Raw genomic sequence first — 57,671 nt, 5'->3', positions numbered from 1 at the left:
TTATCAATATTCGCTAAGGCTGAGGTGAAAAATGCGTATTAGCACCCAGATGATGTACGACCAGAATATGCGGGGAATCACCGATTCCCAGAGCAAGTGGTTGAGCTACGGTGAGCAAATGTCCACCGGTAAGCGTGTTAACCGTCCGTCGGACGATCCTATTGCGGCGTCGCAGGCGGTTGTGCTGTCACAGGCTCAGGCGCAAAACAGCCAGTTTGACCTTGCTCGTACTTTTGCAACACAGAAAGTGTCACTTGAAGAGAGCGTCCTCTCCCAAGTAACAACTGCCATTCAAAGTGCTCAGGAAAAAATTGTCTATGCAGGAAACGGGACGTTAAGTGATAGCGATCGGGCATCGCTAGCGACGGACTTGCAAGGGATTCGCGATCAGCTGATGAACCTTGCGAACAGCACGGACGGCAATGGGCGATACATTTTCGCTGGTTATAAGACGGAGTCCGTCGCTTTTGACCAAACCAGCGGCGATTATATAGGCGGTGATACTCCAATTAACCAGCAGGTGGATTCTTCGCGAAATATGCAGATCAGCCATACAGGCACAGAGGTTTTTGCCACCTTTACCAGTAATGCAACGCCGGAGCCTGGTGGGGGAACGCAGGAAAAGAACCTCTTCAAGATCCTGGATAAAGCAATCGCCTCGCTAAACACACCTGTTGGTGACGATCAGGATAAAGCCGATCAGGAGAGAGCGGCCATTGATGTTGCTAACCGGGGGCTGCGTAACACTCTTGATAATGTATTAACCGTTCGGGCTGATTTGGGTACTAAGCTTAACGAGCTGGATAAACTGAACACGTTAAGTAATGACCGGGCGCTATCTCAGACCGCGCAAATGAGCGATCTTGTAGATGTGGACTGGAATGAAGCGATTTCCTCTTACACCATGCAGCAGGCTGCCTTGCAGGCGTCCTATAAAGCGTTTAGCGATATGCAGGGTATGTCGCTGTTCCAGTTGAACAAATAACATCTTTACCTCTTAGAACATGTCTTGAAACTGGGCATGTTTTGACTGCCCAATCCGTCTGGATTGGGCATTTTTTTTAGGCAATGTCTGCCTGCACGGCGCTGACGCGAGCGCTCTCAATCAGGCGAATGACCAGCGCAATGACGCCGCATACCGTCGCAAGCGCGACCACTCCGGTCCATCCCGCCAGCGTATAGATATTACTGCCCAGCGCAGAGCCCAGTGCCATGCCGATGAAGATTACCGTAAAGAGCAGGGCGTTCAGGCGTCCACGGGCCTGCGGCTCAAGGCTATACACCAGATTCTGATGCGCCACCAGGCTTGACTGCAGACCCAGATCGAACCCGACGGCGGAAAGGGCAATCAGGATGAGCTGTCCATGAAGGCCCAGCGCGGGCATCAGGAACATCAGGGCAAATGAGACGGTCACGAGAAGCGCACCGAGCTGCGTGACTTTTCCGGCACCCAGCTTATCGGCCAGACCTCCCGCCAGCGGGGCGGCTAATGCACCTGCAGCACCTGCAATACCAAATCCCCCCGCGACCGCACTTCCTAAGTGATAACGTTCCAGCAGCATCACCGCCAGTGTGGACCAGAAGGCGCTAAAGGCAATCGACAGAAAACCCTGAGCCAGCGCGGCGCGGCGCAGAGCCGGATAACGACGCCACAGGTGTTCCATAGAACGCAGCAGCGCCGGATAGCTCAGGGTGGAGTGGATGGCAAACCGCGGGAGTACGGCCCACATCACAACGCCGATAAACGCAATGCTTGCGGCAGCCAGCTGGTACATGACGCGCCAGCCAAAAGCCTCACCTACCACGCCGCTGACGGTTCGGGAGAGCAGAATACCCAGCAACAGACCGGTCATCACCGTACCGACGGTTTTCCCCTGTTTGCCTTCCGGCGCAAGGATTGCAGCGGCAGGGACGATATCCTGCGCCATGGTGGCGGCCATGCCAATAAGCAGACTTGCCAGCAGCAGGGAGTGGATTTGTCCGGTCAGGCTACAGCCAAGCAGAAATAGCGCCAGGGCTGCACTTTTTATCAGGATCAGTGTTCTGCGGTCGTGGCGGTCGCCGAGCGGCAGCAGGAACAGGATCCCCAGAGCATATCCCGCCTGGGTAAGCGTCGGGACCATGCCCATTCCTTCGATACTCAGATGCAGGTCAGCGCCCATCAGCGGCAGCAGAGGCTGAGCATAATAGATGGATGCCACACTGAAGCCCGCACCGAGCGCCAGCATTAAGATGACCCAGCGGCTTACGGCATGGGCGGCGGATGTTGTGTTCATAAGATGTTCCTCATTCATCGTGTGTGGCTATTTTTTATCAGCACGCCTTGCAGCGGTAGCGGGCCCGGTGGTAAAACGCTTATACGTTTAACGTATAGGCAAAAAGATGATGAAAAGAGTTGAGCGTATAGACAGGGTGGAGTTAATGCGGACGTTTGTTCGTATTGTTGAGGCCGGGTCCCTCTCTGCGGCGGCACGGCAGCTGGCAACCACCCAGGCCACGGTGAGCCGACGGTTGCAGTCGCTTGAGACGATGCTCGGCGTGCGCCTGATATTGCGCACTACTCACACGACGCGTCTGACGGATGACGGCGAGCGCTGCTATCAGCACGCCCGTCGGGTGATTGACAGCTGGCTGGCACTGGAAGATGAGGTAGGGCAGACAGAAGACGAACCGGTAGGCGTCCTGCGGGTACGCGCCCCGCACGCGTTTGGTCAGGATCAGCTCCTGAAACCGTTAACCGAATTTCTGCAGCGTTATCCGCAGCTTTCTATTGAGTGGATGCTCAACGACCGGTCGGCTGACTTTCTCGGCGACAACCTTGACTGTGCGATTCGGGTGGGCGTCGAGGTTGACCCGGCGACCGTGTCCGTGCTGCTGGCTGAGGTGCCGCGCTCAGTGGTGGCTTCTCCGGCATTGCTGGCCCGTTTTCCGGCGGTTAACACCCCGGAAGATTTGCAGCAGCTTCCCTGGATAGCCATCAGCTCTTTCTACCAGCGCCATGTGGAGCTTTTTCACGATGCCTCGCCAGCCACCGCGCGCGTGGCGATTACTCCCCGCCTCAGTACCGACAGTCTGTATGTCGCACGCAATACGGCTCTCACCGGGCTTGGCGTGGCGGTGGTATCAAGCTGGACAGTGCAGGAAGATATTCGGGAAGGGCGGTTGGTGCATTTACTTCCCGAGTGGCAGCCGGCGGCGTTACCGGTGCATCTGGTTTACCCCTGGTCCCGTTACTATCCGGCGCGCTTGCGGCGTTTTCTGGAGTTGATGCGGCAGATCATGCCGGAGGTCACTGGAATGAGAAAGCCGCTACAGCAGCCATAAAAAAGCCGACCCGAAGGTCGGCTTTCACACTTAGGTTGCGTTATTCAACTGACTGCGGACGGGTTGCTGGTGCAGTAGCCTTGTGCGTAGCACTGTGACCACCGGCAGCACCTTTACCTTCGAAGTTGAACTCCGGGCGAACCCAGTCGCTGTGACGCGGTGCTTCAGGCACATACTCAGGCGCAGGGGCGCGAGTCATCGGTGCTGTGGCAACGTGCGCAGGCGCGACGGCAACCTTCACCGGCTCGGGTTTCACTTCCGGCGCTTTCGCTTCTTCAACAACAGGTTCAACCTGAATCTCAACGTCCTGCACAACCTCTTCGGTCGTGGTTTCAACGATGGTTTCAGCGGTTTCTTCCACTGCGGCTACAGGTTCAGCCTCTTCAGCGACTTCTTCAGCCACCACGGCATCTTCTTCGGCAATAAGCTGCGGCGCGGCATCAACCGGGGCAGCAATCACTTCTGGATGGGTGGTTTCGACGTCCACAGCGTGAGGTGCTTCAGTTTCAACAACCTGTGGTTCAACCACGGTTGCCGCTTCCGTTACAACCTCTTCTGCCGCTGCTGCTGGTGCAATCACCTCTTCGGTCACAGCCTGTTCTTCAACAGCCTGTTCCGGGCGAGCAACAGGGTAGCGGATCCAGACTTTACCGGATGCCATTTCAGGTGACGCGCACGCCACGGTCATTGGCATTGGGGACTGCGTTGGGTAACGCTCGTCACGGTAGCGACGACGACGCTGACCGCTCACGCGCAGATGACGCGGAGAACGGCGCGAGCGACGCGGCATACCCGCGTTGTCACGGTTTTCACCGTTTTCATCCTGCTCTACCTGATTTTCCACGACGGCCGGGAGGTCAACTTTCGCAACCTGCGTACCCGTTGTAGTTTCTGTCACTTCGGCTGCGACAGCTGCGGTTTCTTCTGCCTGAGCAGCACCGACGCGCACTTTCTGAGTCAGCTGGCGCTGCTTACGACGTGGCATAACCTGAGTACGTTCTTCCTGCTCGGTCTCCTGCTGCTCAGCAGGTTCTTCGCGATTCAGGTTTTTAACGTCCTGCTGCGCCTGGCGTTTTTCGTCGTTACGGCGACGGTTACGCTCACGGCGAGGCTGCTGCTCGTCGCGCTGTTTGCTCTTCTCGGACTCATCGCCCGCCTGCTGGCGAATTTCACGATCTTCAACGTTCTGCTGTTGTTTCTCGCGACGGTTGCGACGGTTGTCTTCGCGTTGCTCACGGCCTTCATTGTTGTCTGAACGGTTGTCACGACGCTCGTTACGGTCGCTGCGGTCATTACGATCGCGGCGATTGTGCTGACGCTTACGACGGTCCTGCTGACGCTCAGGTTTAGCCGCTTTAGGTTCTTCTTTCGGCTGCTCTGGCTGAACTTCTTCACCTGCGAACATTTTCTTCAGCGCGCCAAAGAAACGGCTCAGCAGACCCGGTTGTACTGGCTCGGCTTTTGCCGCCACTGCCGGTTTTTGTGCCGCAGGTTTAGCCGCTGGTTTTTCCAGGGCACTTTCTGGCGGAGCTTCCGGCATGATGAAGGTCGCTAACGCAGGTTGCTCTGGCAGTTTACGCTCGGCTGGCTCTTCATCGGACGGCAGCGCCATCTCTTCTTCATGCAGCTTCGGCAGCAGGTAGCTGAGCGTGCTGGTCTCTTCGCCTTTACGGACACGCAGCACGTGATAGTGCGGCGTTTCCATCTGGTCGTTTGGCACGATGATGCAGCGAACACCGCCCTGGCGCGCTTCAATGGCACTCACCGCGGCACGTTTTTCGTTCAGCAGGTAGGAGGCAATTGGCACCGGAACAATGGCGTGAACCTCTTTAGTGTTCTCTTTCAGCGCTTCTTCTTCAATCAGACGCAGAATAGAGAGAGACAGAGATTCGTTATCACGAACGGTCCCGGTACCGGAGCAGCGCGGGCAAACGTGATGGCTGGATTCGCCCAGAGACGGGCTCAGGCGCTGGCGGGACATCTCCAGCAGGCCGAAGCGCGAAATATGGCTAATCTGGATACGCGCACGATCCTGGCGCACCGCTTCGCGCAGACGGTTTTCAACCGCACGCTGGTGACGAACAGGGGTCATGTCGATAAAGTCGATAACAATCAGACCACCCAGGTCGCGCAGGCGGAGCTGGCGGGCGATTTCATCAGCGGCTTCAAGGTTGGTGTTGAAGGCGGTCTCTTCGATATCGCCGCCGCGCGTCGCACGTGCGGAGTTGATGTCGATAGCGGTCAGCGCTTCTGTGGTATCGATAACGATAGAACCGCCGGATGGCAGACGCACTTCACGCTGGAAGGCGGACTCAATCTGGGATTCAATCTGATAGTGGCTGAACAGCGGGATTTCGCCGGTGTACAGTTTGATTTTGCTGGTGAAGTCCGGACGACCCAGTGCGGCGATGTGCTGGCGAGCCAGCTCAAGCACCTTCGGGTTGTCGATGAGAATTTCACCGATATCCTGACGCAGATAGTCGCGGAAGGCACGTACAATAACGTTACTTTCCTGGTGGATCAGGAACGGAGCAGGGCGGCTTTCTGCTGCTTTCTGGATAGCTTCCCAGTGCTTCAGACGGAAGCTTAAGTCCCACTGCAGCGCTTCGGCAGATTTGCCCACACCGGCGGTACGCACGATAAGACCCATGCCATCCGGCAGTTCAAGACTGGCCAGCGCTTCTTTCAGTTCGGTACGGTCATCGCCTTCGATACGGCGAGAGATACCACCCGCACGCGGGTTGTTTGGCATCAGTACCAGATAACTTCCCGCCAGGCTGATAAAGGTTGTCAGTGCGGCACCTTTGTTGCCGCGCTCTTCTTTATCAATCTGAACAATCACTTCCTGACCTTCACGCAGAACATCTTTGATATTCGGACGGCCATGAGCGTTGTAGTTAGCAGGGAAATATTCGCGGGCGATTTCTTTCAGAGGGAGGAAACCATGACGCTCAGCACCGTAATCGACAAATGCAGCCTCAAGGCTTGGTTCAATGCGGGTGATTTTACCTTTGTAAATGTTCGCTTTTTTCTGTTCGTGTCCAGGACTTTCGATATCCAGATCGTACAGGCGCTGCCCATCCACAAGGGCGACACGCAACTCTTCTTGCTGAGTTGCGTTGATTAACATTCTTTTCATCGTAACTTACTCGTTATTCTTACATTGACGACAAAGCTGCGGGCAAGGTGACGCTTTCCGGGGTATGAACCGATGGCCTCGTGTCTATTCACGTCGCCAACCTCACGGTTGTCGCTCGCTTAAGAGGCGCAGAGTGTCGGTTGCCTGTGTTTCATACGGAAACACAGCGCAATTATCAGGGGAATTGCCTGGGTAGAACTCTCCAGAGAACAATCCTTATACCGGGAAGTACTGCAACCCGCAGCCCGCTAACTGCCTGAAAGATCAATACGTCTTACGCCATTGCTGCGTGGATGATCGGTCAGACAAAATTGGTCATTCCGTCGACATCCTTACAAAACCCGGATTTAACGCGGAAAACGGCTTCATTATTCCACTGCTCGCCGGGTTATAGCAAGATGACTTTTACCAATTATCACCCGGTTACTCACAGTTTCTTCACTTCAGGATGGTGATTGGTTTAATAACCACCAAATCGATTGCGCGAAACCGGGGCAGGCCGGATAAAAGTAAATATAAGCATAGAAAAATGAGTGGCGCTAATGCCTGACGATATTTAGAATCGCCAACCATGAAAACAGAGACTCCAGCCGTAAAAATGGTTGCTATCGCCGATGATGAAGCGGGGCAACGTATCGATAACTTTTTGCGCACCCAGCTGAAAGGGGTACCAAAAAGCATGATTTACCGCATCCTGCGTAAGGGCGAGGTGCGGGTTAACAAAAAACGCGTGAAGCCTGAGTATAAGCTCGAAGCCGGTGACGAAGTGCGTATCCCGCCGGTGCGTGTTGCCGAACGTGAAGAAGAGGTCGTGTCGCCTAAGCTGCAGAAGGTGGCCGCCCTGAGTGATGTGATCTTGTATGAAGATGATCATATCCTGGTGCTGAATAAACCGTCGGGTACGGCGGTACACGGCGGCAGCGGTCTCAGCTTCGGCGTGATTGAAGGGCTGCGCGCGCTGCGCCCGGAAGCCCGTTTCCTCGAACTGGTTCACCGTCTCGATCGTGACACCTCTGGCGTGCTGCTGGTCGCCAAAAAACGTTCAGCCCTGCGCTCGTTGCACGAGCAACTGCGCGAAAAAGGGATGCAGAAAGATTATCTGGCGCTGGTGCGCGGTCAGTGGCAGTCCCACGTGAAAGTGGTGCAGGCCCCGCTGTTGAAAAATATTTTGCAAAGCGGTGAGCGAATTGTTCGCGTCAGCCAGGAAGGTAAACCGTCTGAGACGCGCTTCAAAGTAGAAGAGCGCTATGAGTTTGCCACCCTGGTGCGCTGTAGCCCGGTGACGGGCCGAACCCACCAGATTCGCGTGCATACCCAGTTTGCGGGCCATCCAATTGCCTTTGACGACCGCTATGGCGACAGGGAATTTGATAAGCAACTGGCGGGGACGGGGCTGTCGCGTCTGTTCCTGCATGCGGCAGCGCTGAAGTTTACCCATCCGAATACCGGCGAGACTATACGTATTGAAGCGCCGCTGGATGAGCAGTTGAAACGCTGCCTGAAAGTTCTGCGCGGCTAAGGTAAAAGTTAAACGGCAACGGAATTGCCGTTTTTAATGTTTGCCCCCTCTCCCTGTGGGAGAGGGCCGGGGTGAGGGCATCAGGCGGCAACGGTCACGCTGTCAGCGGATTACACGCTTCGCGTCTTAACATCTGGCACAGCGCAATCAGCGGTAAGCCCACCAGCGTGTTCGGATCACGCCCCTCCAGCTTTTCGAAGAGCGCAATCCCAAGACCTTCACTTTTAAAACTGCCGGCGCAGTTGAGAGGCCGTTCACGACGCACATAATCAGTGATTTCTTGCTCGCTCAGGTGTCGGAAGTGAACATCAAACGGTTCGCATTCGGTCTGCAGGTGGCCCACGGCGGAGTTGTAGAGCGCGAGGCCGGTATAAAAGGTAACAATATTGCCGCGCGCCTGCATAAGCTGTTTACAGGCATTCTCTTCGGTGTGTGGTTTACCGGTGATGACACCATCCAGCACGCAAACCTGATCGGAGCCTATAATCAAATGCGAAGGGTATTGTGCGGCAAGCGATTGTGCTTTCTCTTTCGCCAGACGCGTTACTAGATGACGCGGCGACTCGCCAGGTTGTGGCGTCTCATCAACGTCCGGCGCGGCACACATAAACGGGATCCCGAGCTTTTCCAGCAACATTCGGCGGTAGGGAGAAGTGGAAGCGAGAACGAGATTTGGCATATTTTTATCACCAGATATAGCGTATCGATGCCAGCCATTTTAAACTACAGGCCGCAATGTGTGCGAATAATTGGCAAAAGGCAGCCCTGGTTTCCTTTTTCTTTGACTATATGACGTTACAAAGTTAATATGCGCGCCCTATGCAAAAGGTAAAATTACCCCTGACTCTTGATCCGGTTCGTACGGCTCAAAAACGCCTCGATTACGAAGGTATCTATACTTCCGATCAGGCTGAGCGTATTGCCGAATCCGTAGTCAGTGTGGACAGTGATGTGGAATGCTCCATGTCGTTCGCTATCGATAACCAGCGCCTTGCCGTTTTAACCGGTGATGCAAAGGTGACGGTAACGCTCGAATGTCAGCGTTGCGGGAAACCGTTCACACAGCACGTTCACACAACGTATTGTTTCAGTCCGGTTCGTTCTGACGAACAGGCTGAGGCACTCCCGGAAGCGTATGAGCCGATTGAGGTTAACGAATTCGGTGAAATCGATCTTCTGGCTCTGGTTGAAGATGAAATCATCCTCACCTTGCCAGTGGTTCCGGTGCATGATTCTGAACACTGTGAAGTGTCCGAGGCGGACATGGTCTTTGGGGAACTGCCTGATGAAGCGCAAAAACCAAACCCATTTGCCGTATTAGCCAGCTTAAAGCGTAAGTAATTGAGGAGTAAGGTCCATGGCCGTACAACAGAATAAACCAACCCGTTCCAAACGTGGCATGCGTCGTTCCCATGACGCGCTGACTGCAGTTACCAGCCTGTCTGTAGACAAGACTTCTGGTGAGAAACACCTGCGTCACCACATCACTGCTGACGGTTTCTACCGCGGCCGCAAGGTTATCACTAAGTAATCACGCGTTTGCGTGATTAGGCTTAGTGAGGAACTCCCCGTGCAAACGGGGAATTTACCGAACCAGGCTGCGACGATACCTTGACACGTCTAACCCTGGCGTTAGATGTCATGGGAGGAGATTTTGGGCCTTCCGTGACAGTGCCTGCAGCATTGCAGGCACTGAATTCTAATTCGCAACTCACACTTCTTTTAGTCGGCAATCCCGACACAATCACGCCATTACTTGCAAAAGCTGACTTCGAACAACGTTCACGTCTGCAGATTATTCCTGCGCAGTCAGTTATTGCCAGTGATGCCCGGCCATCGCAGGCGATTCGCAATAGCCGTGGCAGCTCTATGCGAATGGCGCTGGAGCTGGTAAAAGAAGGACGTGCGCAGGCCTGCGTCAGCGCGGGGAATACCGGCGCGCTGATGGGGCTGTCGAAATTACTGCTCAAGCCTATTGAGGGCATTGAGCGTCCGGCGCTGGTGACGGTACTCCCGCATCAGCAAAAGGGCAAAACGGTGGTGCTCGATCTGGGCGCTAACGTCGATTGTGATAGTACAATGCTGGCTCAGTTTGCCGTGATGGGGTCGGTGCTGGCAGAAGAAGTGGTCGGGATCACCAATCCCCGTGTTGCGTTACTGAACATAGGTGAAGAAGAGACCAAAGGCCTGGACAGCATTCGTGAGGCTGCCGAATTGCTTAAACAGGTTCCCTCCATCAACTATATTGGTTATCTCGAAGCCAATGAGTTGCTGACGGGGAAAACGGATGTTCTGGTGTGTGATGGCTTCACTGGAAACGTGACGTTGAAGACCATGGAAGGGGTTGTGCGAATGTTCCTTTCTCTCCTCAAATCGCAGGGAGAAGGTAAAAAAAGCGCCTGGTGGCTGATTTTATTAAAGCGTTGGTTACAAAAAAGCCTGACGCGGCGATTCAGTCACCTCAACCCCGACCAGTATAATGGCGCCTGTCTGTTAGGATTGCGCGGCATTGTGATCAAGAGTCACGGTGCCGCCAATCAGCGAGCATTTACTGTCGCCATTGAACAGGCAGTGCAGGCGGTGCAGCGACAAGTCCCTCAGCGGATTGCCGCTCGCCTGGAATCTGTATTAGCTAAAAGTGACTGAGCGTACATGTATACGAAGATTATTGGTACCGGCAGCTATCTGCCAACACAAGTGCGAACCAACGCCGATCTGGAAAAAATGGTAGATACGTCTGACGAGTGGATTGTCACGCGCACAGGTATCCGTGAACGTCGTATCGCCGCGCCAGACGAAACCGTGTCCACCATGGGTTATGAAGCCGCACAGCGTGCTATCGAGATGGCGGGCATCGATAAAGATCAGATTGGTTTGATCGTGGTTGCCACGACATCGGCCACGCATGCTTTCCCAAGCGCAGCGTGCCAGGTGCAGAATATGCTCGGTATTAAAGGCTGCCCGGCGTTTGACGTTGCCGCAGCGTGCGCGGGTTTCACCTACGCATTGAGCGTTGCCGATCAGTATGTAAAATCCGGCGCGGTGAAGTATGCGCTGGTGATCGGTGCTGACGTGCTGGCGCGTACCTGCGATCCAACCGATCGCGGAACGATCATTATTTTTGGTGATGGTGCGGGTGCCGTACTGCTGGGTCAGTCTGAAGAGCCGGGCATCATCTCCACGCATCTGCATGCTGACGGTAGCTATGGCGAACTGTTAACGCTGCCTAATGCCGACCGTGTGAATCCGGACAGCTCTATCTACCTGACCATGGCAGGTAACGAAGTGTTTAAGGTCGCGGTGACGGAACTGGCCCACATTGTTGATGAAACGCTGGAGGCGAATGGCCTTGAGCGCACCGCACTCGACTGGCTGGTGCCGCATCAGGCGAACCTGCGTATTATCAGTGCAACCGCGAAAAAGCTGGGCATGTCGATGGATAACGTTGTGGTGACGCTCGATCGCCACGGCAATACCTCTGCGGCGTCAGTACCGTGCGCCTTTGATGAAGCGGTACGTGACGGACGAATCAAACGGGGCCAGTTGGTCTTGCTTGAAGCCTTCGGTGGCGGGTTCACCTGGGGTTCCGCGCTGGTTCGTTTCTAGGATAAGGATTAAAAGATGACGCAATTTGCTTTTGTGTTTCCGGGGCAGGGCTCTCAAACCGTTGGGATGTTGTCTGAAATGGCAGCAAACTATCCGGTAATCGAAGAGACTTTCCGTGAAGCTTCCGATGCGCTGGGTTATGATTTATGGGCGCTGACCCAACAAGGTCCGGCCGAAGAGCTGAACAAAACCTGGCAGACTCAGCCAGCACTGCTTACTGCTTCCGTTGCGCTGTGGCGCGTCTGGCAGCAGAAGGGCGGTAAAGCGCCAGCCCTGCTCGCGGGCCATAGCCTGGGTGAATACTCTGCACTGGTCTGTGCCGGTGTGATCGCCTTTGCTGACGCGGTACGCCTGGTAGAACTGCGTGGTAAATTCATGCAGGAAGCGGTGCCAGAAGGCACGGGCGGCATGTCTGCTATTATCGGTCTCGACGATGCTTCCATCGCAAAAGCGTGTGAAGAATCAGCAGAAGGTCAGGTGGTTTCACCGGTTAACTTCAACTCGCCAGGCCAGGTGGTTATCGCGGGTCATAAAGAAGCGGTTGAACGTGCAGGTGCAGCCTGTAAAGCCGCGGGCGCGAAACGTGCGCTGCCGCTGCCAGTGAGTGTTCCGTCCCACTGTGCGCTGATGAAACCTGCTGCTGACAAGCTGGCGGTTGAGCTGGAAAAAATTACCTTTAACGCACCGACGATTTCCGTTGTGAACAACGTCGATGTGAAATGTGAAACCACGCCGGAGGCTATCCGTGACGCGCTGGTTCGCCAGCTCTATAGCCCGGTACAGTGGACCAAAACCGTTGAGTTTATGGCCTCTCAGGGCATTGAGCACCTGTACGAAGTCGGCCCAGGGAAAGTCCTGACTGGTTTGACAAAACGTATTGTTGACACCCTGACTGCCTCGGCGATTAACGAGCCGGAAGCCATTGAAGCGGCACTCTCGCAATAAAAGAGGAATACCATGAGTTTTGAAGGAAAAATTGCCCTGGTCACTGGCGCAAGCCGCGGTATCGGGCGTGCAATTGCTGAAACACTGGCCGCGCGCGGCGCGAAAGTGATTGGTACAGCAACCAGCGAGAATGGCGCGAAGGCCATCAGCGACTATCTGGGTGCGAACGGTAAAGGTCTGGTACTGAATGTGACCGAACCTGCATCTATCGAATCTGTTCTGGAAAATATTCGCGCAGAGTTTGGCGAAGTGGATATTCTGGTCAATAATGCCGGGATCACTCGCGATAACCTGTTGATGCGAATGAAAGACGACGAGTGGAACGATATTATCGAAACCAACCTGTCATCTGTATTCCGTCTGTCAAAAGCGGTAATGCGCGCTATGATGAAAAAGCGTCATGGTCGTATTATCACTGTCGGTTCTGTGGTTGGTACCATGGGAAATGCTGGTCAGGCTAACTACGCTGCGGCGAAAGCAGGTCTGATTGGTTTCAGTAAGTCGCTGGCGCGTGAAGTCGCGTCCCGCGGGATTACTGTAAACGTTGTTGCTCCGGGCTTTATTGAAACGGACATGACGCGTGCGCTGACTGATGAGCAGCGTGCGGGTACGCTGGCAGCTGTTCCTGCGGGCCGCTTAGGCGACCCTAAAGAAATTGCCAGCGCGGTTGCATTTTTAGCCTCTGACGAAGCGGGTTACATCACTGGTGAAACCCTCCACGTCAACGGCGGGATGTATATGGTTTAATCACGATCGAAAATATTTGCGTTATTGGGGGGATTGGCCTCAAAATAACGTAAAATCGTGGTAAGACCTGCCGGGATTTAGTTGCAAATTTTTCAACATTTTATACACTACGAAAACCATCGCGAAAGCGAGTTTTGATAGGAAATTTAAGAGTATGAGCACTATCGAAGAACGCGTTAAGAAAATTATCGGCGAACAGCTGGGCGTTAAGCAGGAAGAAGTTGTGAACTCCGCTTCCTTCGTTGAAGACCTGGGCGCAGATTCTCTTGACACCGTTGAGCTGGTAATGGCTCTGGAAGAAGAGTTTGATACTGAGATTCCGGACGAAGAAGCTGAGAAGATCACCACCGTTCAGGCTGCCATTGATTACATCAACGGCCACCAGGCGTAAGTGAACATCTCCAGGCGGTCATTCGACCGCCTGAGTTTTATCTTTTTTAGTCCCACGAATCTCTTTTTTTATCCCTCCCTGGAGGACAAACGTGTCTAAGCGTCGTGTAGTTGTGACCGGACTTGGCATGTTGTCTCCTGTCGGCAATACCGTAGAGTCCACCTGGAAAGCTCTCCTTGCCGGTCAGAGCGGCATCAGCCTAATCGACCATTTCGATACTAGCGCCTATGCAACGAAATTTGCTGGCTTAGTAAAGGATTTTAACTGTGAAGAGATCATCTCGCGCAAAGAACAGCGCAAGATGGATGCCTTCATTCAATATGGAATTGTCGCTGGCGTTCAGGCCATGCAGGATTCTGGCCTTGAAATTACGGAAGAGAACGCAACCCGTATCGGTGCTGCTATTGGCTCCGGGATTGGCGGTCTTGGTCTGATCGAGGAAAACCATTCATCTCTCATGAATGGCGGACCGCGTAAAATCAGCCCGTTCTTCGTTCCGTCCACGATTGTTAATATGGTGGCGGGTCACCTGACCATCATGTTCGGTCTGCGTGGGCCAAGCATTTCTATCGCGACCGCATGTACCTCTGGCGTGCATAACATCGGCCAGGCCGCGCGTATGATTGCGTACGGCGATGCAGATGCTATGGTGGCGGGCGGTGCTGAAAAAGCCAGTACCCCGCTTGGCGTGGGTGGCTTTGGTGCTGCGCGCGCGCTGTCTACCCGCAACGATAATCCTCAGGCGGCAAGCCGTCCTTGGGACAAAGACCGTGACGGTTTCGTGCTGGGCGATGGTGCAGGTATGCTCGTTCTGGAAGAGTACGAACATGCGAAAAAACGTGGCGCGAAAATTTATGCTGAAGTCGTTGGCTTTGGTATGAGCAGCGATGCCTATCACATGACGTCACCGCCAGAAAATGGTGCGGGCGCCGCGCTGGCCATGGAAAACGCGATTCGCGATGCGGGTATTACCCCAGCGCAAATCGGCTACGTTAACGCACACGGTACCTCTACCCCTGCGGGCGATAAAGCAGAAGCTCAGGCTGTTAAGTCTATCTTCGGTGAATCTGCCAGCCGCGTACTGGTCAGTTCCACAAAATCCATGACCGGTCACCTGTTGGGTGCGGCGGGGGCAGTAGAGTCTATTTACTCTATTCTTGCGCTGCGCGACCAGGCTGTTCCGCCAACCATCAACCTGGATAACCCGGATGAAGGTTGCGATCTGGACTTCGTTCCTCACGAAGCGCGCCAGGTGAGTGGAATGGAGTACACCCTGTGTAACTCCTTCGGCTTTGGCGGTACTAACGGTTCTCTGATCTTCAAAAAGATCTGAGTCTGCGTACCCTATGGCTGTGAAAAAAGGTCCGCTTGTCGGGCCTTTTTTATTCAGGCTAATCTTCTTGTCGGCTGCACGACATCCTGCCAGACTAAACGCCCACGCATAAGGAGCCACCATGTTTTTAATCAATGGCCTTGAGCAAGAATCTCTGCCTGCAAGCGACAGGGCGACTCAGTTTGGTGATGGCTGCTTTACCACGGCGCGCATTGCGGATGGCGACGTGTGTCTGCTGGAGGCGCATATACGTCGTCTGCAAACGGCCTGCAAAACGTTACTGATCCCCTTTACGCAATGGGACACGTTGCGCCAGGAAATGCGCCAGCTTGCGTCCGGAAAGCCCAGTGGGGTACTCAAGGTCATTATCAGCCGCGGCAGCGGTGGACGGGGTTATAGCGGTGCCAGTTGCCAACATCCCACCCGGATCCTGTCGGCTTCTGCGTATCCTGCCCAGTATACGCGCTGGCGTGAAGAGGGCGTTACCCTGACGCTCAGCCCGGTACGTCTGGGAAGAAACCCCATGCTTGCCGGGATAAAACATCTCAATCGTCTTGAGCAGGTGCTAATCCGTACTCATCTTGAGCAGACGACAGCCGATGAAGCGCTGGTTCTTGACAGCGAAGGGTTCATTACGGAATGCTGTGCGGCTAATTTATTCTGGCGGCAGGGCAACACTGTTTTCACGCCTTCGCTGGAACAGGCGGGAGTCAACGGTATCATGCGTCAGTTTTGTTTGCAGCAACTGGCACGCTCTGACTTTCACGTTGTCGAAGTTAACGCACGCGAAGAGGCGTTGCAGGCAGCAGATGAAATCGTTATTTGCAACGCGCTGATGCCGGTTATACCTGTCCGCGCTTATGGTCAAATTTGCTTGCCATCGCGCGAGCTGTTCTCTTTTTTAGCCCCGATATGTGAGCAAACCAGATAGTCATGAAGAAAATGTTGCGCTTTGTCCTCCTTCTAATCGTTGCGCTGGGTATCGCTGGCGGCGCGGGAATGTGGAAAGTTCGCCAGCTGGCGAACAGTAAGATCCTGATTAAGGACGAAACAATCTTTACCCTGAAAGCGGGAACCGGGCGACTGGCGCTCGGTGAACAGCTTTATGGCGATAAAATCATTAATCGTCCACGCGTGTTCCAGTGGTTATTGCGTGTGGAACCTGAGCTGTCTCATTTTAAAGCTGGCACCTATCGTTTCACGCCCGGGATGACCGTCAGAGAGATGCTGCAGCTTCTGGAAAGCGGCAAAGAAGCACAGTTCCCGCTGCGGTTTGTTGAAGGGATGCGCCTTAGCGATTACCTCAAACAGCTGCATGATGCGCCGTATATTAAGCACACGCTGAAAGATGACAGTTACCAGACGGTTGCCGCGGTACTTGAATTTGAACATCCCGAGTGGGTTGAAGGCTGGTTCTGGCCGGACACCTGGATGTATACAGCCGGAACAGCCGATGTGGCGATCCTGAAGCGTGCGCACAAAAAAATGGTCGCGGCGGTGGAGTCTGCGTGGGAAGGGCGCGCCGATGGCCTGCCGTATAAAGATCAAAACCAGTTTGTCACCATGGCCTCAATTATTGAGAAAGAGACCGCGGTGGCTTCAGAGCGCGACCAGGTGGCGTCGGTCTTTATCAACCGACTGCGCATTGGCATGCGTCTGCAAACTGACCCTACCGTGATTTACGGAATGGGTGAGAGCTACAGCGGCAAGATTTCACGAAAAGATCTGGAGACGCCGACGGCGTATAATACCTACGTTATTAGCGGACTGCCGCCAGGCCCGATTGCCACGCCGAGCGAAGCCTCGCTTAAGGCGGCCGCGCATCCGGCAAAAACACCGTATCTCTACTTTGTGGCTGATGGAAAAGGGGGGCATACCTTTAACACCAACCTTGCCAGCCATAATCGCTCCGTTCAGGATTATCTGAAGGCACTTAAGGAAAAAAATGCGCAGTAAATACATTGTCATTGAGGGACTCGAAGGAGCCGGTAAAACCACAGCCCGCAACGTGGTAATCGAAACGCTGAAAACGCTCGGCGTTGCGGACATGGTGTTTACCCGTGAACCCGGCGGTACGCAGCTGGCTGAAAAGCTGCGCAGCCTGGTGCTGGATATCAAATCCGTGGGCGATGAAGTTATCACTGACAAAGCCGAAGTGCTGATGTTCTATGCCGCTCGCGTGCAGCTGGTAGAGACGGTCATCAAACCGGCTCTGGCCGCTGGCAAGTGGGTCATTGGCGACCGTCACGATCTGTCGACTCAGGCGTATCAGGGCGGGGGACGCGGAATTGACCAGACAATGCTGGCAACGTTGCGTGATGCAGTATTAGGGGATTTCCGCCCCGATCTGACGCTGTATCTGGATGTAACGCCGGAAGTGGGCCTGAAGCGCGCGCGCGCGCGCGGCGAGCTGGATCGCATTGAGCAAGAGTCGCTCGACTTCTTTAATCGCACCCGCGCGCGTTATCTTGAACTCGCCAGTCAGGACAGTTCCATTCGCACCATTGATGCGACGCAGTCCCTGGAAGAGGTGACCCGTTCCATTGAGGAAAGTGTCAAACACTGGCTACAGGAGCAACAGGCATGAAATGGTATCCATGGTTGCGCCCGCACTTTGAACAGCTGATCGCCAGCTATCAGGCCGGACGGGGGCATCATGCGTTACTGATTCAGGCATTGCCAGGCATGGGTGAAGATGCATTGATCTACGCCATCACCCGTTTTCTGATGTGCCAGCAGCCAGAAGGTCACAAAAGCTGCGGTAAATGCCGCGGCTGCCAGCTGATGCAGGCGGGCACACATCCTGACTATTACACGCTGGAGCCTGAGAAGGGCAAAAGTGCGCTCGGTATCGATGCCGTGCGTGAAGTCAGTGAAAAATTATACGAGCACGCACGACTGGGTGGCGCAAAAGTCGTCTGGCTGAAAGACGCGGCGTTGCTTACCGAGGCGGCGGCAAACGCGCTGCTTAAGACGCTGGAGGAGCCACCGGAAAAAACGTGGTTCTTCCTGTCATGCCGCGATCCGGGTCGATTACTGGCGACGTTACGCAGTCGGTGTCGGCTTCATCACCTTGCGACTCCCCAGGAATCGTGGGCGCTGAGCTGGCTGGAGCGTGAGGTGACAACGTCACAGGATAGCGCGTTGTCCGCATTGCGCCTCAGCAGCGGCGCACCTGCCGCGGCGCTGGCTCTGCTGCAGGCGGACGTCTGGTCGCAACGAGAAGCGCTTTGCCGCGCCGTTGCCTCTGCGCTGGAGAGCGGTGACTGGTTGAGCGTACTGCCTGCACTTAACAGCGATCAGGCTGCCGAGCGTCTGCACTGGCTGGCTGCCTTACTTCTGGATGCCCTCAAGATCCAGCAGGGGGCCACGCTGCTGACCAATCCCGATGTCTGGCCACTGGTAAACACGCTGGCGAATCGTCTGCCAGGCGCCACGTTGCGTGCGATCCTGCACGATACTTGCCAGAGCCGCGAACAACTTTTAACGGTAACCGGTCTTAATCGCGAGCTTGTACTGACCGACCAGTTACTGCGTATCGAACATTACCTGCAACCAGGCGTTACTCCGCCTGTTTCCCATCTCTGAGAGAGACATTATGTTTTTAGTCGACTCACACTGCCATCTCGATGGCCTGGATTATCAATCCCTGCATAAAGACGTGGACGACGTGCTGGCTAAAGCCGCCGCCCGCGATGTGAAATTTTGCCTTGCGGTGGCTACCACGCTGCCGGGCTATCGCACCATGCGTGAGCTGGTGGGCGTTCGCCCTAATGTGGTCTTTTCCTGTGGCGTGCATCCGCTCAATCAGGATGAAGTATACGACGTCGAGGAGTTACGTCGTCTGGCGGCCGAAGAGGGCGTGGTAGCGATGGGGGAAACCGGGCTGGACTATTACTACACGCCGGAGACCATGGCGCGTCAGCAGGAGTCCTTCCGCCATCACATTCGCATTGGCCGTGAGCTTAACAAACCGGTTATCGTTCATACCCGCGATGCCCGCGCCGATACCCTGGCGATCCTCAGGGAAGAAAACGTGACGGATTGCGGTGGCGTACTACACTGTTTCACAGAAGACAGAGAAACGGCGGGAAAACTGCTTGATTTAGGGTTTTATATCTCGTTTTCCGGGATCGTGACGTTCCGTAACGCTGAGCAGCTTCGCGATGCTGCGCGTTATGTTCCGCTCGATCGTATTCTGGTGGAAACAGACTCTCCTTATCTGGCTCCGGTACCGCATCGCGGTAAAGAAAACCAGCCAGCAATGACGAGAGACGTGGCTGAATACATGGCCGTTCTGAAGGGTGTCAGTATCGAAGAGCTGGCCCGCGTCACGACGGAAAACTTCTCTACACTGTTCCATATTGACCCCGCCCGCCTGCAATCTGTTTGATACACCTGTTTTTTTTAGGCTCGTAATTAATAGTTAAAACGAGTAAAGTTCACCGCCTCATTTGGGGCGGTGATGGTGTTTTTAGACACATCCAGAAATGCTTTTTGTAAATAACTGAAAGTTTTTCGACCGTCTTAAGCTGAAACGTGATAGCCGTCAAACAAACTCAGAGGGAATTATTTTACTCTGTGTAATAAATAAAGGGCGCTTAGATGTCCTGTCCACGGCACGGTACTCCCCCCGGGCCAATGCGTGAAAGCGTAAAAAAAGCACAAATACTCAGGAGCACTCTCAATTATGTTTAAGAATGCATTTGCTAACCTGCAAAAGGTCGGTAAATCGCTGATGCTGCCAGTATCCGTACTGCCTATCGCAGGTATCCTGCTGGGTGTCGGTTCTGCAAACTTCAGCTGGCTGCCAGCCGTAGTGTCCCACGTAATGGCCGAAGCAGGCGGTTCTGTCTTTGCTAACATGCCGCTGATCTTCGCTATCGGTGTTGCTCTGGGCTTCACCAATAACGACGGCGTTTCTGCGCTGGCTTCTGTGGTTGCCTACGGCATCATGGTGAAAACCATGGCTGTGGTTGCACCGCTGGTTCTGCATTTACCTGCTGAAGAGATCGCAGCGAAACACCTGGCAGATACCGGTGTTCTGGGCGGTATCATCTCCGGTGCGATTGCAGCGTATATGTTTAACCGCTTCTATCGCATCAAGCTGCCTGAGTATCTGGGCTTCTTCGCGGGCAAGCGTTTCGTTCCGATCATCTCTGGTCTGGCAGCGATTTTCACGGGTGTGATCCTGTCCTTCATCTGGCCACCAATCGGTACGGCAATCCAGACCTTCTCTCAGTGGGCTGCTTATCAGAATCCGGTTGTGGCGTTTGGTATCTACGGCTTCATCGAGCGTTGCCTGGTGCCATTTGGTCTGCACCACATCTGGAACGTTCCATTCCAGATGCAGATTGGTGAATTCACCAACGCAGCAGGTCAGGTGTTCCACGGTGATATCCCACGTTACATGGCGGGTGACCCAACTGCAGGTAAACTGTCTGGTGGCTTCCTGTTCAAAATGTATGGTCTGCCAGCCGCGGCAATTGCAATCTGGCACTCTGCTAAACCAGAGAACCGTGCAAAAGTGGGCGGTATCATGATCTCCGCAGCGCTGACCTCGTTCCTGACCGGTATCACCGAGCCGATCGAGTTCTCCTTCATGTTCGTTGCGCCGATCCTGTACGTTATCCACGCGATTCTGGCGGGTCTGGCGTTCCCAATCTGTATCCTGCTGGGTATGCGTGACGGTACCTCCTTCTCACACGGCCTGATCGACTTCATCGTTCTGTCCGGTAACAGCAGCAAACTGTGGCTGTTCCCAATCGTGGGTGCGTGCTACGCCGTTGTTTACTACACCATCTTCCGCGTGCTGATCAAAGCACTGGACCTGAAAACGCCAGGTCGTGAAGATGCAACAGAAGACAGCAAAGCAGGCGCGACCAGCGAAATGGCTCCGGCACTGGTTGCAGCATTCGGCGGTAAAGAGAACATCACTAACCTGGACGCGTGTATCACTCGTCTGCGTGTGAGCGTTGCCGATGTTGCGAAAGTAGACCAGCCGGGTCTGAAAAAACTGGGCGCAGCGGGTGTGGTTGTTGCAGGTTCTGGTGTTCAGGCAATCTTCGGTACCAAATCCGATAACCTGAAAACCGAAATGGATGAATACATCCGCAACAGCTAAGCTGTGACCTGGGGAGACTAAGGCAGCCGAATGGCTGCCTTTTTTATGCCTGCAGTTTTGTTATGCCGGGGAGCGGCTGAACACTCAGAAGTCGTAGCTCGCGCTTACAGAGACGTTCAGCGGCGCGCCATATACCACATAAGAGCCGACGTAGTCGTAATACTCTTTGTCGAACAGGTTGTTGACGTTAGCCTGGACAGCAAAATCTTTAGTCACCTGATACCGGCTAAACAGGTTAACCAGCGCGTAGCTGCCTTGTTCTGCCCGTGATCGGCCTGCCGGGCCGCCATCTACATCGTTCCAGACTTTATTCTGCCAGTTCACCCCGCCGCCCACTGCCAGTGCAGGTAGCATGGGCAGTTGATAACGGGTAAAGAGCTTCATTGTAGTACGAGGCTGATCGGAACTTACCGCGTTGCCGCGCTTGTCTTCAGCAATGTAGCGGGTTGCGCCGAAGGTCAGCTGCCAGTTATCGGTCAGGGCGCCGTTTAGCTCGAACTCGATCCCTTTACTGACGACCCCATCCAGAGATTCATAAATTGACTCGCCGCTGGGCATGTAGGTGTAGGTATTATTCGCCACATTATCCTGCTCAATGCGGAAGAGGGCGAGCGAGGTGGTCAGGCGCGTACTAAACCAGTCTGCTTTCACCCCGGCTTCATAGCTTTTCCCCGTTGTCGGGTCCAGGTAGCGGCCGCTGGCGTCACGTTTGTCCTGAGGCTGGAAGATGGAGGTATAACTGACGTAGGTTGACCAGTCTTCATTGATATCATAAACAAGGCCCGCATATGGCGTTACATCGTCCTTACTGCTTTCCAGGCGGGTGTCCGGGGAGCCCGCCGGGTTATAGCGAATGTTGTAATGTGTATAACGCGCACCGAGGATCAGAGATAGCGGATCGGCAAGCGAGAAGCGGGCTGAGGTATAGGCTGAAGACTGGCGGATATCATCCTGACTGTAAAGCTTCCAGGGGGTCCACTGCGGATCGGCGATATTCCCGTTCCAGTTTTTGAAGTTACCCACGTCAACCATGCCGTACAGCGCGTCCGGCATGGTGTTGTCATAGTGGTTACGCTGGCGGCTGAAGCTACCGCCAAACATCATCTCATGCTGGCGACCGAAAAGATCGAACCCGCCGCGCAGGAAGGCATCCACCGCATCCTGCTTACGTTCACCGCGGTTCCAGCCGCCATATCCGACCATACCCGCACCGGTCTCTTTATCCGGGTAGCCGGACATATACATCAGTTTGCTGTCGAAGTTGGTGTCGGCATGCATGCCGTTGATGTGGGCTTCCCAGCCGTTGTCGAAGCGTTGGGTGAGGTTGGCGAAAATACGGGTGTTGTCTTTATCTGAATAAGCCCAGTCTGGTGCAACGGTCTGGCTGCGGTTGTAATGGGTTTTGCTGCCATCGCTGTACCAGGTTGGCAGGCCGCCCCAGGTTGGGTTATCGGTATCGCTTTCCTGATATTCATAGCCCACAGACAGGGTGGTGCTGTCAGTCACGTCCGCATCGACCACGCCATAGAGGAACTTTTTGCGGTAGTGGTAGTTATCAACAAAACTGTCGTTGTCCTGATAACCCGTAATAAGACGACCGCGCACGTTACCCGACTCTACCAGCGGAGCCTGCAGATCCAGCACGTAGCGTTGTTTGTCCCAGCTACCGTAACTGGCGGAGACATTGCCTTTAAATTCATTGCTGTCTGCATGCTTACGTACCATGTTGACGTAGGCGGCGGGATTTCCCGTGCCGGACATCAGGCCGGTTGCACCGCGTACCACTTCAATACGATCGTAAATGGCGGTATCGGCGGCGGTGTCGCCAAAGTTCCATACTTCGCTGATGGAGGTTGGCAGGTCATCATACGCATAGTTACTGACAAAGAAGCCGCGCGAGTAAAATACCGTCCGGTCGCTGTCCTGTACCTGCGCGGTGACGCCGGTGGTGTTAGTTAACACCTGGCCGAGGGATTGCAGATTCTGATCTGCCATACGCTGCTGGCTAATGACGCTGACGGACTGCGGAATATCGCGGGGAACCAGTAACAGTTTCGTCCCCGTGGTGGTGGTCTTAACGCTGTAGTCCGTATCCTGACTGCTGGACGGGTCCTGTGCGTTATCAAAACCGCCCTCGACAACCACGGTATCTTCGGTCGCTGAGGCGGCGAAACTGACGGCTGGCATCAATGCCAAAGCAATACAGGCAGCCAGCAACGAAGGCGTGGCGGCTGGCTGCGGTTGCCCATCCCTGGTGTGATAAATGAAAGACATCATCAAACCCTTACTGAATGGTGAAAGGTGAGTGCGACAGTCCCGTGAGAACGGGCTGACGTCGTTTTCTATGTTAAAAATGTGCATGAAAATGCAAATGCGAAATATACGCATTGTGATTAGCACTGTAAACAGATGTGTCAAAAGGAAATGAAATTATGTTTCAGGTGGTGAAGCGTCGAGAGCGGTTACTCTTCAGTCAGCTGAAACGCTTTCAGGAAAGAAATCCGGGGAGAAGGTTGAAAGGACAGGAGAAAGTCGCTCATACTCTTCCATTGTGCCACACACTCATGCAGAGATTGTGTTAATAGCGGACGCACCACGCCAGATTAAACTACAAAGGAACAGGTCATGGCTGAAGAAACCATTTTCAGTAAAATTATCCGCCGCGAAATCCCTTCGGATATCGTTTATCAGGATGAGCTGGTGACGGCTTTCAGAGATATTTCTCCTCAGGCTCCGACTCATATCCTTATCATTCCAAATATTCTGATTCCCACCGTCAATGACGTAAAAGCCGAGCATGAAGTGGCGTTAGGCCGTATGCTGACGGTAGCCGCGAAAATCGCCGAGCAGGAGGGGATTGCTGAAGACGGTTACCGTTTGATCATGAACTGTAATCGCCATGGTGGTCAGGAAGTTTATCATATTCATATGCATCTTCTGGGTGGGCGTCCTCTGGGACCGATGCTGTCACATAAAGGTCTTTGACATGTTAAAAGGGCGTATTGCAGCGCTGGCAATGACATTGGTAATGGTGGGATGCAGCACGCGCCCGGCCATTCCCGTCAGTGATGAACAGACGCTGGTGATGGAGTCCTCGGTACTTGCCGCGGGCATCACCGCAGAACAACCTACGTTGACCATCAGTGAAATTAAATCTTCTGCGTCCTCTACGCTCTTTAACGAAAGACACGAACCGGTGACGGTGCACTACCGTTTCTTCTGGTATGACGTACGGGGTCTTGAAATGCACCCGCTGGAAGCGCCGCGCAGCGTGACCATTCCGGCAGGATCGTCGGTAACGCTCTATGGTAGCGCCAACTATCTGGGTGCGCATAAGGTGAGACTTTATCTTTATCTGTAAGAGGTGAACCTTGATTAAAAATATGAGCCGTTATGCGCTCGTGACAGCTTTTGCACTGTTCCTTGCAGGATGTGTGACGCGAACCGAACAGCCTGCGCCGGTGGACGAGGCAAAACCGGGTACGGAGCAGCCGACACAGCCAACGCAACCGCAGCCAACCGTGCCGTCTGTACCGACGATCCCGTCGCAGCCTGGCCCGATTGAACATCCGGACCAGACCTCCCAGCCAACGCCGCGCGTGCGTCATTATGACTGGAACGGTGCGATGCAGCCGATGGTGGGCAAAATGCTGCAGGCGCAGGGCGTAACGGCAGGCAGCGTACTGCTGGTGGATAGCGTAAATAACCGGACTAACGGTTCACTCAATGCTGGGGAAGCGACAGAAACCCTGCGCAATGCACTGGCCAATAACGGCAAGTTTACGCTGGTTTCCGCACAGCAGCTGGCAGTAGCCAAACAGCAGCTTGGTCTGTCGCCACAGGACAGCCTCGGTACGCGCAGTAAGGCGATGGGGATTGCCCGTAACGTTGGTGCGCAGTATGTGCTGTACTCTAATGCCACCGGTAACGTGAATACGCCAGCCCTGCAGATGCAGCTGATGCTGGTCCAGACAGGCGAGATTATCTGGTCAGGTAAAGGTGCGGTTACGCAACTCTGACTGCACGCGTGAAGCGATCCTCACGCGTTATTTTCCGCAGTATCGTCTTATCGCGCCGCAGGCCCACTCCGGGCTTGGCGGCGCGAGTTGCATTCTGGAACAGGGCGAGCAGCGTCTGGTGTTGCGTCATCACCACGATCCCTTAGCCCCCGTTTCCCATTTTCGCCGTCAGTTTCGTGCCCTGAAGCGTCTACCGGCGGATCTCGTGCCAGCCCCGCGCTTTTTCAGACAGGGCTGGATGGCGGTAGAGTATCTGGCAGGGGAGATCCGGCATACGCTGCCCGACAGCGCAACGCTTGCGACGACGCTCTGTCAGTTGCACCATCAGCCGTGTCTGGGGTGGCGAGTCACGCTGCTCCCTTTGCTGGAACAATACTGGCAGCGAGCCTCACCGGACAGACGTACCCCACGGTGGCTTGCGCAGCTTAAACGGTTACGCACTGCGGGAGAGCCTCAGCCGCTTCGGCTGTCGCCATTACACATGGATGTTCATGCCGGAAATATTGTGCATACGTCCACCGGCATCAGGCTTATCGACTGGGAGTATGCCGGTGATGGGGATGTGGCACTGGAGCTGGCGGCCGTCTGGGTGGAAGATGATACAGCGCGCCAAAGACTGATCGGCGATTACGCCCGCATTGCGCATCTGGACGCGGGACAGCTGGCGCGTCAGGTCAGACGCTGGCGGCCCTGGGTCGTCATGCTGATGGCGGGCTGGTTTGAAATGCGTTTTCAGCAGTCCGGCGAGAAACAATTTATGGCGCTGGCAGATGATGCCTGGCGTCAGTTACACATTAAAGGATAAGAGAGGTTGCTGTGGGTCCAGTCATGTTGGATGTAGAAGGGTTTGAACTGGATGCGGAGGAGCGTGAAATTCTGGCGCACCCGCTGGTGGGGGGGCTCATCCTGTTTACCCGCAACTATCACGATCCGGCGCAGTTGCGTGAGCTGGTTCGCCAGATCCGCGCGGCGTCGCGTAATCATCTGGTCGTGGCCGTCGATCAGGAAGGCGGGCGCGTGCAGCGTTTCCGTGAGGGCTTCACCCGTCTGCCCGCGGCCCAGTCTTTCGCGGCGCTGCTCGGCACCGAAGAGGGCGGAAATCTGGCCCAGGAGGCCGGCTGGCTGATGGCCAGCGAGATGATTGCCATGGATATCGACATCAGTTTTGCCCCGGTGCTGGACGTAGGGCATATCAGTGCGGCAATTGGCGAGCGCTCTTACCATAGCGATCCCCGTATTGCGCTGGAGATGGCCACCCGCTTTATCGACGGCATGCACGATGCAGGAATGAAAACCACCGGTAAACACTTCCCGGGGCACGGCGCCGTGACGGCGGATTCGCATAAAGAGACTCCGCGTGATCCGCGTCCGGAGGCGGAAATTCGTGCCAAAGATATGTCGGTGTTCCGCTCGCTGATTAGCGATAACAAGCTGGATGCCATTATGCCTGCACATGTGATTTACAGTGACGTCGACCCGCGCCCGGCGAGCGGTTCTCCGCACTGGTTAAAAAATGTGCTGCGTCATGAGCTCGGTTTCAACGGCGTGATCTTCTCCGACGATTTGTCGATGGAAGGGGCGGCGATCATGGGCAGCTACGCGGAGCGTGGGCAGGCATCGCTCGACGCAGGTTGCGATATGATCCTCGTCTGCAATAATCGTAAAGGCGCAGTCAGCGTGCTGGATAACCTGTCGCCGATCAATGCAGAGCGTGTTACACATTTGTATCATAAAGGTTCATTTAGCCGTCAGGAGCTGATGGATTCGGCACGCTGGAAAGCGGTTAACGCCCGGCTTGAAGCACTGAATGAGCGCTGGCAGGCACATAAAGCCAGCCTGTAAATCCTCCCGGAAGGCGTAGCGTGGTGAGAAGACGATGATCATCTATTTACACGGTTTTGACTCAAACAGTCCTGGTAATCATGAGAAGGTACTGCAACTGCAGTTTATCGATCCGGATGTTCGGCTGATCAGCTACAGCACGCGCCATCCGAAACATGACATGCAGCATCTGCTCAAAGAAGTGGACAAGATGCTGCAGCTCAACATCGACGATCGCCCGCTGATTTGCGGCGTGGGGCTGGGTGGCTACTGGGCGGAGCGGATTGGATTCCTGTGCGATATTCGCCAGGTGGTATTCAATCCTAACCTGTTCCCGAACGAGAACATGGAAGGCAAGATTGACCGCCCAGAAGAGTATGTCGATATTGCCACCAAGTGCGTCAGCAATTTCCGTGAAAAGAACCGCGACCGCTGTCTGGTGATCCTTTCGCGTAATGATGAGGCGCTCAACAGCCACCGTGCGGCTGAGCTGTTGCATCACTACTATGAAATTGTCTGGGACGAAGAACAGACCCACAAGTTCAAGAACATCTCCCCGCATCTGCAGCGCATCAAAGCCTTCAAAACACTGGGCTAAGATACTGCATAAGATCTCCCGGGCCCGGCCGCGAAAGCGTGCCGGGCTTTCTTTTTCTGCAGAATTGTCTACTTTTAAGCCACCAAAACTTGATGCACATCAATTTTGGTATGACCAATGCGCCTGACGTGGTATTCTCAATGCACCTGAATGGTTTCAGTGCTGTAACCTGTTGTTAATTAAGGGTTATTTTTATAACTTTTAATTAACAATTGGTTAATAATTTGAGGGGGTCACGTTGACTACGCCATTGAAAAAGATAGTGATTGTAGGCGGTGGTGCTGGCGGGCTGGAGCTGGCGACACAGTTGGGTAAGAAGCTGGGTCGCGGCAAAAAAGCCAAAATCACGCTGGTGGATCGTAACCACAGCCACCTGTGGAAACCGTTGCTGCACGAAGTGGCGACCGGTTCACTGGATGAGGGCGTTGACGCGCTGAGCTATCTGGCGCACGCACGTAACCACCATTTCCAGTTCCAGCTGGGTTCCGTGGTGGATATCAACCGTGAGAGCAAAACCATTACCCTGGCCGAGCTGCGTGACGAAAAAGGGGAGTTGCTGGTCCCGGAGCGCAAGCTTGCCTATGACACACTGGTCATGGCGCTGGGCAGTACCTCCAACGATTTCAACACCCCGGGTGTGAAAGAGCACTGCATTTTCCTGGATAACCCACACCAGGCGCGTCGTTTCCACCAGGAAATGCTGAACCTGTTCCTGAAGTACACCAATAACATGGGTGCGAATGGCAAGGTGAATATCGCCATTGTAGGCGGTGGCGCAACGGGCGTTGAACTCTCCGCTGAGCTGCACAATGCGGTAAAACAGCTGCACAGCTACGGGTACAAAGGGTTAACCAATGAAGCGCTGAACGTAACGCTGGTTGAGGCAGGTGAGCGTATTCTGCCTGCGCTGCCTCCACGTATTTCTGGCGCGGCGCATAACGAACTGACCAAACTGGGCGTACGTGTTCTCACCCAGACGATGGTGACCAGCGCAGACGAAGGTGGCCTGCACACCAAAGATGGCGAGTACATCAAAGCGGATCTGATGGTCTGGGCGGCGGGTATCAAAGCACCTGATTTCATGAAAGACATTGGCGGGCTGGAAACCAACCGGATTAATCAGCTGGTGACCGAGCCGACGCTGCAAACCACGCGCGATCCGGAGATTTTCGCGATTGGTGACTGTGCGTCATGCGCGCGTCCTGAAGGCGGTTTCGTGCCTCCTCGCGCCCAGGCAGCGCATCAGATGGCAAGCCTGGTGCTGCACAATATTCTGGCACAGCGCAAAGGCAAGCCAATGAAGGCCTACGTCTACAAAGACCACGGCTCTCTGGTTTCGCTGTCGAACTTCTCAACCGTAGGCAGCCTGATGGGGAACCTGATGCGCGGCTCGATGATGGTAGAAGGGCGCATCGCACGCTTTGTCTATATCTCCCTGTACCGTATGCACCAGATTGCGCTGCACGGCTACTTCAAAACCGGCCTGATGATGCTGGTAGGACGAATCAACCGCGTGATCCGTCCACGTCTGAAGCTGCACTAATTTTTCTCTCCCTCCGGGCCCTCCGGAGGGATTTTTTAGCATATCATGCTACTCATCACAGATTGAGTGCTTAAGAGTTCTCCTAAACGCCCTGTCACTCTCCTGAAAGCTATTTTTTTGAGCCTTTGTCTTATTGGCGAAGCGTAGCCTGCATTGCAAAATTGTTACCAATAGCAACAAAGGAGGAAGTCCCGTGAATAAATCAATGTTGGCGGGTATAGGGATTGGCGTCGCTGCTGCGTTAGGTGTGGCTGCCGTTGCCAGTCTCAACGTACTGAATCGCGGCCCACAGTATGCGCAGGTGGTTTCTGCAACCCCCATTAAAGAAACAGTTAAAACGCCTCGTCAGGAGTGCCGTAACGTCTCTGTCACCCATCGTCGTCCGGTTCAGGATGAAAACCGTATTGCCGGCTCTGTGCTGGGCGCGGTAGCAGGCGGGGTGATTGGTCACCAGTTTGGTGGCGGCCGTGGTAAAGATGTGGCGACCGTGGTCGGTGCGCTAGGTGGCGGCTATGCCGGTAACCAGGTGCAGGGCGCAATGCAGGATAACGATACGTACACCACGACACAGCAGCGCTGTAAAACCGTCTATGACAAGTCGGAAAAAATGCTGGGTTATGACGTGACGTACAAAATTGGTGACCAGCAGGGCAAAATCCGTATGGACAGAGACCCCGGCACACAAATTCCGCTGGATGGAAATGGCCAGCTGGTACTGAATAACAAAGCGTAAAAAAAGATGTTCTCTGAACTTAGCTCCTCAAGCGCTCAGGCTGAGGAGCTTTTTTTTAGCCCTGTATTTTAAGCAGTTCGGGCCACAGTCGCAGGGTGGTCTCGGTGATATGCTGCAGTTTTTCCAGCGTCGCCCCTTCTCGGGCGCTAATCGACATCCCCTGTAAAATACAGCTCAGGTATTGTGCTAATTCCTGAGGGCGGCAATGCGCCGGAATTTCACCACGCTGCTGGCGCTGGGCCAGGAAGGTGCTGAGCGTCTCCTCCTGCATGGCATGACGCGATTTCACCGTGTTGGCGATCTCTTTCGAGGAGGCCGCAAGCGTCGCGGAGGTGTTAATCATAAAACAGCCCGCGGGCGTCTCTTTGCTGGTGAAGCAGGTGGCGATGGCGGTGAAATAGTCATGCAGTGCCTGCTCAACCGTTTTCTCTTCACAAAATAGCTGTGCTTCGTATCGCGATGCGAAGCGAGAGATGTATCGGTCCAGTACCGCCCTGAACAACCCCTCTTTATTCGTGAATTCCGCATACAGCGTCGGCGCTTTGGCTCCGGTGGCTTCTACCAGATCGGAAAGCGAAGTCGCTTCATACCCATGTTGCCAGAAGAGAGTCATGGCCTTATCAAGCGCTGCATCCCTGTCGAACACTTTTGGTCGGCCACGGCTTTTCTTCGCACAACTCGTGACATCGGTTGTCATTTGCCGTTGGTCCTCTGTTGGTTTGTTGAATAACCATTATAAAAATAAACGCATTTCACCACCAGTGCTGTTTTCTGAAAAATAAATTAATCATATGGGTATGAAAAACAACGGAATTAAAATTAATTTAATGGTCGTTATAAAAATATGTTGACGTGTGAGATGGATCACATCTATCATTTACCTATCGATCGTTAACTAAATAGCTAACGACCTCAAAATTCATCTGCCAAAGGTAAAAATCATGAAAAACGTAAAAACCCTCATCGCCGCTGCTGTTCTTAGCTCACTCTCTTTCGCAAGCTTTGCTGCTGTGGAAGTCCAGTCAACGCCTGCTGACCAGCATAAAGTAGGGACCATCTCTGCCAGCGCCGGGACTAACCTGGGTTCACTGGAAGACCAGCTGGCGCAAAAAGCGGATGAGATGGGTGCGAAATCGTTCCGCATTACCTCTGTAACCGGTCCTAACACCCTTCACGGTACCGCTGTTATTTACAAATAAGCCTGGCTAAACCCTCATTTATGCCACTGCTAAAAAAACGCCCTGCACATGTGCAGTAATGCTGATCGTTTAAGCACACTTGAACGATCCTGCAAGTAAGAGACAATCCGGGTTCAGCCCCTCTGAGCCCGGATTTTTTTACGTCTGAACACGATATGGTTTTCGTTACGTATGCTTTCCCGTCCGAACTGGATACCTTTTCCCGCTCTTTACCGCCTCCTGCGAACCCGGGATACCGGGACGGATTTTATCCATACTGGTGGCAGATAAAATCCCGCTTACGGAAACTGCCGTATATTCTTATCAGGCGGCGAGCCGGTTTAATATTTACTGCTGTTCGCCAGGGAAGAGCGATTAATATCAGGAAAAAGGACCGAATAACCCTTCAGCGGCGGTTCCTGAATATCTGATGATGCGTTCACAGGAAAAACGCGTCGTCCAAATGATGTTACCGGCTGAATTGTTATATACGGGCCGGGTATTATCCCTGGTCTTTTTTATTTATGGTATGAATATTTTTGTTTTATTTATCTTTAAACTGAATGATATGTATTTTGTAACATTCTGTGATGTGTTACGGAATGGCATTTTATTCAATGGCCTGTGAGTGTATTGTTTTTTAATAAACAGTCATTATTTATTAGGGATATTTGACGATGGAAGGACCGTCAGGCATTGTTCAGCAACAGGATACGTTAAACCGTTATTTACTGTATTTTCCCCGGAATAAATTTGTTTTACCGGATGTTCACTCTTTTACCGGGGAAGAAGAGCTCAGTAAGCCCTACCGCTACACCATCCGCTTTACCAGCCCAACACCGAACATAGCAATCAACGATGTCCTCAATCAGAGGGCTGAATTTATTCTGCGTGCCCCGAATCCGAAAGCTGGCTGGCACAATCAGGATCCCTGGCTGCCGGTGCGCCAGATCAACGGCGTGATCACGTCGTTTGCCCGTCTGAAGTCATCTGCCGATGAAGCCCTGTATGAGTGTGTGCTGGAGCATGAACTGGCACTGCTGGACCGGAACTACCGTTCAGCCGTGTATATGGACATGACGGTTCCTGAGCTCGTTACGAAGTTAATGAAAGACAGCGGCCATTTTCAGGGTTACAACGTCGATTTTGACCAGCTGAGCCACAGCTACCCCAGCCGTGAAATGATTATTCAGTGGAAGGAAACCGATCTCCAGTTTATCCGCCGCCTGCTGGCCGAGGTCGGGATTTGGTTTCGCTTTGAAAATCATGACAAGGTACAGGGCGAAACGGTGGTGATTTTTGGTGATGGTGGTCGCTGCTATGTTTTCAGCAATAAGCAGCTGCCATACGTCCGCCATTCCGGCATGACCAGTCATGAAGAGTACGTAACCGAACTCGAAGAGCAGTACCAGCTCATCCCCGAAAATGTACTGGTCCGCACCTATAACTACCGCGATCCGTTTTCCCCACAGGCGAATAAAACCATTGCAGGGAATGACATTCCTGACGGGATAACCCGCGGAAAACAGTACCACTACGCCGATCACTTTCTGGCTGCGGGTGATTTTTACGGCCAGGAGGCAGAAACAGCCTCGTTCTACGCGCGCCTGCGCTATGAGCGCCTGCTGAACAAACAGAGTGTGCTGGGGATGACAACCAGTGACCCGGAACTGCTGCCGGGCGTGATGTTTCACCCGACAGGGGATATTCCTGACGGGTTTAAGCCCGGATTTCTTGTGACCACCATGACGCTATCCGGCAGCCGTGCAGAACATTATCGCGCCATCCTGAAGGGTATCCCTTATCTGAACGGCTACAGTTACCGTCCGGACTCTCTGCAGCGCCCGGTGATAGCCGGTACGGTGCCCGGTCGTGTGGCGGCTATTAATCGCGATCCCACCTATGCCGGAGTCGATGCGCAGGGCCGTTACCGCGTGAAGTTTGATTTTGATCTCGATGAAAAACGTGACGGCTTTGAAAGTGCACTGATGCGTCTGGGCAGGCCGTACGGCGGGGATGTGTTTGGTTTTCACTTCCCGCTGCTGGACGGCACAGAAGTGGCTGTAGCCTTTGAAGGCGGCGATCCGGACAGGCCGTATATCGCGCACGTCATGCATGACGGCAGCCATCCGGATCTGGTCACAAACCGCAACGATACCCGCAACGTAATCCGCACGGCAGCGTCAAACAAGATCCGCCTGGAGGACCGGCGCGGGCAGGAACACATCAAGATTTCCACGGAGTACGGCAAGAGTCAGGTCAGCGCTGGCCACCTCGTTGACGCGGAGGGAAAACAGCGCGGTGAAGGTGTGGAAGCGCGTACTGACAATCACATGGCGCTCCGTGCCGCCAGAGGGGTGATGATCACCACGGAGGCGCAACCGCGTGCTGCGGGTAAGCAACTGGATATGACGGCCGCCATTGCGCAGCTGGAGAAAGCGTTGTCGCTGGCAATGACACTGCAGCAAAGCGCACTGACAGCCGGGGCCAGTAATGTGGAAACCGATCAGCAAAGTCAACTGAGCCAGATACTGACTAACCTTACCGGCGCGGGCCTGCTGACCTATGCCGACAAAGGGCAGGCGCACGTCACGCCGGACAGTCTGCAGCTGTCTGCCGGGAAAGATGTGATTGTTACGGCGGGTCAGGATACCAGCGTAAACGTGGTGAAAAAGTTCTCGCTGGCGGTGGGGGAAAAACTCTCGCTGTTTGCCCGCAAGCTCGGCATTCAGATGATTGCCGGTGCCGGTGACATCACGACGCAGGCCCAGCGCGGTGCCATGCATATGCTCTCGCAGAATGATTTCACGATGGCGAGTACCGACGGGCAACTGAACGGCAGCGCCAGACAGGGCATACAGCTGGTCTGTGGCGGTGGCGGGATACGCGTCAGTCCGGACGGGCTGGTCACCATCTTCTCGCCGACGGCAATCGAACTGAAAGGCCCCAGTCTGAAGTATGACGGCCCGGAAAGCGCGCAGGTCACGGTCCCGTCGTTCAATAAGGGGGCATTTAAGCTCCGCTACCAGCTGCACGCCGGAGACGACCCGGAGCAAATTCTCGCGAACAAAAAATTCCGGCTGACCAGCTCGGCCGGGAAAGTGCTTGAAGGTGTGACGGACAGCAATGGCCATTCAGCGTTGCTCGATGCCGATGACCTGGACACCTACAAAATGGAGTTACTGTAATGACGGAGGTTAAAAAAAGCCCGTATGCCCCACGGGTCATATCAGAAGGGGATATCCCGGTACACAAAGATTTGGGTGAGGTGGCCCAGACCCGTCGCGTTGGCGTGCCGCGCCCGATGCCGGGGATCGTGATCCTGGTTCATGGCGTGAACGACGTGGGCGAGGCGTACCAGAATCAGGAGAAGGGCATTCTTGCGGGACTGAGTAAGCGTCTTAATCGTCAGGATTTTTACGCGCATGAATGGGGCGATTACAGAATTACCCGTCCTGGCCGTTCGCCTGTTATCCCGTTTTACTGGGGGTACAAGCCGGTCACTCATGCTGATTATGTCGCTGACCAGAAGCGATACCGGGAAGAGGTTTACAAGCAGGGAGACAATGCGCACCTGTCGTTTGATGCTTATCAGGAGGATAACGAGAAGAACAAAGCGGCGCTGGGTAACGACGGCAAAGGTGCGTTTAAGTACCAGAACGATAATTTCAAAAACGCCCTCGATACGAATTTTGCTAAAGGTGGAGGGACGTTTGCCAATGCGACAACCAACATCCCCGATATGTTAGGACCGGGAGCTGGCGGCGCGGCGCTGGCTGCAGTTGGCTTTGCCACATTGCACATGAACGGCGGCGATTACACGCACCCTATTTTCTCGAATCCGCACCGTATCTACCAGTTTTTTGCCGCGCAGCGCCTGGCGGATTTGATTCTGACTATTCGTCGTAATCCGGAAACAGAAAATGATGTGATTAACGTGGTGGCACACAGCCAGGGCACGATTATCACCATGCTGGCAAATATGCTGGTTAAGCAGGCCGAAGTTGATCCTGTTAACTGCGTGATTCTGAACCATTCACCGTATTCACTGGAAGATCGCCTTATTGAAAATGCACAACCCGGCCATCACCAGACAGCATTTGCCCGCCAGGAAACGTTTAAACACTTCTGCGCACTGATGGCGACCCAGTACAAAGGCGGTGAGCTGTCAGACGCGGATATGCTGGCGATGGAAGCCAGCTGTGCCGCGCGCAAGTCTTCTGATAACCCATTACGTCAGGATGAAAAATACCGTCGTGATAACAACGGCAAAGTCTATAACTACTGGTGCCCGCAGGATGGCACGGTTTCCCTGCAAAACATCCAGGGATTCGGCTGGCGGGGGATTCCCGATAAGTTAGCTGCTGGCATTCCTAACCTGCGTCAGCGGGTATTCTGCCAGCATCGCTGGGTCGGCCGTCTGGAGACGGAACCGTTTAAGATGGCACCGGAGCGAAAGGGCGATTTCAGCACCACGCCGGTGATGAATGCGGGATATTCATACAGCGATGTGGTGATTAACGGCGAAGAGCTGCCGGAGCCGTTTATGTTCAAGCTCATGGGGCAGGATAACCATCCGGATAATGATCCGAAGACCAGTGATAAACCATACACGGCTTACATCGATCCGGACAGCCCGGATGCCTACATTTCCTATTCAGCTAAAGCCTGTGCCATTTCGCGCACGGCATCGGCTACCTATGCGCTTAGTAACTATCAGCGTATGAGCTGGCAACCGGGTCATGTACTAACGCCGAATGAGCTGCAGGTGGAAAGTTTTGACCGGGGGCATGAAGTTATTCGCGGTGAAGTGACGGGAACGAGAGATTTTTCTCAGTTGACGCTGACCTGGCTTAAATCCCGTGATGAACTTGAAAAGGAGTGGCAGAAAACCGATCCGGTAGGCTACAGCCAGCATTCTTCTATTGTCGCCAGTGAATTTGCACCATCGCACGCGATGGCGTTCGACCTGGCAATTGGTCAGTGTAAGTCCTTTGACTATCAGGCAGGTAAGTTCTGGGAAGGCTTGTTACACCGCGCAGACTGGCGAGACCCGCAGAATGGGTTCAAGCCAGCTGTAGATTATTACAGAACCGGAAAGTTGAATGATGAAACAACAAAATGGTTTATGAATAAACCTGAAGATGTTCTGCCCAAAGGTGAGTATGGCGTGGAAAACCAGTTTAACAATGCCACGTCGGTTAAGCCATCCCGTGATCTGGCAACAGGGAATCAGGAAGTGGCAAACCTGCAATGGGATATGCCGAAGGCAAAATCTGACCGGGAGTTGGGGATTACGAGTGCTAAAGGGTTGTGGGAATCGTGACAGGGAGACAAGCATGAAGATAAAACGTACAGCAGGTCTTGCCCTGGTGTCAGTGCTGGTGGCCGCAGGTTGCAAGGCTTCAGAGCCGCCAACGCAGGTAGTGTACCGGTTCGATGACCATCGTTATCTGGAGTTGAAGGGCTGGGACTGCGAGGGTGAACTCTGGTACACGGATACACAGCGGGGTATCCACACGGAGCCTGTCAGCCAGTTTTACCGGATATTTACCAAAAAATATGTCCATCCATCTGAGAAATATATTGCAATAACTGGTTGGGGTGTTGGTGGATTTAGGGTTTCGAAAGATTATGGGCAGACCTGGCAAATTGCACAGTTTTCCCCTGGTGAAAATGATCTTAATGGAATGAATGCCCCACAGAAGGAAGATGTTCTTTCCTTCACAGTGGTCAACGACCAGGGTTTTTTGCAGACCAAACACCGGCTGTATATGTCGTCCAAGCCGTTTGATGATCCGCGAATTTTGCCGGGCGGACCGGGGATTACATATACCGCGTCAGATGGGGCTGTACACTACCTAAAGCCTAAATCTTCTGGTCCTGCCTGGGGCTTGGACTACATCACCAAACAAGGTCTGAAAGAGGATATTGCCCAGTTTAAAACGAACTATCAGGACCTGCCCGATAAAGTCCCTGCAGTAAAAGGCTACACCGGTTGGGACCATATGCAATGCAATATGAATGCTGGAAGGAAGGGATACTAATGAACGGTGTAATTCGACTGAACGATCCGCTGGTGAGCGGTGGAAAAGTGATTAAAGCGTCCGGCGCGGACTTTATGGGAAAACCTGTGGCTCTGAAAAACGATCTGGTTATGTGCCCTGAGCATAAAGGAACGTTCCCTATCAACGAATGCCACCCGACATGGACGATGAACGGCCGCGGCGTGGTCGTGGATGGCTGTAAAGCGGCGTGCGGCTGTGCCATTCGCACCACGCTCCCCACTGCGGGGGCTGTTTGATGAACTGGTGGTTATTCTCAAAACAGAATGAATTTGACGAGAAATATCCCTATTTGTGGATATGTCTCTTATATGTGGTCGTCGTGGTTATCTGCCTGGCCGTCCGGGCTGTCACCTGGCCGGGTAATAAACATGTCGATCTCGATTTTCTTGCCCAGTCTGTGGTGATTCCGGTTGTTTTCCTGACGGGGTTCGTACAAGTGTTCTCTGCCGTGTATCACGGGCTCAGGCACTACGTGGAAACGCGGTTGCTGATCGCGGCCGAACAGGAATACAAGGTTGTCAGCTACGCCAGGGGCAACATTACCCTGGCAGGCTGGTCCGTGCTGACTCCTCCGAAGGCAACGAAAGAACTGGCGCTGAGTATGCTGAAACTGGAGGGGGAGTTTCCGCTGGCCGCTAAAATGCCGTTGAAAATCGAACTGGAAAAATCGTTCGATTTCACGAGAGCTGGGCAGGCAATGATCCACGTTCTGGAGCCGATGGCAGGAAAACTTTCTAAGTACCAGCAGATTGAAGCGCTTGTGTGGGTTCGCGGTGGGGACGAATCCTGTAGCGATGAGCTCCGTCGTGTGCTCGAACGGTTAGCGATCTCTACTAAAAAAATCACCTTTTTGCCTGAATGTCCGGACTATACGCAAGTCACGGAATGGATAAATCAGACTAACGGGTATGTTGTTGAACGGCTGCTTATCTGTGTAGACCTTCATTCTGACGAAGAAGAGTCTAAACAGATGGAAAATGTTACTGCGCTTCTCTTCACAAATTACTACGTCAAAACAGAAGGAGAAAAACGGGTTTATCTTTATCAACCGATGACGGGGGTTACAGACGTTGAAACAACAGTTCCTGTTTATCTGCGAGCGGAAGCTGTCAGTAAACCAAAACAACTCTGGTATACCGGACTCTCTCGCACGGAGAAGTACCCGCTTCTGGAAGTGCTGGATGAGAAAAAGGCCGTACCGGACAGGCTGGATCTTGAAATGTCACTCGGTGAGCATTCTGCCGGGTACGTCTGGCTGATGCTGGCATTGGCATCAGATGCAGTGGTGTATGCGCAGGGTGATCAGCTGGTGGCCGCTTCCGAACAGAACAGGTTTTCAATGACGGCGCTGTCGTCCAGATTAACTCGCCAACCTGATTATCCCCAGGAGAAAAGATACACGACACCGTGGGAAGTTTGTGGGATCGCCGGGCTGATGTTCTTTTTTGGAATTATGATAACCATTGGCACTTTTGGTGAGGGCGGTAAACCTATATCCAGCTGGTTTTTAATTATAATGGCTGTTCTATGCATAGTTATATTTTGTGGTATGGGGGCATTTTTTACCTGGTTTTATGGTGATAAAGCTCGTGAGCATATGGGAATGTAATAATGAATGAATTTATTGCTCTGATTTTACCTTGTAAAGCTTTTTTTTATAATAATGGTTTGGCTGTAGGCGTGATGCTTGCGTTAATGGCAGTGTATATTGATTTGTCTTTTGATTACAGAAACAAAAAAACACTGGTGTGTGCGCAATAAATTACAGTCATTGAAATATGCTCCGGGAATCTACCAGTTATATATGTCGATACGTAAGCCTTCCCGACGGAAATGCTATATTAGTGTGCCATTGAAATTTTTCACAGAATATAAAGTGTTTTTAATGATATTGACTGTGTATCTGGGCGTTACCGTGTTAACCATGTCTTATGTTATATATCATTGATAGATGTAGCGGGCTTTGTGCCTGCTGTCTTTACATGTCTGAAATAGTAGACTAAATAATATTCAGTTCTTTTATATTTTCCTGAATCAGCGTTAGTGCGGCTTCTGCCTGTTCGGAATCGCGCTGTTGGTTGTTCTGCCAGGCGGCCAGAACCAGTTTAGAACCTTTGGCCCTTGCGATAACCAGAACCAGCGCAGGCTGGATGACAGTAAGCGTCCTGCGAGAGCCGTCTGGTCATAATCTGATGCATCCGAAAACGTGGCGTCCACCAAATACGTGGTGGGAATCAAAGTGTCAGATATGCATAAAAATGTGATTCCTGGCAGACGTAAAGGCTGCCCTGATTATTCTCCTGAGTTTAAGCAGCAACTCATTGCCACCTCCTGTGAACCCGGGGTATCCTGGTGTCCCGGGTACGGGTCTGTGGCAAAGGTGCGACGGGAAATATCAATAACTCTTTGAAGGGAATGAGGAAAAATGTAAAATACTTTATCCTGCCAGAAGAAAGAAAGCACCGACGATACGATCGTTCAGTGCTTTATGTGCCGCCTAAATATCCGTTCAGCTTTAAGTCACGCGAGCCTTAAGTGAACGGCATTACTGCACACGTGCAGGGCGTTTTTCTTTCTGATTTACATCGACTGCTGGGCAACACCATGATGTCGTGTAACGTCAGTCGGCATGCCCGAACGTGCTTCCATTGCCCGCTCCATCACAATGCCATCCGTCCTTGCATCGGTTTTAAAACTCACCATCGCCGCATTCAGATTGATTGGCAGCGTCTGCGGATCGTCATCAATGTTTTTCGATAACGGCTGGTGAATTTCAACCAGTCGCACGCCGCCTGGCTCCTCAGAGACCTTGATCGGGGTATTAATGATGTTCACTTTGGTGCCCGGCGTGACCAGGTTGAAGAGCGTTTTGATATCGTCATCGCGCAGACGAATACAGCCGGAGCTGACGCGCATGCCAATACCAAAGTCCGCGTTCGTTCCATGTAACAGGTACACGCCGCCATAGGCCGCGAGGCGGATGGCATGGTGGCCCATTGGGTTATCCGGGCCGGCCGGTACAACGGCGGGCAGATCGATCCCCTGCGCTTTATAGCGGGCACGAATATTGGCCGTTGGCGTCCAGGTTGGGTTTGCACGCTTGTCTGATACGGTGGTGACCATCGTTGGGGTCAGCGTGTCACCGCCCAACTGGCCAATACCAATAGGGTATACGGTCACCTCATTTTTACCGGGCGGGTAATAGTAAAGACGCAGTTCGGCAAGGTTTATCACGATCCCCTCGCGCGGCGCATCCGGCAAAATCGTCTGCAGCGGGATGGTTAACACGCTGCCAGCGCGCGGGACATAAGGGTCAACGCCGGGGTTGGCCTGTAGTAAGGCCAGAAAGCCGACGTTATATTTTTTGGCAATCGCCTCAAGCGATCCACCATTGTTTTCAACCACATGAAAACGGTTTTCCCCAACCACCTTACTGCCTGCAGGCGGGAGTGGCCAGGTGTTTGCGCGAGCGGGAAGTACAACCGCGACCGTTGCGGCCAGCGCTAACACGGTTATCCAGCGAGTGAAACGCGAAGAGGTCATCATCACTATAATCCATATAAATGACAGGGTGATTGTTTTATAACGGTTAGTGATAATTATGGCGAAGGGGTCTGTCGGGAAGATCGGGTGAAGTGAAAAGAGTTTGTAAATTGTTACCCCCGGTAGCATGGCGCAACCGGGGGCAGAGCAGATTATGCGATCGCGTTCTCTTCCAGCTGGCGCATAAAGTTGCGTACCCAGTCCATACGGGTTTTACGCTCCGTCAGCTCCTGCGTAAATTTCAGACGCGTTGGCCCATCCAGGCGGAAATGCTGCGGCTGCTTTTGCAGTAAACCGATGAGCCACGTAGGGTTAACGTGGTTTTTCTCGGCAAACTCAATCACGCCGCCTTTCTCGTTGCCCTCAAGCTTACGGATGCCCAGCTTCTGCGCCTGCTGACGCAGCCGCGCAATATCCAGCAAGTTGCGTGCGGCATCCGGGAGCAGGCCAAAGCGGTCAATAAGCTCGACTTTGATCTCTTCCAGCTCGTTCTCATTTTTCGCACTGGCGATACGTTTGTAGAACGACAGGCGGGTGTTCACATCCGGAATGAAATCGTCCGGCAGCAGAGACGGCATGCGTAACTCAACTTCGGTTTGCTGGCTGGTGAGATCTTCCAGCGACGGTTCGCGTCCGGCCTTGAGGGCATCGACCGCGTTTTCCAGCAACTCCATGTAGAGCGAGAAACCGATGGTTTCCATCGAGCCACTTTGATCTTCACCCAACAGCTCACCCGCACCGCGGATCTCCAGGTCGTGCGTCGCCAGCGCAAAGCCAGCGCCCAGATCTTCCAGCGAGGCGATCGCTTCCAGACGTTTTTGCGCATCGGTGGTCATCGCTTTTGGATGCGGCGTCAGCAGCCAGGCATAGGCCTGATGGTGCGAACGCCCGACGCGGCCACGCAGCTGATGAAGCTGCGCCAGACCGAAATGATCCGCGCGTTCAATAATGATGGTGTTGGCCGTCGGGATATCGATCCCGGTCTCAATGATGGTCGTACACACCAGCACGTTAAAGCGCTGGTGATGGAAGTCGTTCATCACCCGTTCCAGCTCGCGCTCGCGCATTTGCCCGTGACCGATGGCAATACGCGCTTCCGGCACCAGCTCTGCCAGCCGGTCTGCCGCTTTCTGGATATTTTCCACGTCGTTGTAGAGGTAATAGACCTGACCGCCGCGCAGCACCTCACGCAGAATGGCCTCGCGGACCACCAGATTGTCGTATTCGCGCACAAAGGTTTTCACGGCCAGACGACGCACCGGCGGCGTGGCGATAATTGACAGATCGCGCATGCCGCTCATCGCCATGTTCAGGGTTCGCGGGATCGGCGTTGCGGTCAGGGTCAGGATATCGACGTCGGCACGCATCGCTTTAATACGCTCTTTATGGCGTACCCCGAAACGGTGCTCTTCATCAACAATCAGCAGCCCCAGATCTTTCCACTTCACGTCGCTCTGCAGCAGTTTGTGGGTGCCGATCAGAATATCGATCTTACCCTCGCTGGCCTGCTCCAGGATTTGCGTTTGCTCTTTGGTACTGCGAAAACGTGACAGCATCTCGATGCGTACCGGCCAGTTGGCAAAGCGGTCGCGGAAGTTATCGAAGTGCTGCTGAGCGAGCAGGGTGGTGGGTACCAGCACCGCCACCTGCTTGTTATTCTCAACGGCGAGGAACGCCGCGCGCATGGCTACTTCGGTTTTCCCGAAGCCGACATCGCCGCAGACCAGCCTGTCCATTGCCAGCGGCTGACACATGTCGCTTAACACGGCATTGATGGCCTGAGCCTGGTCCGGCGTGGTTTCAAACGGGAAGCTGTCGCAGAACAGCTGGTACTGCTCTTTATCATGCTTAAAGGCAAAGCCCTCTTTGGCCGCACGCTGGGCATAAATATCCAGCAGCTCGGCCGCCACATCACGCACTTTTTCCGCCGCTTTCTGCCGCGCGCGTGCCCAGGCGTCACCGCCCAGTTTATGCAATGGTGCATTCTCTTCTGCACCCCCGGCGTAGCGGCTGATCAGATGCAGGGATGAGACCGGCACGTAGAGTTTGGCGTCGTTGGCGTAGGTCAGCATCAGGTATTCACCTTTGATGCCACCGGCTTCCAGCGTCGTCATCCCCTGATAACGACCCACGCCATGTTCAAGGTGCACAATCGGCTGGCCCGGATGGAGTTCCGCCAGGTTGCGGATCAGCGTATCCGGGTTAATGGTGCGACGGCTGTCCTGACGGCGACGCGCAACACGTTCACCCAGCAGGTCGCTTTCACAGATTAATGCCACGTTGTTGAGGGTATCGATAAACCCGTGCTCGGCGGCACCGATCATCAGATAACGCCCCGTCCCCGTGGCTTCGCTCAGGCGCAAAATGCGTTTCGGAGCAACTTTAATCCGCCCCAGCAGTTCGCCCAGCGCTTCACGGCGGCCTTCACTCTCAACGGAGAAGACAACCGGGCCGGTAAAGGCATCGAGGAACTTGCGCAGACTCTCCAGCGGGGATTTCTGCTGTGCCTGAACGGCTAAATCTGGCAGCTTCTGGAATGCAAGATTGGTGTTGGCAGCTTTATCGGCAAGCGTATCGGTTTTCAATTGTACGCGAGGCCAGCGCTTGAGTTCGGCGTTGAGCTCGTCGGTGCGCAGCCACAGCGCTTCAGGTGGCAGCAGCGGACGCATCGGGTCTACGCCCCGGTTTTCAAAGCGCGCGCGGGTTTCGCTCTCAAAGCGGCTGGCGCTGGCGTCGATATCACCGGTGTTGACAATCAACGTGTTCGCCGGGAAGTAGCTGAACAGAGCGGGCAATGGCTCGTTAAAGAACAGCGGCTGCCAGTATTCGATCCCGGCAGGAAGCGTACCTTTGCTGACCTGCTGATAGATATGCTCAGCGTCGCGCTTAACGTCGAACTTGTCGCGCCACTGGCTGCGGAACAGCTCGATAGCGGTTTTGTCCGTCGGGAATTCATGGGCGGGTAATAAATTGATGGCTTCCACTTCTTCCAGCGTGCGCTGCGTGTCGGCGTCGAATACGCGCAGGCTGTCGATCTCATCGTCGAAGAAGTCCAGTCGATACGGCTGGTCGCTGCCCATCGGGTACAGGTCGAGCAACGCACCGCGCGTGGCGTATTCCCCGTGCTCCATAACCTGATCGACATGACGGTATCCGGCGCTGTCCAGTTGCGCGCGCAGATCGTCCCGGGACAGGCGCTGACCTTTTTTCATCACCAGCGCATGGCCGTGCAAATAGCTGTGAGGACAGACGCGCTGCATCAGGGTGTTGACCGGAACGATCAGCACGCCGCGCTGCATGGTCGGTAACTGATAGAGGGTCGACAGGCGCGAGGAGATGATCTCCTGATGCGGGGAGAAGCTGTCATACGGCAGCGTTTCCCAGTCGGCCAGACTGAAGACCAGGTTATCGGTGAACTGGCGAATTTCATCATGCAGTCGCAGCGCATTTTGCATATCCGGGGCGACCAGCACCACCGGACCAGGATGTCGCTCAGCGATTTCTGCCACCAGCGTGGCGCACGCAGCGCCAGCGAGTTCGCCCAGCTGGCGCTGGTCGCCCGCTTTAACAGGCAGGGAATAACGATAGTGTTCAGGCATGGCTATGTCAGAGTCTCTTGTGGATATACCAACAGTATTGGGGCATATCACTGATACGCAATGTCTTTATTATCCTCGATCGTTTTGCATAAGCAAATCTGAACTGCAACGCGGGAAGATTCGCCCCCGGACGGGGGGCGAGGGCGGTATTATCGGGTTGCCGGAGACAGTGCGCTCGCGGAAGGGGGAGAGAAGAACAGATCGCCAAACAGTGCCGTCGATATTTTGCGTACGCCAAGTCCGGCGAGGGTGCAGATCAGCAGGCTGGCAAATGGGTAGACCAGGATTAAGGCAAGCTCGGCCCAGACCGGCCAGTAGGCAGCATTCATCTCACCAATCAGGAACAGGCTGAAGGCCTCTATCAGGATGCGGTGCGTGGTATAGATAGCGATGGTGTTTGAGCCGATAACGTTAAGCAGGTTGCTGGGATGAACGGCATAACGCTGCTCGAGGCTATAGAAAAGCTTCATGATCAGCACGATCGACAGCAGGGAAAGCAGCAGCGGAACGTTAGCAAACCACAGTACCACGGAGACCGCAGCAAAAGCGGCCAGCGCCAGCCAGGTGCGACGCAGGTTCAGCCCCTTCATCCAGACCATCAGCTCTGCGCCATACCACGCGCCAAGGCTGTAGTAGATCATATTGCGTACCACGCTGTTCATTCCCCACCACGGCAGCGGCAGGAAATTGATCGTGATGCTGGCCAGTGCCAGCAGCCCCAGTACGGGCAGCTTCCAGCGGGTAAGCAGTTTACATAGCGTGAAATAGACCACCAGGGCGTACAGATACCACAGGCTGGTGCTGGCAGTGAGCATCCCCCACGCAAACCCGGAAAGTGAATCGGCATACGCGGCGTTCGAGGAGGTGGCCAGCTCACGTTCAGGTGCCAGCCAGGCATTGAGATGGCTCAGCGCCTGCCATTGCAATACGCCCCACAGCGCAAGGACCCAGACAATGCTCCAGATCCGTTTGTCAAAACTGGTGCGCCAGTTCACCTCGTCAATATAACGACGGATCAGAGAACCGGATATGAAGAAAAATACCGGCATACGGAAGGGCGCGAGATAAAGGTTAAAATAGACCCAGCATTTGGCGAGAAGACCGGACAACGGATGTTGTAGCCCCGTCAGATGGGGATAAAATGTGATAACCGAATGATAGATTACCACCAGGCAGATACACAGCCCCTTTATCTGGTTAATCCATAATGCTTTTTGCTTCATTGTTCGCAACTACCTTATTGCCATAAACGAACGAACAATTGTTGGTAAACGCAGCCGGGATGTAACGGGAAACAGTCTGTATCAGGAAGTTTTTCGGAAAAGGTGGAGGTTGTGGCGCGATAATTCGAAGAGTAGCATTCTGATTTAGCTGAATTTTTCAGAAAAATGATTACCAAAGCTTACGGTTTCAGTCATTTACGCTTAACGGATTCGCTTATATACTCGTGGGTCTGCTATCAGCAAACAGACGGACTTCATGTATCAACCTGTCGCACTCTTCATAGGCTTACGCTACATGCGTGGGCGCGCCGCGGACCGTTTCGGTCGCTTTGTCTCCTGGCTTTCGACTATTGGCATTACGCTTGGCGTGATGGCTCTGGTGACGGTGCTTTCCGTCATGAACGGCTTTGAGCGCGAGCTGCAAAACAACATCCTGGGGCTGATGCCGCAGGCCATTCTCTCTTCAACCAACGGTTCCGTTAACCCGCAACAACTGCCGGAAAGTGCGGCGAAGTTACAGGGTGTCACGCGCGTTGCGCCGGTGACAACGGGCGATGTCGTCCTGCAAAGCGCCCGCAGCGTGGCGGTGGGCGTCATGCTGGGTATTGACCCGGCGCAAAAAGATCCGCTCACGCCGTATCTGGTCAACGTGAAGCAAAGCGATCTGGAAGCGGGCAAATACAACGTCATCCTCGGCGAACAGCTTGCCGGGCAGCTTGGCGTGAACCGTGGCGACCAGCTGCGCGTGATGGTGCCGTCTGCCAGCCAGTTTACGCCGATGGGACGTTTGCCCAGCCAGCGTCTGTTCACGGTTATTGGCACGTTTGCCGCCAACAGCGAAGTTGACGGCTACCAGATGCTCATGAATATCCAGGATGCTTCGCGTCTGATGCGTTATCCGGTGGGCAACATTACCGGCTGGCGTCTGTGGCTCGATGCACCGCTGAAGGTCGATACCCTCAGCCAGCAAACCTTGCCGGAAGGCACAAAATGGCAGGACTGGCGCGAGCGTAAAGGCGAACTGTTCCAGGCCGTGCGTATGGAAAAAAATATGATGGGCCTGCTGCTGAGCCTGATCGTCGCGGTCGCGGCGTTTAACATCATCACCTCGCTTGGTCTGATGGTAATGGAAAAGCAGGGCGAAGTTGCCATCCTGCAAACCCAGGGGCTGACGCCGCGCCAGATTATGGCCGTCTTTATGGTGCAAGGGGCCAGCGCCGGGATCATTGGCGCGTTACTCGGGGCCGTTCTCGGGGCGCTGCTGGCCAGTCAGTTGAATAACTTAATGCCGATCATCGGCGCGCTGCTTGATGGCGCGGCGCTGCCGGTTGCTATCGAACCGCTGCAGGTGGTCGGTATTGCGCTGGCCGCAATGGCCATTGCGCTGCTTTCTACGCTCTATCCTTCCTGGCGCGCTGCCGCCACTCAACCCGCTGAGGCTTTACGTTATGAATAAGATCCTGTTGCAATGCGACAACCTGTCCAAACGCTATCAGGAAGGCTCTGTACAGACTGATGTGCTGCACAATGTGAGCTTCAGCGTGGGCGAAGGCGAGATGATGGCGATTGTCGGCAGCTCCGGTTCCGGCAAAAGTACCTTATTACACCTGCTGGGCGGGCTGGATACGCCGACCAGTGGCGACGTAATTTTCTCAGGCCAGCCGATGAGCAAAATGTCTTCTGCGGCAAAAGCGGAGCTGCGTAACCGTGAGCTGGGCTTTATCTACCAGTTCCACCACCTGTTGCCAGATTTCACGGCGCTGGAAAACGTGGCGATGCCTTTGCTGATTGGTAAAAAGAAACCGGCAGAAATTAATGCCCGTGCCAGCGACATGCTGAAAGCCGTAGGCCTGGGGCATCGCGGTGACCACCGCCCGTCTGAGCTGTCCGGTGGCGAGCGTCAGCGTGTGGCAATTGCCCGTGCGCTGGTGAACAACCCGCGTCTGGTGCTGGCGGATGAACCAACCGGCAACCTGGATGCGCGCAATGCTGACAGTATTTTCCAGCTTCTGGGTGAGCTGAATGCCTCACAGGGGACGGCGTTTCTGGTGGTGACCCACGATTTGCAGCTGGCAAAACGGATGGGGCGCCAGCTTGAGATGCGTGATGGTCATCTGAACGCTGAACTCACTCTGATGGGAGCGGAGTAATGGCCTCACCGTTATCGTTACTCATCGGGCTACGCTTCAGCCGCGGCCGTCGTCGCGGCGGGATGGTCTCCCTTATCTCGGTGATCTCCACCATCGGTATTGCGCTCGGCGTGGCGGTATTGATTGTGGGATTAAGCGCCATGAACGGTTTTGAGCGTGAGCTGAATAACCGTATTCTGGCCGTTGTGCCGCACGGCGAAATCGAACCAGTCAATCAGCCGTGGAACAACTGGCGTGACGCCCTCAGCAAAGTGGAAAACGTGCCGGGCATTGCCGCCGCTGCACCTTACATCAACTTTACAGGGCTGGTGGAAAGCGGTGTTAACCTGCGCGCCATCCAGGTGAAAGGGGTGAACCCGGCGCAGGAGGCGCGTCTGAGCGCGCTGCCGAAGTATGTGCAGAACGGCGCGTGGGCAAACTTTAAGGCCGGTGAGCAACAGATCATCATGGGCAAAGGTGTGGCCGACGCGCTGAAAGTGAAACAAGGCGACTGGGTGTCGATCATGATCCCAAACGCCAGCGCTGACCATAAATTGCAGCAGCCTAAGCGCGTGCGTCTGCACGTCACCGGGATCCTGCAACTGAGCGGTCAACTCGATCACAGCTTTGCAATGGTACCGCTGGAAGACGCACGTCAGTATCTGGACATGGGCGACAGCGTGACGGGCATCGCCATTAAGGTTAACGACGTCTTCAATGCCAATAAACTGGTGCGTGATGCGGGCAGCGTGACCAATAACTATGTCTACATCAAAAGCTGGATCGGCACTTACGGGTATATGTATCGTGATATCCAGATGATCCGCGCCATCATGTATCTGGCGATGGTGCTGGTGATTGGTGTGGCGTGCTTTAATATCGTCTCGACGCTGGTTATGGCGGTCAAAGACAAGAGCGGCGACATCGCGGTTCTGCGTACCCTTGGGGCAAAGGACGGTCTTATTCGCGCCATCTTTGTCTGGTATGGTCTGCTGGCGGGGCTGTTCGGTAGCCTGTGCGGGGTGGTGATTGGCGTCGTGGTGTCGTTACAGCTCACGCCAATCATCAACGGGATTGAGAAGCTGATCGGCCACCAGTTCCTGTCGGGTGATATCTATTTTATTGACTTCCTGCCGTCTGAATTGCACTGGCTGGACGTTATTTATGTGCTGGTTACAGCACTTTTACTGAGTCTGCTGGCAAGCTGGTATCCGGCGCGTCGCGCAAGCCGAATTGATCCGGCGAGGGTATTAAGTGGCCAGTAATTACGTCATGATCTAGCGGCTTACGGGCCGCCAGGTTAAAAGAGGAATGCGTTATGTATTACGGATTTGATATTGGCGGCACCAAAATTGCGCTCGGCGCGTTTGATAACAATCTCAAACTGCAGTGGGAAACCCGCGTTCCCACGCCGCGCGAAAGCTACGATGAATTTTTAACCGCCATTGCCGCGCTGGTGGCGCAAGCGGATGAGCGCTTTGGCGTGAAAGGCAGCGTCGGCATCGGCATTCCAGGCATGCCTGAAACCGACGACGGCACGCTGTATGCCGCCAACGTCCCTGCTGCCAGCGGCAAACCGCTGCGCGCCGATCTCTGTGCTCTCCTTGAACGCGACGTGCGTTTAGATAACGATGCCAACTGCTTTGCGCTCTCTGAAGCCTGGGATGATGAATTCCGTCACTATCCGCTGGTGATGGGGTTGATCCTTGGCACCGGCGTTGGCGGGGGAATTGTTATTAATGGCAAACCGATCACCGGACGCAGCTATATCACGGGAGAGTTTGGTCATATCCGTTTACCGGTAGATGCGCTTGAGGTCGTGGGACGCGATTTCCCGCTTACCCGCTGCGGCTGTGGTCAGCATGGCTGTATTGAGAACTACCTGTCAGGTCGTGGGTTTGCATGGCTTTACGAACACTTCTATCATCAGAAACTCGAAGCCCCTCAAATCATTACCCTGTGGGAGCAGGGCGATGCGCAGGCGCGAGAGCACGTTGAACGTTATCTCGATCTGCTGGCGGTGTGTCTGGGAAATATCCTCACCATCGTCGATCCGGATCTGCTGGTGATTGGGGGCGGGTTATCAAACTTTACCGCGATAACGGAACACCTGTCCGGGCGTCTGCCCCGACATTTATTGCCAGTCGCCCGCGTGCCGCGTATTGAACGTGCGCGACACGGGGACGCAGGAGGCATGCGCGGAGCCGCATTCCTTCATCTCACCGACTAGTTTACGAGGTTACTATGCTGTCGCGTCGCCAGGGTCGACTCAGCCGTTTTCGCAAAAATAAACGCCGCTTACGTGAGCGCTTGCGCCAGCGGATCTTTTTCAGAGACAGAATGATGCCAGAAGCGATGGATAAACCCAGAGTGGTGGTGCTGACCGGGGCGGGGATCTCTGCCGAGTCCGGTATTCGAACCTTCCGTGCTGCGGACGGGTTGTGGGAAGAGCACCGTGTTGAGGATGTGGCGACACCAGAAGGCTTCGCCCGTGACCCGGATCTTGTGCAGGCATTTTACAATGCCCGCCGTCGTCAGCTTCAGCAGCCAGAAATAGCGCCTAATCCGGCGCATCTGGCGCTGGCGAAGCTGGAGGAGGCGCTGGGTGACCGTTTTCTGCTGGTTACGCAGAACATTGATAACCTGCACGAGCGAGCCGGCAACAAAAACATCATCCACATGCACGGCGAGCTACTGAAGGTGCGCTGTGCCTGGAGCGGCCAGGTGCTGGACTGGAAAGAGGACGTGCTGCCTGAGGATAAATGCCACTGCTGCCAGTTCCCTTCGCGTCTGCGTCCGCATGTGGTCTGGTTTGGTGAAATGCCGCTGGGGATGGATGAGATTTACAGCGCGCTGGCCATGGCGGATGTGTTTATCGCCATCGGTACCTCTGGGCATGTCTATCCGGCGGCGGGGTTTGTTCACGAAGCGCGTCTGCACGGTGCGCATACCGTAGAGCTGAACCTTGAACCCAGCCAGGTGGGAAGCGAATTTGAAGAGAAGCACTATGGGCTGGCAAGCGAGGTCGTACCCGAGTTCGTCGATAAGCTGCTCAAAGGTCTGTAATAGCGACAGTATGAAAAGGCACCCATTCAGTGGGTGCTTTTTTTTATAAACTCGTCCGCTGAAATTACCATTAATGATGTTTACTAAACCAGAATATAAGCCCTGTTAATTAGTGTGGATGCTATTATTTTGTGCATTCAATCAAAATAGTGCTTAATAATGCTCGTTATCGTGGTGTAGAAAGAGGATGCTAATAAATATAACGTCGATAAGGAGGATGGGATATGTACGGATTTATTGCGAGACAACCCATTTTTAACCCGGATATGAATACGGTAGCTTATGAACTGCTTTTCAGGGATGGGATGGCAAACCGTTTTCCGGATGTATCGGCAGAATATGCAACATCCAGAATGATATCCGATCATTTTTTATCTGTACCGTCTCAGCGTATCGCCGGGACACAGACCTTGTTTATCAACTTTCCATCCAGAATGGTCATCGACCGCAGCGGTGAAGCGCTGGACAAGGAGAGCGTGGTCATTGAGATCCTTGAAGATGCCGTTCCCGGCGAGGCGTTATTGCAGGCCGTGAAAGAGATGAATGCGCACGGATATCGCTTTGCGCTTGATGATTTTACCCTCGCGCCGGAATGGGATCGCTTTTTACCCTATATTTCTGTACTTAAATTTGATGTCAGAAATTATACCTTAGCGCAAATTCAGGATTACCTGCGTACACGTGAAAGCCTGACTCACCATATAAAGTATCTCGCTGAAAAAGTTGAGACTAAAGAGGAATTCAAACGCTATCGTGATGCCGGTTTTTCGCTTTTTCAGGGTTACTTTTTCTGTCGTCCTGAAGTGATTAAATATAAGCGCTTATCACAAAATCAATTGGCGATTTTCCGCCTGCAGATGGAAGTGGGGCGGAATAAACCTGATTTTCGGATCATCGAGTCGTTAATAAAAACCGATCTCACCTTGTCCTATAAAATCATGCGTTATATGAAACACACGGCGTTTAAACACGTCGGTGCCTGCAATTTTAGCAAGTTAACGCTCAGCGAAGTCCTCAGGTATCTGGGGGAAAATCAGCTGCGACGCTTTGTTGCGGTGGTGGTGCTGGCCAGTGCCGGCAACGACACCGTCGACGAGCTGTATCCTCTGAGCATGATGCGGGGCAAATTCTGTGAGCTGATTGCAGAGAAGATGCCTGCGCCGGGGCTGGCGGAAAACGCGTTTATGTGTGGCCTGTTCTCTCTGCTTGATACCTTGCTTGAATTGCCAATGGCGGAGTTGATGAAGCAAATTGCGGTGCCGCAGGCTGTCAGCCAGGCCCTGTGTCATCAGGAAGGCGTGTTAGCCGATATGGTGGCGCTGTGCCGCCACTATGAACAGCAGGAGTGGGAGGAGGCGGCCAGGATAGCGAACGGTCTTGGGCTGTCGGATGATGACGTTGTGGATGCCATGAGAACGGCGACGATCTGGGCGGGGGAAAATGCGGCGGGTTAAGGCCCCTCACGGCGTGGCGACGTGAGGAGCCAGACTGCGGCCCTTATCGGCCGGCTTTTAATTTCTGGTAATACTCTTCATACAGACGGCTCGCATCGCCGACATCGTTTTGCCATTCACCTTTGTTGATGGTGTCGGCATCCGGGTAGAGGGATTTATCATTCGCCACTTCAGGCTTCAGTAGCTTGCGGGCGGCCAGGTTTGGCGTTGGGTAGCCAATGGTCTCGGCAACCTGCTTCGCCACGTCCGGGCGCAGCAGGAAGTTAATGAGCTTCAGGGCACCGTCAACGTTTTTCGCATTCGCAGGAATAGCCAGGCTGTCCATCCAGAAGATACCGCCTTCTTTCGGCCAGACGACCTCCAGCGGCGTACCGGCCTGACGCGCAACCCATGCAGAGCCGTTCCACACCATGCCGAGATTCACTTCTCCTTCCATGTACGGGTTCGCCGGGTTATCGGAGTTGAACGCCGCCACGTTAGGCATCAGTTTTTTCAGCTCGTTATAGGCCGCTTCAATCTCTTTCGGGTCCGTTGTGTTGCCCGAGTAACCCAGCTTGCGCAGCGCCACCTGGAACACTTCACGGGCATCGTCGGTTAACAGCAGGCTGCCTTTGTATTCAGGCTTCCACAGATCGGCCCACTGGGTCACGGTTTTAGGATCGATTGCTTCGCTGTTAACGCCGATGGCGGTCGCACCCCAAATGTACGGAATGGAGTAGTCATTGTTCGGATCGAACGGTTTGTTGAGCATCTGCGGATCGAGGTTGTTGAAGTTGGTCAGCTTCGACTTGTCGATCTTCTGGATCATGCCCTCTTTACGCATCTTGTCGACGAAGTAGGTCGATGGCACCACCAGATCGTACGCGCCGTCCTTGTACGTTTTAAGCTTGGCGTACATGGTTTCATTGGACTCGTAGGTAGAGTAGATGACCTTAATGCCCGTCTCTTTGGTGAACTGCTCCAGCAGACCCGGCGGCACATACTCAGTCCAGTTATAGAAGTAGAGCGTTTTGCTGTCATCAGCGTGCGCGACGCCCATTCCGAGCACCAGTGCCGCAGCGGCAAGCATTTTTTTCATTTCATTGTCCCCTGAGATTTTGTTTTATCACGAGCAATAATCTGGCTGGCAATCACCAGTACCAGAGAGAACACTAACAGTATGGTCGCCAGCGCGTTCACCTCAGGCGAGACGCCGACTTTCACCATCGAATAGATTTTCAACGGCAGAATTTCATAGCTCGGCCCGGTCACGAAAGAGGAGACCACAACGTCATCCATCGACAGGGTGAAGCTGAGCAGCCACCCGGCCGCGACGGCGGGCATCGCCAGCGGCAGGATAATTTTGCGCAAAATGGTCATCTCGCTGGCGCCGAGATCTTTTGCGGCCTCCAGCATACGCACATCAAAGCCTTTCAGGCGTGCATAGACCGTCACCACCACAAATGGCAGGCAGAAGGTGATGTGGGAAAACAGCAGCGACCAGAAGCCGAGCTGGACACCCAGCAGCATAAACAGTACCAGCAGAGAAATCGCCATGACGATATCCGGTGACATCATCACCACAAACAGCATGCCGCTGACGAACGGTTTACCGCGAAAGCGGTATCGATACAGTGCCACGGCGGTGAGAGAACCAATCAGCGTGGCGAACGTTGCTGAAAAAATCGCCATCGTTAATGAGTGCTGCGCGGCCTGGAGCAGGCTGTCGTTGTTCATCAGCAGGCTGTACCAGTTAGTGGTAAAGCCCTGCCAGTTGATCCCGAAGCGTGAACTGTTAAACGAGTTCACGATCAAAATGATAATCGGAATATACAGGTAAGCGTAAATGGCGGTCATAAAACCGCCGCGAAGCAGTCGACCGATCATTCGAGTTCCACCTTCTTATTCAGCAGCCGTGAAGCGCGCCAGTAAACCAGCAGCATCAGACCCATCACCACCGTCAGCGTAATGCTGGTGGCGGAGCCGAACGGCCAGTCGCGAATGTTAAGGAACTGGCTCTTAATCACGTTTCCGATCAGCAGGTTTTTCGCACCGCCCATCAGGTCAGAGACGTAGAACAAGCCCATCGCCGGAAGCATCACCAGCAGACAACCCGCGATAATGCCGGGCATCGTCAGCGGAATGATAATGCGGATAAAGGTCTGCAGCTTATTCGCCCCCAGATCTTTGGCTGCTTCCAGCAGCGGTTTATCCAGCTTTTCAATGCTGGAGTAGAGCGGCATCACCATAAACGGCAGCAGGATATAGACCAGACCAATAATCACCGCGCCCGGGGTAAACATAATGCGGATTGGCGTATCAATCACCCCCAGCCACAGCAGAAACTCGTTCAGATAGCCTTTGGTGCTGAGGAAGATTTTCAGCCCGTAGATGCGAATTAAGGAGTTGGTCCAGAACGGCACAATCAGTAAAAAGAGCAGCAGCGGGCGGATTTTTTGCGGCAGACGCGCCAGGAACCACGCGAAGGGATACCCCAGCACCAGGCAGGCAACGGTGGCGATCAGCGCCATGTTCAATGAGTGCAGCAGCACATCAAAGTAGAGCGGATCGAGCAAACGTGAGTAGTTATCCAGCGTAAAGACCAGCGCCACAAAGTGGGCATCGTCGCGGGTCAAAAAGCTGGTGGCGATGATCATCAGGTTGGGTAAAAAGACAAACAACACAAGCCAACCGACGATCGTGGCAATCACCACATTCTGGAATTTACTTGTGTTCTTCATCAGCCAGCACAACCTCCCAGCTTTCTACCCAGTTAATAACCATTTTTTGATCGAGCGAGTGATCAAAGTCCGGGTCGTCCTCGTTAAAGAACTCGCTGACCATCACCATCTTACCGTTTTCCAGTTCGACAACGGATTCCAGCGTCATCCCCTTGTAATTACGCTCGCGGATATAGCCGATCAATCCTTCGGCTTGCGCATTGCCGTGGATCTCCTCGACGCGCAGATCTTCCGGGCGTAACAGCACGTTGAGCTTTTGTCCCTTCTCAACGGCAAAATTAACGGTGATATTGCACTCGCGGCCTTCGACATTCGCCCGAACGCGCTGCTCATCCAGACGCTCGATAACCGTGGCGTTGAAGATATTGATCTCGCCAATGAAGCTGGCCACAAACAGGTTTTTCGGCTCTTCGTAGATTTCGCGCGGCGTGCCGTCCTGCTCGATTTTACCATCACGCATCACCACGATACGGTCGGACATGGTGAGCGCTTCTTCCTGGTCATGCGTCACAAAGACGAAGGTAATGCCGAGCTTACGCTGCAGGGCCTTAAGCTCGTTCTGCATCTGCTTGCGCAGTTTGTAGTCCAGCGCGGAGAGGGACTCATCCAGCAGAAGCAGACGCGGTTTGTTGACCACCGCACGGGCGATGGCCACACGTTGCTGTTGACCACCAGACAGCTGATGCGGTTTGCGTTGAGCAAACTCCTCCAGCTGTACCATCCGTAGCGCCTCGGTCACGCGCGGCGGGATCTCGCTGGCCGGTGTTTTTTGCATCCGCAGACCAAACGCAACGTTTTCAAACACGGTCATGTGCGGGAACAAAGCATAGCTTTGAAAGACGGTGTTAACGTGACGATCTTCAGCGGGGACCTGGGTAATGTCCTGCTTTTCAAGGTGGATATGGCCGCTATCGACGCTTTCCAGCCCGGCGATAAGGCGCAGTACGGTTGTCTTGCCGCAGCCAGAAGGGCCAAGCAGCGTGAGGAATTCACCATCATTGATGGTCAGGTTGAGGTCGGAAATGACATCTTTACCATCAAAACTTTTACGAATTCGTTCCAGTTGCACCAGCGGTGAACGTGAACGGGATTGAGTATTCAATTTTTGCGCTGTCCCATATAGACGCTCCGGGCAGCAGACCGAAGCGGGGTTTGTGTGTAACCACCTTGGTGACTCGTAATGAGGGCGGACATTCTACGGCAAACCACTGTAATCGCCAATCCTTGTCACTGATTCATAAGCTACATTTACTGACGTACACGATATAAACGGAAAATATTCTCGTTTGCGGGATAAAAGTGACCTGACGCAATATTTGCGTTTTGATGCTTATTGATAATGTTGTCACAAAAAGTGAGGGTGACTGCATGGATAAATTACTTGAGCGTTTTTTACAGTACGTTTCGCTGGATACCCAATCTAAACCGGGTGTCCGCCAGGTGCCAAGCACCGAAGGCCAGTGGAAGTTATTAAACCTGCTCAAAGAGCAGCTTGAGGCCATGGGGCTGGTCAATGTCACCCTGAGCGAAAAAGGCACTGTGATGGGAACGCTGCCTGCCAACGTCCCCGGTGATATTCCGGCGATTGGCTTTATCTCCCATGTCGACACCTCTCCGGATTTTAGCGGTAAACATGTTAATCCGCAGATTGTGGAAAACTACCGTGGCGGTGACATTGCGCTGGGAATAGGTGACGAAGTGCTTTCGCCGGTGATGTTCCCGGTGCTGCACCAGCTGCTTGGGCAGACGCTGATCACCACGGATGGCAAAACGCTGCTGGGGGCAGATGACAAAGCGGGTATCGCGGAAATCATGACGGCACTGGCGGTGCTGAAAGGAAAAAATATTCCGCACGGTGATATCCGTGTGGCCTTTACGCCGGACGAAGAGGTGGGCAAGGGGGCGAAACATTTTGATGTCGAGGCCTTTAACGCGCAGTGGGCCTATACCGTGGACGGCGGTGGCGTGGGCGAACTGGAATTTGAAAACTTCAATGCCGCGTCCGTGACCATCAAAATTGTGGGTAATAATGTGCATCCTGGCTCCGCCAAAGGTGTGATGGTGAATGCGCTGTCGCTGGCGTCCCGTATTCATGCGGAAGTTCCGGCGAATGAGAGCCCGGAGCAGACCGAAGGTTATGAAGGTTTTTATCACCTGACCAGCATCAAAGGCACGGTGGACAGCGCGCAGATGCACTACATCGTGCGTGACTTTGACCGTAAAGCGTTCGAAGCACGCAAGCGTAAGATGATGGAAATCGCGAAGAAGGTGGGTAAGGGGCTACACCCGGACTGCTATATTGAGCTGATTATTGAAGACAGCTACTACAATATGCGCGAGAAGGTTATGGAGCATCCGCATATCCTGGATATCGCCCAGCAGGCCATGCGCGACTGCGATATTGAACCGGTGCTGAAGCCGATTCGCGGCGGCACCGACGGTTCGCAACTGTCCTTCATGGGATTGCCGTGCCCGAATCTCTTTACCGGGGGATACAACTACCACGGTAAGCATGAGTTTGTGACGCTGGAAGGAATGGAAAAAGCGGTGAAGGTGATTGTGCGGATTGCGGAGTTAACCGCGAAGCGTTAGCCACATTAAGCCGGGTGGCGGCTTCGCCTTACCCGGCCTTGTATTATCCTCCCGTACAGAAAGAACCGGCCAGTTCTTTCTGTCAGGCAGTCCCCATGCCGTACCCGGCCTTAGGCCACGAGCCTGTATTGTAGATCCCTGCAGTGGACTGCCCCTTCTCCACAAGTGACAAACCGGACAGTATCATGGACCGGTTTTCCCGGTAACCCGCATTCACAAGGTTGGTTTCACTATGGAACAGGAACTTCACTTTATTG

The 57,671-nt window shown here is 54.0% G+C and carries 52 protein-coding genes (1 of these 52 running past the window's edge); 40 read left to right on the top strand and 12 right to left on the bottom strand.

The window, feature by feature from the left end; all coding sequences use genetic code 11:
- A protein-coding gene (gene flgK, locus PUZ33_RS14835) for a flagellar hook-associated protein FlgK (protein WP_047024052.1) crosses the window boundary here: on the top strand, positions 1–17 show its 3' end. 1,621 nt of this gene lie to the left of the window's left edge; only the last 17 of its 1,638 coding nucleotides appear in the window; the start codon falls outside the window, past its left edge; it ends in the stop codon at positions 15–17.
- 14 nt (positions 18–31) lie between these two features.
- Positions 32–985 carry a flagellar hook-associated protein FlgL gene (gene flgL, locus PUZ33_RS14830; RefSeq protein WP_045295782.1) on the top strand — a complete coding sequence of 318 codons (954 nt, stop codon included), beginning with the start codon at positions 32–34 and terminating at the stop codon, positions 983–985.
- 76 nt (positions 986–1,061) lie between these two features.
- Here the strand turns inward: flgL and PUZ33_RS14825 are convergent, their stop codons facing one another.
- Positions 1,062–2,276: an MFS transporter gene (locus PUZ33_RS14825; RefSeq protein ID WP_013097130.1), complete on the bottom strand. Its 1,215-nt coding sequence runs from the start codon at positions 2,274–2,276 to the stop codon at positions 1,062–1,064.
- Between the two features lie 109 nt (positions 2,277–2,385).
- On the opposite strand from PUZ33_RS14825, the gene PUZ33_RS14820 reads away from it, so the two are divergent.
- A complete protein-coding gene (locus PUZ33_RS14820) occupies positions 2,386–3,324 on the top strand; it encodes a LysR family transcriptional regulator (RefSeq protein WP_058651580.1) in 939 nt (312 codons plus the stop codon).
- A gap of 40 nt (positions 3,325–3,364) precedes the next feature.
- Here PUZ33_RS14820 and rne read toward each other — a convergent pair whose 3' ends face one another.
- Positions 3,365–6,463 carry a ribonuclease E gene (gene rne / locus PUZ33_RS14815; protein WP_058680538.1) on the bottom strand — a complete coding sequence of 1,033 codons (3,099 nt, stop codon included), beginning with the start codon at positions 6,461–6,463 and terminating at the stop codon, positions 3,365–3,367.
- A gap of 571 nt (positions 6,464–7,034) precedes the next feature.
- On the opposite strand from rne, the gene rluC reads away from it, so the two are divergent.
- Entirely contained in the window at positions 7,035–7,982 is a 948-nt protein-coding gene (gene rluC, locus PUZ33_RS14810; protein WP_028028073.1) for a 23S rRNA pseudouridine(955/2504/2580) synthase RluC, read from the top strand.
- 94 nt (positions 7,983–8,076) lie between these two features.
- Here the strand turns inward: rluC and PUZ33_RS14805 are convergent, their stop codons facing one another.
- A complete protein-coding gene (locus PUZ33_RS14805) occupies positions 8,077–8,661 on the bottom strand; it encodes a Maf family protein (protein WP_058680537.1) in 585 nt (194 codons plus the stop codon).
- Between the two features lie 140 nt (positions 8,662–8,801).
- Here PUZ33_RS14805 and yceD point away from each other — a divergent pair, with 140 nt between their 5' ends.
- The 14 genes from yceD to ptsG all read left to right on the top strand — a co-directional run bounded on the left by yceD (position 8,802) and on the right by ptsG (position 21,128).
- On the top strand, positions 8,802–9,323 hold the full coding sequence (gene yceD / locus PUZ33_RS14800) for a 23S rRNA accumulation protein YceD (RefSeq protein WP_013097124.1): 522 nt from the start codon (positions 8,802–8,804) through the stop codon (positions 9,321–9,323).
- Between the two features lie 16 nt (positions 9,324–9,339).
- A complete protein-coding gene (rpmF, locus tag PUZ33_RS14795; protein WP_003857964.1) occupies positions 9,340–9,513 on the top strand; it encodes a 50S ribosomal protein L32 in 174 nt (57 codons plus the stop codon).
- A gap of 80 nt (positions 9,514–9,593) precedes the next feature.
- Positions 9,594–10,628: a phosphate acyltransferase PlsX gene (plsX, locus tag PUZ33_RS14790; protein WP_062676699.1), complete on the top strand. Its 1,035-nt coding sequence runs from the start codon at positions 9,594–9,596 to the stop codon at positions 10,626–10,628.
- Between the two features lie 6 nt (positions 10,629–10,634).
- On the top strand, positions 10,635–11,588 hold the full coding sequence (locus tag PUZ33_RS14785) for a beta-ketoacyl-ACP synthase III (protein WP_013097122.1): 954 nt from the start codon (positions 10,635–10,637) through the stop codon (positions 11,586–11,588).
- 15 nt (positions 11,589–11,603) lie between these two features.
- Positions 11,604–12,533: an ACP S-malonyltransferase gene (fabD, locus tag PUZ33_RS14780; protein ID WP_058680536.1), complete on the top strand. Its 930-nt coding sequence runs from the start codon at positions 11,604–11,606 to the stop codon at positions 12,531–12,533.
- A gap of 12 nt (positions 12,534–12,545) precedes the next feature.
- Positions 12,546–13,280 carry a 3-oxoacyl-ACP reductase FabG gene (gene fabG / locus PUZ33_RS14775; protein WP_013097120.1) on the top strand — a complete coding sequence of 245 codons (735 nt, stop codon included), beginning with the start codon at positions 12,546–12,548 and terminating at the stop codon, positions 13,278–13,280.
- Between the two features lie 154 nt (positions 13,281–13,434).
- Positions 13,435–13,671 (top strand): acyl carrier protein, encoded by a 237-nt coding sequence (gene acpP / locus PUZ33_RS14770; protein ID WP_003857954.1) that lies wholly within the window; start codon positions 13,435–13,437, stop codon positions 13,669–13,671.
- Positions 13,672–13,762: 91 nt separating this feature from the next.
- A complete protein-coding gene (gene fabF, locus PUZ33_RS14765) occupies positions 13,763–15,004 on the top strand; it encodes a beta-ketoacyl-ACP synthase II (protein ID WP_028028098.1) in 1,242 nt (413 codons plus the stop codon).
- A 121-nt stretch (positions 15,005–15,125) separates the two neighbouring features.
- Positions 15,126–15,935: an aminodeoxychorismate lyase gene (pabC, locus tag PUZ33_RS14760; RefSeq protein ID WP_058680535.1), complete on the top strand. Its 810-nt coding sequence runs from the start codon at positions 15,126–15,128 to the stop codon at positions 15,933–15,935.
- 2 nt (positions 15,936–15,937) lie between these two features.
- Entirely contained in the window at positions 15,938–16,960 is a 1,023-nt protein-coding gene (gene yceG, locus PUZ33_RS14755; RefSeq protein ID WP_058680534.1) for a cell division protein YceG, read from the top strand.
- Entirely contained in the window at positions 16,950–17,591 is a 642-nt protein-coding gene (gene tmk / locus PUZ33_RS14750) for a dTMP kinase (RefSeq protein ID WP_058680533.1), read from the top strand. Before yceG ends, tmk begins: the two co-directional genes overlap by 11 nt.
- On the top strand, positions 17,588–18,592 hold the full coding sequence (gene holB / locus PUZ33_RS14745) for a DNA polymerase III subunit delta' (protein WP_023621897.1): 1,005 nt from the start codon (positions 17,588–17,590) through the stop codon (positions 18,590–18,592). Before tmk ends, holB begins: the two co-directional genes overlap by 4 nt.
- A 10-nt stretch (positions 18,593–18,602) precedes the next feature.
- Entirely contained in the window at positions 18,603–19,397 is a 795-nt protein-coding gene (locus PUZ33_RS14740; RefSeq protein ID WP_058680532.1) for a metal-dependent hydrolase, read from the top strand.
- A 297-nt stretch (positions 19,398–19,694) separates the two neighbouring features.
- Complete coding sequence (gene ptsG / locus PUZ33_RS14735; protein ID WP_013097113.1) at positions 19,695–21,128, top strand: PTS glucose transporter subunit IIBC; 1,434 nt, start codon at positions 19,695–19,697, stop codon at positions 21,126–21,128.
- An 84-nt stretch (positions 21,129–21,212) separates the two neighbouring features.
- On the opposite strand, the gene fhuE is transcribed toward ptsG, so the two are convergent.
- The gene (gene fhuE, locus PUZ33_RS14730; protein ID WP_058680530.1) at positions 21,213–23,402 is read right to left on the bottom strand and encodes a ferric-rhodotorulic acid/ferric-coprogen receptor FhuE; all 2,190 of its coding nucleotides are present in this window, start codon (positions 23,400–23,402) and stop codon (positions 21,213–21,215) included.
- A gap of 351 nt (positions 23,403–23,753) precedes the next feature.
- On the opposite strand from fhuE, the gene hinT reads away from it, so the two are divergent.
- The 8 genes from hinT to PUZ33_RS14690 all read left to right on the top strand — a co-directional run bounded on the left by hinT (position 23,754) and on the right by PUZ33_RS14690 (position 29,842).
- Positions 23,754–24,113: a purine nucleoside phosphoramidase gene (gene hinT, locus PUZ33_RS14725; RefSeq protein WP_013097111.1), complete on the top strand. Its 360-nt coding sequence runs from the start codon at positions 23,754–23,756 to the stop codon at positions 24,111–24,113.
- A 1-nt stretch (position 24,114) separates the two neighbouring features.
- Positions 24,115–24,489, top strand: a complete 375-nt coding sequence (locus PUZ33_RS14720; protein ID WP_023621894.1) for a YcfL family protein — start codon at positions 24,115–24,117, stop codon at positions 24,487–24,489.
- Between the two features lie 13 nt (positions 24,490–24,502).
- Positions 24,503–25,147, top strand: coding sequence for a penicillin-binding protein activator LpoB (gene lpoB / locus PUZ33_RS14715; protein ID WP_104668931.1), 645 nt, complete (start codon positions 24,503–24,505; stop codon positions 25,145–25,147).
- The gene (gene thiK / locus PUZ33_RS14710; protein WP_040019516.1) at positions 25,128–25,952 is read left to right on the top strand and encodes a thiamine kinase; all 825 of its coding nucleotides are present in this window, start codon (positions 25,128–25,130) and stop codon (positions 25,950–25,952) included. Before lpoB ends, thiK begins: the two co-directional genes overlap by 20 nt.
- A gap of 11 nt (positions 25,953–25,963) precedes the next feature.
- Positions 25,964–26,989, top strand: a complete 1,026-nt coding sequence (nagZ, locus tag PUZ33_RS14705; RefSeq protein ID WP_058680529.1) for a beta-N-acetylhexosaminidase — start codon at positions 25,964–25,966, stop codon at positions 26,987–26,989.
- A gap of 34 nt (positions 26,990–27,023) precedes the next feature.
- On the top strand, positions 27,024–27,566 hold the full coding sequence (ycfP, locus tag PUZ33_RS14700; RefSeq protein WP_013097106.1) for an alpha/beta hydrolase YcfP: 543 nt from the start codon (positions 27,024–27,026) through the stop codon (positions 27,564–27,566).
- 238 nt (positions 27,567–27,804) lie between these two features.
- The gene (locus PUZ33_RS14695) at positions 27,805–29,109 is read left to right on the top strand and encodes an NAD(P)/FAD-dependent oxidoreductase (RefSeq protein WP_013097105.1); all 1,305 of its coding nucleotides are present in this window, start codon (positions 27,805–27,807) and stop codon (positions 29,107–29,109) included.
- Between the two features lie 193 nt (positions 29,110–29,302).
- Entirely contained in the window at positions 29,303–29,842 is a 540-nt protein-coding gene (locus PUZ33_RS14690; RefSeq protein ID WP_013097104.1) for a glycine zipper 2TM domain-containing protein, read from the top strand.
- Positions 29,843–29,897: 55 nt separating this feature from the next.
- Here PUZ33_RS14690 and PUZ33_RS14685 read toward each other — a convergent pair whose 3' ends face one another.
- Positions 29,898–30,539: a TetR/AcrR family transcriptional regulator gene (locus PUZ33_RS14685; protein ID WP_013097103.1), complete on the bottom strand. Its 642-nt coding sequence runs from the start codon at positions 30,537–30,539 to the stop codon at positions 29,898–29,900.
- A 244-nt stretch (positions 30,540–30,783) separates the two neighbouring features.
- Here PUZ33_RS14685 and bhsA point away from each other — a divergent pair, with 244 nt between their 5' ends.
- The 7 genes from bhsA (at position 30,784) to PUZ33_RS14650 (ending at position 38,849) form a co-directional block, all read left to right on the top strand.
- The gene (gene bhsA / locus PUZ33_RS14680) at positions 30,784–31,041 is read left to right on the top strand and encodes a multiple stress resistance protein BhsA (RefSeq protein WP_013097102.1); all 258 of its coding nucleotides are present in this window, start codon (positions 30,784–30,786) and stop codon (positions 31,039–31,041) included.
- Positions 31,042–31,697: 656 nt separating this feature from the next.
- Positions 31,698–34,208, top strand: coding sequence for a type VI secretion system Vgr family protein (locus PUZ33_RS14675; RefSeq protein ID WP_058680527.1), 2,511 nt, complete (start codon positions 31,698–31,700; stop codon positions 34,206–34,208).
- The gene (locus PUZ33_RS14670; protein ID WP_058680526.1) at positions 34,208–36,346 is read left to right on the top strand and encodes a T6SS effector phospholipase Tle3 domain-containing protein; all 2,139 of its coding nucleotides are present in this window, start codon (positions 34,208–34,210) and stop codon (positions 36,344–36,346) included. The genes PUZ33_RS14675 and PUZ33_RS14670 overlap by 1 nt, the downstream gene beginning before the upstream one ends.
- A gap of 13 nt (positions 36,347–36,359) precedes the next feature.
- Positions 36,360–37,067: a T6SS immunity protein Tli3 family protein gene (locus PUZ33_RS14665; protein ID WP_058680525.1), complete on the top strand. Its 708-nt coding sequence runs from the start codon at positions 36,360–36,362 to the stop codon at positions 37,065–37,067.
- Complete coding sequence (locus tag PUZ33_RS14660; protein WP_023333978.1) at positions 37,067–37,324, top strand: PAAR domain-containing protein; 258 nt, start codon at positions 37,067–37,069, stop codon at positions 37,322–37,324. The genes PUZ33_RS14665 and PUZ33_RS14660 overlap by 1 nt, the downstream gene beginning before the upstream one ends.
- Positions 37,324–38,697, top strand: coding sequence for a hypothetical protein (locus PUZ33_RS14655; RefSeq protein ID WP_058680524.1), 1,374 nt, complete (start codon positions 37,324–37,326; stop codon positions 38,695–38,697). Before PUZ33_RS14660 ends, PUZ33_RS14655 begins: the two co-directional genes overlap by 1 nt.
- 2 nt (positions 38,698–38,699) lie before the next feature.
- The gene (locus tag PUZ33_RS14650; protein WP_159424632.1) at positions 38,700–38,849 is read left to right on the top strand and encodes a hypothetical protein; all 150 of its coding nucleotides are present in this window, start codon (positions 38,700–38,702) and stop codon (positions 38,847–38,849) included.
- Positions 38,850–39,668: 819 nt separating this feature from the next.
- Here the strand turns inward: PUZ33_RS14650 and ldtC are convergent.
- From ldtC to PUZ33_RS14635, 3 genes are all read right to left on the bottom strand, one after another.
- Positions 39,669–40,634, bottom strand: coding sequence for a L,D-transpeptidase LdtC (gene ldtC / locus PUZ33_RS14645; protein WP_048971496.1), 966 nt, complete (start codon positions 40,632–40,634; stop codon positions 39,669–39,671).
- 149 nt (positions 40,635–40,783) lie between these two features.
- Positions 40,784–44,230 carry a transcription-repair coupling factor gene (mfd, locus tag PUZ33_RS14640; RefSeq protein ID WP_274205342.1) on the bottom strand — a complete coding sequence of 1,149 codons (3,447 nt, stop codon included), beginning with the start codon at positions 44,228–44,230 and terminating at the stop codon, positions 40,784–40,786.
- Positions 44,231–44,379: 149 nt separating this feature from the next.
- Positions 44,380–45,453: an acyltransferase family protein gene (locus tag PUZ33_RS14635; protein WP_274205341.1), complete on the bottom strand. Its 1,074-nt coding sequence runs from the start codon at positions 45,451–45,453 to the stop codon at positions 44,380–44,382.
- Positions 45,454–45,709: 256 nt separating this feature from the next.
- On the opposite strand from PUZ33_RS14635, the gene lolC reads away from it, so the two are divergent.
- The 6 genes from lolC to PUZ33_RS14605 all read left to right on the top strand — a co-directional run bounded on the left by lolC (position 45,710) and on the right by PUZ33_RS14605 (position 52,102).
- A complete protein-coding gene (gene lolC / locus PUZ33_RS14630; RefSeq protein WP_013097098.1) occupies positions 45,710–46,909 on the top strand; it encodes a lipoprotein-releasing ABC transporter permease subunit LolC in 1,200 nt (399 codons plus the stop codon).
- Positions 46,902–47,603: a lipoprotein-releasing ABC transporter ATP-binding protein LolD gene (lolD, locus tag PUZ33_RS14625; RefSeq protein WP_013097097.1), complete on the top strand. Its 702-nt coding sequence runs from the start codon at positions 46,902–46,904 to the stop codon at positions 47,601–47,603. Before lolC ends, lolD begins: the two co-directional genes overlap by 8 nt.
- Positions 47,603–48,847 carry a lipoprotein-releasing ABC transporter permease subunit LolE gene (gene lolE, locus PUZ33_RS14620; RefSeq protein WP_013097096.1) on the top strand — a complete coding sequence of 415 codons (1,245 nt, stop codon included), beginning with the start codon at positions 47,603–47,605 and terminating at the stop codon, positions 48,845–48,847. The genes lolD and lolE overlap by 1 nt, the downstream gene beginning before the upstream one ends.
- Positions 48,848–48,900: 53 nt before the next feature.
- Positions 48,901–49,812, top strand: a complete 912-nt coding sequence (gene nagK, locus PUZ33_RS14615) for an N-acetylglucosamine kinase (RefSeq protein ID WP_058680521.1) — start codon at positions 48,901–48,903, stop codon at positions 49,810–49,812.
- 14 nt (positions 49,813–49,826) lie between these two features.
- Complete coding sequence (gene cobB / locus PUZ33_RS14610) at positions 49,827–50,648, top strand: Sir2 family NAD+-dependent deacetylase (RefSeq protein WP_029881967.1); 822 nt, start codon at positions 49,827–49,829, stop codon at positions 50,646–50,648.
- Positions 50,649–50,872: 224 nt separating this feature from the next.
- Entirely contained in the window at positions 50,873–52,102 is a 1,230-nt protein-coding gene (locus PUZ33_RS14605; protein WP_047024065.1) for an EAL and HDOD domain-containing protein, read from the top strand.
- Positions 52,103–52,145: 43 nt separating this feature from the next.
- On the opposite strand, the gene potD is transcribed toward PUZ33_RS14605, so the two are convergent.
- Genes potD through potA form a run of 4 tightly spaced genes read right to left on the bottom strand, consistent with a single transcriptional unit; the run spans position 52,146 to position 55,924 of the window.
- Positions 52,146–53,180 carry a spermidine/putrescine ABC transporter substrate-binding protein PotD gene (gene potD / locus PUZ33_RS14600; RefSeq protein WP_040019552.1) on the bottom strand — a complete coding sequence of 345 codons (1,035 nt, stop codon included), beginning with the start codon at positions 53,178–53,180 and terminating at the stop codon, positions 52,146–52,148.
- Complete coding sequence (gene potC, locus PUZ33_RS14595) at positions 53,177–53,968, bottom strand: spermidine/putrescine ABC transporter permease PotC (protein WP_013097091.1); 792 nt, start codon at positions 53,966–53,968, stop codon at positions 53,177–53,179. Before potC ends, potD begins: the two co-directional genes overlap by 4 nt.
- Positions 53,965–54,822 (bottom strand): spermidine/putrescine ABC transporter permease PotB, encoded by an 858-nt coding sequence (gene potB, locus PUZ33_RS14590; protein WP_013097090.1) that lies wholly within the window; start codon positions 54,820–54,822, stop codon positions 53,965–53,967. The genes potC and potB overlap by 4 nt, the downstream gene beginning before the upstream one ends.
- On the bottom strand, positions 54,806–55,924 hold the full coding sequence (gene potA / locus PUZ33_RS14585) for a spermidine/putrescine ABC transporter ATP-binding protein PotA (RefSeq protein WP_013097089.1): 1,119 nt from the start codon (positions 55,922–55,924) through the stop codon (positions 54,806–54,808). Before potA ends, potB begins: the two co-directional genes overlap by 17 nt.
- Positions 55,925–56,190: 266 nt before the next feature.
- Between potA and pepT the strand changes: the two genes are divergently transcribed.
- Entirely contained in the window at positions 56,191–57,414 is a 1,224-nt protein-coding gene (pepT, locus tag PUZ33_RS14580) for a peptidase T (protein ID WP_013097087.1), read from the top strand.
- Positions 57,415–57,671: the final 257 nt, after the last annotated feature.

The sequence above is a fragment of the Enterobacter cloacae complex sp. 2022EL-00981 genome, assembly GCF_028737495.1.
In the GTDB taxonomy this organism is placed as follows: Bacteria; Pseudomonadota; Gammaproteobacteria; order Enterobacterales; family Enterobacteriaceae; genus Enterobacter; species Enterobacter cloacae.
The sequence above is the reverse complement of the archived record's forward strand: the minus strand, read 5'-3'. Positions and strand labels throughout refer to the sequence as shown.

What these genes read in the sequence shown, in the direction of transcription:
- hinT (WP_013097111.1), top strand. Translation starts at nt 23,754, where the DNA reads ATGGCTGAAGAAACCATTTTCAGTAAAATTATCCGCCGCGAAATCCCT.
- PUZ33_RS14740 (WP_058680532.1), top strand. Translation starts at nt 18,603, where the DNA reads ATGTTTTTAGTCGACTCACACTGCCATCTCGATGGCCTGGATTATCAA.
- mfd (WP_274205342.1), bottom strand. Translation starts at nt 44,230, where the DNA reads ATGCCTGAACACTATCGTTATTCCCTGCCTGTTAAAGCGGGCGACCAG.
- pepT (WP_013097087.1), top strand. Translation starts at nt 56,191, where the DNA reads ATGGATAAATTACTTGAGCGTTTTTTACAGTACGTTTCGCTGGATACC.
- PUZ33_RS14675 (WP_058680527.1), top strand. Translation starts at nt 31,698, where the DNA reads ATGGAAGGACCGTCAGGCATTGTTCAGCAACAGGATACGTTAAACCGT.
- nagK (WP_058680521.1), top strand. Translation starts at nt 48,901, where the DNA reads ATGTATTACGGATTTGATATTGGCGGCACCAAAATTGCGCTCGGCGCG.
- PUZ33_RS14805 (WP_058680537.1), bottom strand. Translation starts at nt 8,661, where the DNA reads ATGCCAAATCTCGTTCTCGCTTCCACTTCTCCCTACCGCCGAATGTTG.
- tmk (WP_058680533.1), top strand. Translation starts at nt 16,950, where the DNA reads ATGCGCAGTAAATACATTGTCATTGAGGGACTCGAAGGAGCCGGTAAA.
- PUZ33_RS14635 (WP_274205341.1), bottom strand. Translation starts at nt 45,453, where the DNA reads ATGAAGCAAAAAGCATTATGGATTAACCAGATAAAGGGGCTGTGTATC.
- PUZ33_RS14720 (WP_023621894.1), top strand. Translation starts at nt 24,115, where the DNA reads ATGTTAAAAGGGCGTATTGCAGCGCTGGCAATGACATTGGTAATGGTG.
- rne (WP_058680538.1), bottom strand. Translation starts at nt 6,463, where the DNA reads ATGAAAAGAATGTTAATCAACGCAACTCAGCAAGAAGAGTTGCGTGTC.
- potB (WP_013097090.1), bottom strand. Translation starts at nt 54,822, where the DNA reads ATGAAGAACACAAGTAAATTCCAGAATGTGGTGATTGCCACGATCGTC.
- lolE (WP_013097096.1), top strand. Translation starts at nt 47,603, where the DNA reads ATGGCCTCACCGTTATCGTTACTCATCGGGCTACGCTTCAGCCGCGGC.
- PUZ33_RS14670 (WP_058680526.1), top strand. Translation starts at nt 34,208, where the DNA reads ATGACGGAGGTTAAAAAAAGCCCGTATGCCCCACGGGTCATATCAGAA.
- fabD (WP_058680536.1), top strand. Translation starts at nt 11,604, where the DNA reads ATGACGCAATTTGCTTTTGTGTTTCCGGGGCAGGGCTCTCAAACCGTT.
- PUZ33_RS14605 (WP_047024065.1), top strand. Translation starts at nt 50,873, where the DNA reads ATGTACGGATTTATTGCGAGACAACCCATTTTTAACCCGGATATGAAT.
- cobB (WP_029881967.1), top strand. Translation starts at nt 49,827, where the DNA reads ATGCTGTCGCGTCGCCAGGGTCGACTCAGCCGTTTTCGCAAAAATAAA.
- PUZ33_RS14685 (WP_013097103.1), bottom strand. Translation starts at nt 30,539, where the DNA reads ATGACAACCGATGTCACGAGTTGTGCGAAGAAAAGCCGTGGCCGACCA.
- bhsA (WP_013097102.1), top strand. Translation starts at nt 30,784, where the DNA reads ATGAAAAACGTAAAAACCCTCATCGCCGCTGCTGTTCTTAGCTCACTC.
- yceG (WP_058680534.1), top strand. Translation starts at nt 15,938, where the DNA reads ATGAAGAAAATGTTGCGCTTTGTCCTCCTTCTAATCGTTGCGCTGGGT.
- rpmF (WP_003857964.1), top strand. Translation starts at nt 9,340, where the DNA reads ATGGCCGTACAACAGAATAAACCAACCCGTTCCAAACGTGGCATGCGT.
- flgL (WP_045295782.1), top strand. Translation starts at nt 32, where the DNA reads ATGCGTATTAGCACCCAGATGATGTACGACCAGAATATGCGGGGAATC.
- lolD (WP_013097097.1), top strand. Translation starts at nt 46,902, where the DNA reads ATGAATAAGATCCTGTTGCAATGCGACAACCTGTCCAAACGCTATCAG.
- acpP (WP_003857954.1), top strand. Translation starts at nt 13,435, where the DNA reads ATGAGCACTATCGAAGAACGCGTTAAGAAAATTATCGGCGAACAGCTG.
- PUZ33_RS14825 (WP_013097130.1), bottom strand. Translation starts at nt 2,276, where the DNA reads ATGAACACAACATCCGCCGCCCATGCCGTAAGCCGCTGGGTCATCTTA.
- holB (WP_023621897.1), top strand. Translation starts at nt 17,588, where the DNA reads ATGAAATGGTATCCATGGTTGCGCCCGCACTTTGAACAGCTGATCGCC.
- PUZ33_RS14660 (WP_023333978.1), top strand. Translation starts at nt 37,067, where the DNA reads ATGAACGGTGTAATTCGACTGAACGATCCGCTGGTGAGCGGTGGAAAA.
- rluC (WP_028028073.1), top strand. Translation starts at nt 7,035, where the DNA reads ATGAAAACAGAGACTCCAGCCGTAAAAATGGTTGCTATCGCCGATGAT.
- lolC (WP_013097098.1), top strand. Translation starts at nt 45,710, where the DNA reads ATGTATCAACCTGTCGCACTCTTCATAGGCTTACGCTACATGCGTGGG.
- PUZ33_RS14655 (WP_058680524.1), top strand. Translation starts at nt 37,324, where the DNA reads ATGAACTGGTGGTTATTCTCAAAACAGAATGAATTTGACGAGAAATAT.
- potD (WP_040019552.1), bottom strand. Translation starts at nt 53,180, where the DNA reads ATGAAAAAAATGCTTGCCGCTGCGGCACTGGTGCTCGGAATGGGCGTC.
- potC (WP_013097091.1), bottom strand. Translation starts at nt 53,968, where the DNA reads ATGATCGGTCGACTGCTTCGCGGCGGTTTTATGACCGCCATTTACGCT.
- fabG (WP_013097120.1), top strand. Translation starts at nt 12,546, where the DNA reads ATGAGTTTTGAAGGAAAAATTGCCCTGGTCACTGGCGCAAGCCGCGGT.
- yceD (WP_013097124.1), top strand. Translation starts at nt 8,802, where the DNA reads ATGCAAAAGGTAAAATTACCCCTGACTCTTGATCCGGTTCGTACGGCT.
- ptsG (WP_013097113.1), top strand. Translation starts at nt 19,695, where the DNA reads ATGTTTAAGAATGCATTTGCTAACCTGCAAAAGGTCGGTAAATCGCTG.
- fhuE (WP_058680530.1), bottom strand. Translation starts at nt 23,402, where the DNA reads ATGTCTTTCATTTATCACACCAGGGATGGGCAACCGCAGCCAGCCGCC.
- PUZ33_RS14820 (WP_058651580.1), top strand. Translation starts at nt 2,386, where the DNA reads ATGAAAAGAGTTGAGCGTATAGACAGGGTGGAGTTAATGCGGACGTTT.
- PUZ33_RS14785 (WP_013097122.1), top strand. Translation starts at nt 10,635, where the DNA reads ATGTATACGAAGATTATTGGTACCGGCAGCTATCTGCCAACACAAGTG.
- PUZ33_RS14665 (WP_058680525.1), top strand. Translation starts at nt 36,360, where the DNA reads ATGAAGATAAAACGTACAGCAGGTCTTGCCCTGGTGTCAGTGCTGGTG.
- PUZ33_RS14650 (WP_159424632.1), top strand. Translation starts at nt 38,700, where the DNA reads ATGAATGAATTTATTGCTCTGATTTTACCTTGTAAAGCTTTTTTTTAT.
- ldtC (WP_048971496.1), bottom strand. Translation starts at nt 40,634, where the DNA reads ATGATGACCTCTTCGCGTTTCACTCGCTGGATAACCGTGTTAGCGCTG.
- ycfP (WP_013097106.1), top strand. Translation starts at nt 27,024, where the DNA reads ATGATCATCTATTTACACGGTTTTGACTCAAACAGTCCTGGTAATCAT.
- pabC (WP_058680535.1), top strand. Translation starts at nt 15,126, where the DNA reads ATGTTTTTAATCAATGGCCTTGAGCAAGAATCTCTGCCTGCAAGCGAC.